We start from the raw sequence: 46122 nt of genomic DNA, 5'->3' as shown, positions 1-46122 counted from the left end.
GTTCCTGGGTGGGCTGTGTCGGCTGCTGCGTAGGAGGCTGGGTCGGCGGCTCCTGCGTGGGCGGAGCCTGGGTCGGCGGCTCCTGGGTCACCGGGGGGACCGTGGTCACCGGCGGCGGCTCCTGCTGAGTCGGCACGGTGGGGTTGGTCCCCGTCGGTGGCTTGGGCGCCGATGTGTCCACCGGCGCCTGCAAGATGGTGTTGTTCGGCGTGGTCTGGCTCGCAGGCTGCTGGCCCGACTGTCCGGGGGTGACCGGCTGACCCGGGGCCGTCGGCGCGGTGCTTCCCGAACCCGCGGTTGGCTTCGGTTCGCTGGGCTTGGTCATCGCCTCGACCTGCGCCGCGACGTCGGGCCATTCCTTGCGCAACGATTCCAGCAGTTGCGCCCACTGTGCTTGCAGCTGAGCGCGTTTCACCGGATCGCTCACCTGGTCGACATTGGCCTGCGCGGCTTCGAGCTGCGCCTTCACCGAGGACGGATTGCGTTGCGAAAGAAGCTCTTCGGCCTGATCCAGCTGACTGTCGGCGCGATTCACCACGGTGGACTGCGCCTGTTCGCTGAACACGACCTCTTTGACCCGCCACAGCGGGTTACCCGGCTCCGCGTTGTACGAGAACGCCGTGAGTCCACCGATGACGAGCGCCAGGGCCGCCGCGGTGGTCAAGAGCGGACGAACCAGCCGCAAACGGCCGTTGGTCTGGGCACCGACCCGCACTTTGCGCGCGCCGATCTCCTGGTTGACCGCCGCTGCGACGGTATCCAGATCCGGGGTGCTCGGTAGCGGAGGCACGACGATCTCCGCTCGCCAATCCGCGAGCAGCGCCGCCAGCTGGAACTCCTCCGTGCTGTCGGTCTGCACCGGCCCGCCGTGGGATAGGGCGTCGATCAGCGCGTCGTCCCGACGGACGGCGACGATATCCACCGGTCCGGACTCTTCGGAAGCCCCGGCGTAGGGACCGCTGTTCCGCGATCCACGTCGCGCCTTCCAGTCGCCCCGACCGCGCTCGCCATCCCTAGCCATACATTTCACCTGCCCTCGCCACTTGTGACTTCAGTTTCGCGAGCGCCCTGTGCTGGGCGACCCGTATAGCACCCGCCGTACTGTCCATGGCGACCGCGGTTTCTTCCGCTGACAAACCCATGACCAAACGCAGGATCAGAATTTCTCGATGCTTCTCGGGAAGCGTCGCGAGCAAGCGGTTCATCTGCCTGCTCGTCTCGGATTCGAGAGCTCGTTGTTCCGGCCCGTGTTCGGTGGATATGACATCTGGTACTTCGGCCATCGCCTCCGCCTTGTTACGTGCGGCGTTTCGATGAGCGTCTGCGACCTTGTGCGAAGCGATTCCGTATACGAAGGCCATGAAGGGCCTGCCCTGATCTTGATATCTGGGCAAGGCTGTCATCACGGCCAGACATACCTCCTGCGCAACGTCGTCGGCGGAGAGCTGCCCGCGCTCCGCTGCGCCGATCCGCGCGCGGCAGTAACGAACTACCAACGGGCGGACCAGCTCTAGTACCTGAGCTAGAGCGGATCTGTCGCCCTGCGCAGCGGCAGTGACGGCGAGGTCCAACTCTTCGCCCGTGTTCGTCATCGTCAGAGAGATTCCTGGCGTTACAAGTGGCACCGGCCCGATGACCTGTGCTTCCGCGGAGTTTGCGGAACGGGACTAACAATAGCGATACATCCCACACCGCTGGGCAACACGGTCCGGTTGTCGCTACAACCCCACCGATGGGTTCAGGCGACGCCGGGAGGCCGAAAGTGACCGCCACGCCTGGCAATCGCCGCGCCGTACAGCGCGGCTTCCTCGGCGGCGGACGCGTCCGACAGGCCGGTGCGCAGCATCGCGCACGCCCAGCCGAGCGGAAGCAACTCGTGTTCGCGGCACCGCGTGGCGACCTCGTCGGCGGCCTCGGCCGCGGCGGCGAGATCGCCCCGCGTCATCGCCGCCGCCGCGACGAGCAGCAGCGACTTGACCCGGTGCCGTATCGAGGGGCACCGCTCGGCCGACGCGAGACCCGCCGCCGCGTGCACGCTCGCCGGTTCGGGTCGCCCCTGGGCCAGCGCGGTCTCGGCACTCACCCAGTGCCAGCGGATCATCGCCCGTGGATGCGCCGCGTCGAGCGAGTTCGCGGCACGGCCGAGCAGGCGGGTGGCCAGATCCGTGCGGCCGGTGCCGAGCGCGTCGGCGGCCAACCCGGTCAGCGCGTCGCACAGTGCGGCCGCTCGATCGGGCACGGCGAAGTCCGCGACGGTCGACGAGGCGGTAGGCCCGAGTACGCCATGCTTCCCACTCGAGACAGCGGGCCGCGCCGTGTCGACCGGATTCGACCCGCCGATCGGCCCTCCCCCGGACAGGTACGCGAGGGCGCGGCCGTCGGCCACCGATGCTCTCGCATGCCAGCCCAGTTGACGCAGCAGCGATCCCTCGGTGCTCGCGACCAACGACAGCACGGTCGGATCGGAGGTCGTGCCGCGTGTGCTCCGAAGTTGCGCGCGAGCCGCGGCGTAGCGGCCCTGACCGCCGAGTACCACCGCCCTGAGCCAGGAGTCGACCGGACCGGAGACCGTCGGCAACTCGGCAGCGGCGAGACCGGGTAGGTCACCGAAAGCCGCCGCAGCGAGGACTTCAGATCGGGTATCCATGAGCGGAGCTGGAGCGAACACGGCCGCACTCTATCCCGTGGCCCGCGCGCGCCGCGGCGGCGCGAAACGGGACCGCGACGACACCGCTCGATGAGCAACCGTTCAGCACTTCCAGCCCGAAGCATGTGTTTCCATCAGGTAAATCTCCTACAGAGATTGCCGGATCACCATCGATGCGAATTCACATGCGTTTCGCGTAATTAACCTGCGCGCCCCGCTTCGGCCATCTCAGGCGCGGCAACCGAAGGGCCGCGAGGTACTGGACACCCCTACCGATACCGCGCCGCTACCGCGTCAGCAACCGGCGAGTTCCACCGATAATCGGCTTCTACCAGGGGAAATGGGGCTCGGTCCAGGCCAGAGCCGGTCCAGCCGCCTACGGGCCAATCGAACAGTATCACCGGAGTCATCGTAAAAAGTAAACAGCGAGTAGGTTAAATCTCGCGGTTGAAGATTTGGGAAACCAGTGCGCCGAACTATTGACGGAATTTCGCAGCTGGACCTAACGTAACTCATCGCCACGGTCGGCGCCGCGCGAAATTGCAGCGACCGAGTAGGGCGAAGTCCTCGGGCCGGACGCCAACCCGGCCAGGGTCCGAGAAATTTTGCAGAACAAACTGCTCGACAACGCTGACGAGCTCGCATCACGAGGAGTTCACCATGCCCATGCCGACCCACCTCCCCGGACCGAACGCAGATGTTTGGGATTGGCAGATGCGAGGCTCATGCCGCGGGCAGGATTCCGCGGTGTTCTTCCACCCCGACGGCGAGCGCGGACGCGCTCGGACCGCGAGAGAGATGCGCGCCAAGGAAATCTGCCGCAGCTGCCCGGTCCTCATGCAGTGCCGTAGTCACGCGCTGAAAGTCAGCGAGCCCTATGGAATCTGGGGCGGCATGTCGGAGACCGAACGCGAGATGCACGCCAGGCGCAATCGTCGCCGCATGGCGGTGTAGCCGACGCTCGCGGGCGGTACGAAACCCTTTCGCCGAATCCGCCCCATCCGAACCGTGCGGTGCGCCGAATGCCTAGCAAACAACCGGCCACTGAACAACACACGCAGGATCACCGGCCGAACCCCTGACGGTCCATTCGCGTCAGGAGTTCGATTCCGGCAGTAGGCGCGCAGGCTCCCACCGGTCACCACCGTCGGCCCGCCGTCGTGTCCACGCCACGGACGGTTTGCGATACCCACCGAAAGGGAGGCGATAGCGGCCCGCTACGGTAGTGACCGATGACACAGAATGGAGCGTTGTGACAACGCGGCAGCCGGCCGCAGAGGGCGACTCGTTCCGAAGAGAAGCCATCCCACCCAGTGTGGATTCTGCGATGTCGGCACGCGCGGCCGAAAGTATCGAGCTCGCCGCCCTTTTGCATCGTTGCGGCCTGTCCGATCAGAAGGCTTTCGCCGAACTGTACGACCGAACGTGCGCGCGCGTCTTCGGTCTGGTGCTCCGGGTGCTACACGATCCGGGGTACGCGGAGGAGACCACCCAGGAGGTCTATCTCCAGATCTGGCGTACCGCATCCAGTTACGACCCCGCTAAGGGCTCCGCGGTGACGTGGCTGATGACTCTCGCCCATCGGCGTGCCGTCGATCGGGTCCGTGCCGAGCAGGCCCACACCCAGCGCGAAGTCGCCTACGGCGTACGGGTTCTCGGCAACGAATTCGACGAGGTCACCGAAGAGGTCGAGCGCAGGCTCGAACAACAGGCCGTCATCGAAGGGCTCGGTTCATTGACCGAGACCCAACGAGAGGCCATCTCGCTCGCTTACTACGGCGGGCGAACCTACGCCGAAGTAGCGACATATTTGGGTGTGGGATTACCGACCGTTAAGTCCCGAATTCGGGATGGACTGACACGACTGAAGAAAAGTTTGGGGGTGACGTGAGATGAACGAAGTCCGGATCGATCTCGCGCACGCCGTCGCGCTCGGATCGATCGACGACGAAGACCATCACGCGGTACGAGAATTGCTCGACAACGAGGACCCCGCTCTACGCGCGGCGTTCCTCGCGGAAGTGCGGCAGACGAAAGACGCGCTGTCCGCACTCGCCGAGATAGCGTCGACCCAGCCACCGGTCGCCCTGCGCGACCGTTTGCTGGCTGCCATCGCCGACGAACAGCCCTAGGCCCGCGTCCCGCGAGCAGACCACCCACCGCGCACCGACCGCCCGTCCCACGGGGAGGTCGCCGTGCCGCCCACAGCAACCGCGCTGCCGCATCGGCATACAGCGACGAAGGCCCCCGGATCACCAGGATCCGGGGGCCTTGTCTGTTATGCGATGCGAGCCGAGCTCAGTGGCTGTGGCCGTGATGACCGTGGTCATCGGCCGAGGGAGCCGGCTTCTCCGCGATGGCGCTCTCGGTGGTGAGCACCATGCGCGCGACCGACGCCGCGTTGACGACGGCCGAGCGGGTCACCTTGACCGGGTCGACGACACCGTCGGTGAGCAGATCGCCGTAGGTGAGGGTGGCGGCGTTGAAACCTTCCTTGCCCTCGGCGACCTTGCTGACCACAACGGCGCCGTCGAGGCCCGCGTTGGTGGCGATCCAGTAGAGCGGGGCGCTCAGCGCGGTCCGCACCACCTCGACGCCGACGGCCTGATCGCCGGACAGCGAATCACGCAGCTCGACGAGCGCGGCGGCGGCGTGCACGAGCGCCGTGCCACCGCCGGGCACGATGCCCTCGTCGACGGCGGCCTTGGCCGCGCTGACCGCGTCCTCGACCCGGTACTTGCGCTCCTTGAGCGCGGTCTCGGTGGCCGCGCCGACCTTGATCACCGCGACGCCGCCCGAAAGCTTGGCGAGCCGCTCCTCGAGCTTCTCCCGATCCCAATCGGATTCGGTCGCCTCGATCTCGCGACGCAGCTGCGTGCTGCGCGCCGCGATGTCCTCGGCGGTGCCCGCACCATCGACGATCGTGGTCTCGTCCTTGGTGACCACGACACGCCGGGCCTGGCCCAGCACGTCGAGACCGGCCTCGCGCAGCGTGATTCCCAGATCCGGGTTGATCACGGTGCCCGCGGTGACGACGGCGAGGTCGTCGAGGAACGCCTTGCGGCGGTCACCGAAGAACGGCGCCTTGACCGCGACTGCCTTGATCGTCTTGCGGATCGAGTTGACGACCAGGGTCGAGAGCGCCTCGCCCTCGACGTCCTCGGCCAGGATCAGCACGGCCTTGCCGGATTCGGCGATCTTCTCCAGCAGCGGCAGCAGGTCGGGCAACGAACTGACCTTCTCGCGGTGCAGCAGGATGTAGGCATCCTCGAGCACGGCCTGCTGGCTGTCACCGTCGGTGACGAAGTACGGCGACAGGTAGCCCTTGTCGAACTGCACGCCCTCGGTGACAACGAGTTCGGTCTGCAACGTCGAGGACTCCTCGACGGTGACGACGCCGTCCTTGCCGACGGTGGTCAGCGCCTTGCCGACCATCGCGCCGATTTCCTCGTCGCGCGAGGAGACGGTGGCGACCTGGGCGATGGCCTCTTCGCCGGAGACCGGCGTGGCCAGCGCGAGCAGCGCCTCGGAGACCGCGTCGGCGGCCTTGGCGATACCGATACCGAGGGTGATCGGATTCGCGCCGGCGGCAACGTTCTTCAGGCCGGCGCGGATCAGCGCCTGGGCCAGCACGGTGGCGGTGGTCGTACCGTCGCCCGCGACATCGTTGGTCTTGGTGGCGACACTCTTGACGAGTTGCGCGCCCATGTTCTCGAACGGATCCTCGAGCTCGATCTCGCGCGCGATGGTGACACCGTCGTTGGTCACGGTCGGGCCACCGAAGGCCTTCGCGAGCACCACGTGCCTACCGCGCGGGCCGAGGGTTACCTTGACGGCGTCGGCGAGTTTGTCGACACCGCGTTCCAGAGCCCGGCGAGCCTTCTCGTCGAACTCGATCTGCTTTGCCATATGTCCTTTTCCTTGGATAGGCCTCGAACAGCACTGCCCCGGCCCCGTTGCGGGGGAACCGGGGCAGTGTCGTTACGACTCGATCCCGGCCGGGTGGCCGGGAACGCGGTCACTTGCTGACGACAGCCAGCACGTCGCGCGCGGAGAGGATCAGGTATTCCTCGCCCTGGTACTTGATCTCGGTGCCGCCGTACTTGCTGTAGATGACGGTGTCGCCCTCTTGGACATCCAGCGGAATACGCTTCTCGCCTTCTTCGGCCCAGCGGCCGGGTCCTACTGCGACGACGGTGCCTTCCTGCGGCTTCTCCTTCGCCGTGTCCGGGATGACCAGGCCGGAGGCCGTCGTCGTCTCGGCCTCGTTGGCTTGGACGAGGATCTTGTCCTCGAGCGGCTTGATGTTCACGCTCGCCACGTTGAGCCCTCCACTTTCGGGGATATACGGTCGTCCGGAACTGTTGTCCCGAACCATCGGTGTCGTGTTGTCTCGACCGGCCCGCGGGTTCTCACCTACGTCCGAACGATCTGACCCTGCGCATAGCCCCGTCGTCGCGGGTGCCGGGACCCCTGCTCAGTGGTCAAAGGCTTGGCACCCATCCATCACGCGGTGCCGACTAGCACTCTATACATGAGAGTGCCAGCGCTCAAGGGTGGGCTGTGCCAATGCCCGTTCTACCCGTCCTCGGCGCGCCGCGGCGGCATCGAAACAGCGCTGAGGAAACGTGTCGACAAACACTGAACAGGGCAGGTTGCCCTTCGGCCTGTGGGCTTCCCATTACTTCGCCGAATCTGTAACGTTCGGATAACAGATTGTGACAGTATTGACGACGGTCGTCGTACGCCCGTCCGATTCGTCACGAACCGACGTCGCAGGGGACGCGGCCAGCGTGACGCAACACAGTTGGACATCACATCTGTCACAGCAGCACCACCGGCTTCACCAGAGAGCAACTCCACACGTGATCACAGGCCGTTCCCAGCGACCCCACCGGACAACGGGTCGGCCGATTCGTGCGCCCGGACCGTTCGTCACCCGCGTAGCGGCCCGGCAGGTTATTCGCGAGCGTCGCCAGGACCGTGACCATTCGCCCCGCGACCATCCGTCCGGAGGGAGGTGAAACATATGCGAACGTCGCTCGGCATCTCCGCCGGGAACGAGGTCGTCTGCTCGGCGCTCGTAGCCACCGCCCCGAACGGGGCACAGAGTTTCGACTACCGCGTCGTCTCCGCCGACGCGGCCCACTCCGATCTCGGAGATCTCGTAGCCTCCTCGATCGAGCTGATGACCACCCAGCTGCCCGCCAGCCAGCAGATGGGTTACGACGTCGCCTTTCCCGTCGGCGCGCGATTCACCGGAACGCATCCCACCGGCCTCGACGCCGTGCCGACCAGTGTCGCCGTCGCCTACCGCAGCAAGGAGCAGGCCCAGCTCATCCGGGCCGCCACCGGCAAACAGCGTGATCTGCGGCTGATCCCCGAATGCGATGCGGCACTGACCTATCTGCGACACACCGGACTGCTCGACCGCTACGGGACCGTCGCCATCGTCGACCTCGGCGCCTCCGGTCTCACCATCACCGTCGCCGAACAGGCCGACGGTACGGTCCTCCGTTCCGAGCGCACCTCGGCGATCTGCGGCAACGCCATCGATGACCTGATCTACCACCACCTGGTCGATCTGCACTACGCCCGGCGCGGCACCAGGCCCAATCGCGGCATGCTGACCAACCGCGGCCGCGCGGCCAAGGAACACCTGTCGATCGCGGCCGCGGTCACCATCGATCATGTCGCCGGACGCCCGCTCAAACTGACGAGAGCCGATTTCGAGGAACTGATCGCCGACCTGCTGCGCGACACAGCGGCTTTCGCCGCCGGGGTCTTCGCGCGCACGCCCACCGCCCCCGAGGCCGTCGTGGTGATCGGCGGCGGCGCCAACATCCCCTCGGTCGTGTCCACCCTCGCCGACGAACTCGACCTGCCGGTGCACACGGTGAACGACCCGGAATCCGTCATCGCCAAAGGCGCGGCACTGGTGGCCGATTCGGCTCAGCCGTCGTCCTTCCCGGTCGCCGCGCTCGGCACCGACGCACCGGCTGGCACCTTCACCAAGGTCGTCGGGATCCTCGCGGGCGCGATCGTCGTCGTCGGACTCGTGATCGGCTACGGCATCAAGACTTTCGCGCCGACCGCCGACGACGAGGTGTCCCCCGCGGGCACCACGAGCAGCGCCCAGCAGATCCCACCGCCGCCGCTCACCCTGTCTCCGTCGACCGGAGCGGGCACCGTCACCGGCCGGGACAGCACGACGCGGCCGAGCGGCCCCTCCGGCACGCAGGAGCCGACGCAGTCGCCGACCGGGGTCTACCCGACCTCGCCCCCGTCGACCCAGCCGACGCTGCGACCCGATCCGAACCTGCCGTCGATACCGTTCCCCGAACTGCTCGGTCCCGGTCTCGAGGAGGGTGCCGCGGACCCGGTGCTGCCGCAGCACAGCACTTCCGAGACCCACACCGAACCGCCCGCGACCGGTACCGCGCCGTCACCGACGCAGACCCCGGCCCAGTCGCATATTCCGTTGCCGCCGCCGCTGCTCTCGGATTCGGGTTCGTCCGCGCTCGGCACGGACGGCCCGTAACCCTTCCGCGAGAGCCGAATACGCGGATCCCACCGGCACACGCTCGCGTTACCGCCGAACCGGGGTCTCGCACGAATCGAGCGGCGACGCCGCCATTTTTGGGGGCACGCCGATCCGTAACGGCCGATCGCCGCATCGCGATTCGACCGACAACGGCCAGGCAAGGGGGAACACGTGGCTGCCGTACCTCGCTCGGCACGACGCCGTCGCGCGCACTTCTGGTGGTTCTGCGTGCGCACCGCCCTCGCCTCGGCGGCGGCGCTGTCGCTGGCGCTGTTCGGACTGTCGCTCGAGCCGGTGGAAGAGCCGATGCGCCCGCTGTCGCCTATATCGACACCGATGACCTCGTCCGGCCCGACACCGCAGTCCTCGACACCGGGACGGTAGCGATCCTGGTCAGACCTGGCTGGTCGACACCGGAAGGCCGGGATCGGTGGCGACGGTCAGTTCCGACGGTGTCGCGCCGCCCGCGATGACGTGCGCGCCCAGCGCGGCGATCATCACACCGTTGTCGGTACACAGTCGCGGTTTCGGCACGCGCAAGGTGATTCCGGCCGCGGCGCAGCGTTCTTCGGCCAGCGAACGGATACGCGAATTGGCCGTGGCGCCGCCGCCGAGCACGAGGGTATCGACGCCGACGTCGGCGGCGGCCCTGATCGCCTTCATGGTGAGCACGTCGGCGACCGATTCCTGGAACGACGCCGCGATATCGGGAATCGGCAGTTGGTCGGGGGTGATTCCCTGACGCTGCGCCGCCTCGACATGTCTGGCGACCGCGGTCTTGAGACCGGAGAAGGAGAAGTCGTAGCGCGGATCGCGCGGTCCGGTCATCCCGCGCGGAAACGCGATCGCCGCCGGATTGCCTTCCTGGGCCGCCGCGTCGAGCGCGGGTCCGCCCGGATAGCCGAGGCCGAGCAGTCTCGCCACCTTGTCGAAGGCCTCCCCCGCGGCATCATCGACGGTGCTGCCGAGTTCGACGATCGGTTCGCCCAGATCCGCCACCTGCAACAGGTGGGTGTGACCACCGGAGACCAGCAGCGCGACGCAGGGCGGCATCGGTCCGTGTTCGAGCGTGTCCACCGCGACATGCCCGCCGAGATGGTTCAGCGCGTAGAACGGCACATCCCAGGCCGCCGCATAGGCTTTCGCGGCGGCGACGCCGACCAGCAGCGCGCCCGCGAGCCCGGGGCCGATGGTGACCGCGAGCGCGTCCGGCTTGACCACACCCGCCGCCGAGAGCGCCCGCCGCATGGCGGGGACGATGGCTTCCAGATGCGCGCGCGAGGCGATCTCGGGCACGACACCGCCGAATCGGGCGTGCTGGTCGACGCTGGAGGCGACCTCGTCGGCCAGCAGTTCACAGGTGCCGTCACCGTTCCAGCGGACGATCCCGACTCCGGTTTCGTCGCAGGAACTCTCGATACCCATGACGATCACGACAGCACCTCGTCCGCCTGTGCGCCGCGCCAGGCCTGTCCCTGCGCGCTCAGCTCCGGCCTGCGCATGGTGTAGGCGTCGGCGCCGCTGGGGTGGTAGTAGTTCTTGCGCAATCCGATGATGTGGAAACCGTGTTTGGCGTACATCGCGATCGCGGGCTGATTGTCGGTGCGCACCTCGAGGAAAACGGGTCCGCCGCGTTTGCCCGCCTCCGCCAGCAGTGCCTCCAGCAGCAGTGTGCCGACACCGCCGCGATGGCAGATCGGGTCGACACCGATGGTGTGCACTTCGGCCTCGGGGTGTTCCGCGTCACCCAGCAGAGCGATTCCCGCGTAACCCACCATGCGCCCCCGCTCGTCGCGGGCCGCGATATAGCGATTGTGTCCAGCCGCGAGTTCGGAACGGAAGGCCACCGCCTGCCAGGGATCGTCCTCGGGGAAGAGCAACTGCTCCAATGCGACGCATCGATCGATATCGGCGATGGTCATCGGCTCGATCCGAACGGTGCTCTCGCTGACCTGCTCCGCCTCGGACGCCCGCTCGGGTGTCTGCCGTTCCGGTTCCACCGGCCTCACGCTCCCGTCCGGTCGAGGGTGCGGAAACTGTTCTCGACAGCGTCGGGCCTGCGCAGATACAGCGGCGTCAGTGTTTGCGGCACCGCGCGGGCGAGTACCTCGGGCGCGGCGACGCGTACCAGTCCGGCGGGCGACGGCGTCTCGACCGGCAGTACCGGGAGATCGAAGAAATCCACGTGCGAGGCGGATCCGGCGATGACCTCCGCCTGCGCCGAATCCAGGTCACCGGGTTTGATCACCTCGGGTCCCGCCACCCGGACGCCGTCGCGGTAGCGGGCCCAGTACACCTCACGTCTGCGCGCGTCGGTCACGACGAGCAGTTCGCGGTCCGGCGTCAGATCCGGCGCGGCGTCGGCGGCGATGGCGTCGAGGCTGCACACCCCGTATACCGGGATGCCGAGCGCGTCCCCGAAGGCCGCCGCGGTCGCCATACCGACCCGGAGTCCGGTGAACGGACCGGGGCCGACTCCGACCACAACCGCGGCGATATCGGTTCTGGAACGGTCTGCCTCGGTGAGGCATTCGAGGATCTGCGGGGTCAGCACTTCCGCGTGCGCCCTGGGATCGACTCGGACACGGGAGGCGAGGGTCCGCAGGTCCATCGTGGTCGTCGCACCCGGCGTGCCCTGCTCCAGTTCCACCAATCCCGCTGTAACGGCGGGTGTCGCGGTGTCGACAGCTAGTACAAGCATGATTGGCCCAACGATACCGGGTGGTACCCCGGCGCGGTACGGAGCTACCCGACAGCAACGAACGGCTGGTCATCGCACGTTTCGCACGCCCAGGCGACTGTGATCGACGCTACTGGACCCATTCCCAGTCGGCTGTGCGCACATCGGAATCCGGTTCCCGCGACAGCCGGACCCGCAGATGCCGGTCGGCCAGATGCTCGACCACCCCGAGTCCCCACTCGACGACGACCACCGCGTGCTGTAGATCGGTGTCGAGATCAAGTGCGTCCAACTCGTCCAGATCCCCGCCGAGCCGATACGCGTCGACGTGCACCAACGGCAGCGACCCCGTACCCGCGCCCGCCCGATGCTGTCTGGCGATGATGAACGTGGGCGAACTCACTCGCCCCTGCACGCCGAGCCCGGCCGCGATACCCCGGGTCAGCGCCGTCTTACCCGCGCCGAGCGGTCCGTCGAGTACCACCAGATCACCCGCCGCCAATTCGGCCGACAGTTCCCGGCCGAGCGCCTCGGTATCCTCCACCGTCGGCAGCACCCGCCGTCGTCGTGCCACCGCCGTCCTCCGATCCATCCGCCGACCCCGCACGAGCGTACCGGCCCGGACTTCACCGCTTTCGCGCACCGGCGGCGGTTGTTCCGGCGCGCCGCGCGTTCAGCCCCCGGCCGCCTCCGGCGCCGATTCCGACCGCGCGATGGCGTGCGTCAGGGCGCGGCGCAGCAGCTGATCGAGCCCGTCGTTGACGCTGTCCGGGAATTGCAGATGCGGCATATGAGCCGCGCCCTCGATACGGATCAGGACGCTGCCGGGAAGTTCGCGGTGCAGGGCACGGGAGTTACGGAACGGGATGACCAGATCACGCCCACCGCCGATGACCAGCACCGGCAGCTCGGACAGCACCGGGAGCGCGCTCGATTCGTCGTGCAATTCGATCGCTTTCAGGAATTTCACGATCGTCTCGACGGGCGTTCTGTCGATCATGGCCGTCGCGAAACGCGACAGTGTCGGACTCACCGGGCCGTGGAAGGAACTCACGTGCAGGATCGGCGCGATGACGTGCCGGACCGTGCTGCGTCCGGCCTGGACCAGGGCGGGCGCGGTGTGCACGGCCAGCCGGAAGCCATCGATCGCCGGATTGCGCAACAGTTGGGTGACACCGGCCGCGGTGACCTCGGCCGCCGTGGTCGATACGAGCCCCACCCCGATCACCCTGTCGGAGAACAATGTCGGGCACTGCGCCGCGGCGGCGAGTACCGCCATCCCGCCGAGCGAATGTCCGACGACCACCACGGGCCCGGTGGGTGCGGCGTGTTCGAGCACACACGCCACATCCCGTCCGAGCTGATCGACGGTGCACCGATCGGTGGCGGGCGTACCCGAACGCCCGTGACCGCGCAGATCGAAGAAGACCATGCGAACCCCGGCGCCCCAACGCTTTTCCAGATCGCGGCGCTGGAAATGGAACGACTCCATGCTGTTGCAGAATCCGTGCACGAAGAGCACGGTGACCGGCGCGTCCTGCGGACCGCATTCGCGCGTGGCCAGCCGGACACCGTCCTCGGTGACCACCGCGCCCGCGCGGTCACGTTCCAACAGCGTGAAATCCTCGCCGCGATACTCGTCACTTCCGGTCGGCGCCAGCACCCGAGCCCCGACCCTGCGCAACGCGTGCGCGCCCGCCAGCGCCCCGACCACACCCGCGGTCGCCATTCCCCCGCGCAATATGCGATTCGAACGTCGCGATCCCATCGCAAACCCTCTCAGCTGACGGCGTACCCACGAGTCGGCCGCACGCGGCGAACACGCACGGTAACGGCCACCATAACCGCCCTCCGACCGTGGCGTCGCTCGAGTTCAGCCGCCCACATGACGACGAATAACCCGTCCCTTCGGCGCGCAAACGACTTCGTAGTGAATGGTGTCGAGCAGATCGGCCCAATCCTGCGCGGCGGGCTCGCCCGGCCCGCCGCCGAAAAGCACCGCCGTATCACCCTCGACGACGTCGGCCGGATTGTCACCGAGGTCGACCACGAACTGGTCCATGCAGACCCGGCCGACGCCGCGATGCCGCGCACCGCCGAGGAAAACCTCGAAACGCCCGCTCAACGGTCGGAACACGCCGTCGGCGTAGCCTGCTGGGACAAGTGCGACGGTGGTGTCGCGCGGCGCGATCCACTGGTGTCCGTAGGACACGCCCTCCCCCGCCGCGACCCGCTTCACCAGCGCGACCCGCGCCTGGAAGGTCATCGCGGGCCGCAACCCGAAATCGGGCAGGCCGGGAACCGGAGACAGCCCGTACACCGCGATGCCGGGGCGCACCATGTCGAAGGCCAGGTCGGGGCGGGTGAGCGTCGCCGCCGAATTCGCCAGATGCGTCGATTCCGGGGGCAGGCCGAGTGCCGTCGCGGCGGCGATCGCCTCGAGGAAACGTTCCCGCTGGATATCGAGGAAGGGATGTTCCGGCTCGTCGGCGTGGGCGAGATGGGAGAAGATCGCCCGGAACCGCACCACACCCTCGTCGACGAGTACGCGCAGCGCCGCGAGGACCGCCGGGTACTCGTCCGGCGCGATTCCGTTGCGGTTCAGCCCGGTATCGACTTTGAGGGTGACGGTGGCCGTGCGCCGCAGCCCGCGCGCGGTCGCCGCGACGGCACGCAGATGCGCCAGCGACGACACCCCTATCTCGATATCGGCGGTGACGGCGGCGCCGTAGTCGGCGTCGGCGTTGTTGAGCCAGCACAGAATCGGCGCGGTGATGCCCGCGGCGCGCAATCGCACCGCCTCGGCCACCGTCGTCACACCGAGTTCGGCCGCCCCCGCCGCCAGCGCCGTGCGCGCCACCTCGATCGCGCCGTGGTTGTATCCGTCGCCCTTCACCACGACCATCACCGCGGCGTCACCGGCGTACTCGCGCAGGATCCGCACGTTGTGGGCAATGGCATCCAGGTCGATGACGGTTTCCACTTGGGCGTTCACGGATAACGATCCTGCCACTCCTTCGGAACCGACCCGGGACCGCCGCACAAGATCTCGTTCAGTACTGCCCCGGGGGCGCGGCGCGCAACGTGCCGATCGCGCGACGCAGGTGGTCGAGCAGCGGGCCTGCCGAGATCGGGGCGGCGGCATCGCCCGCGTTGGCGGCCAGGTTTGCGGCGAGGCTGTGCGCGCGGGCGCCCGCGGCCGCGCACCAGAGCGGGTCGCGGCCCGCGGCGAGCAGCGCGCCGATGATGCCGGACAGCACGTCGCCCGCACCGGCGGTGGCGGCCCAGGAACCGCCCGCCTCGTTCACGAGAACCGGGCGGCCGGGAGCGGCGACGACGGTCGCGCGGCCTTTCAGCAGCACTGTCAGTTCCCAGGATTCGGCGAGTTCGCGTACCGCGGCCACCCGATCCGAGCCGACATCGTGGCCGGTCAGACGTGCGTATTCCCCGGCGTGCGGAGTGAGGACGGTCGGCGCGGTACGGCCGCGGACCAGCGCGGGGTCCGCCGCGAGCAGAGTGAGTCCGTCGGCGTCGACGACGACCGGCAGTTCGGTCGCGAGAATTTCCGCGAGACGATCGCGCGCGTCGGAATCCGTGCCGGATCCCGGACCGAAGATCCAGGACTGCACCCGCCCGGTCGCCGAAATCGATTCGGCGGCCACCACTTCCGGGAAACGCGCCAACACCGCGCCCGCACCGGTCCCCGCGTAGCGGACCATGCCCGAGGTGGCCGCCACCGCCGCGCCCGTGCACAACACGGCCGCGCCGGGATAGGTCGCACTGCCCGCGCAGACACCGGTGACACCCTGCGAATACTTGTCGTCGGTCGGTCCGGGCACCGGCCATTCGGCACCGACGGTGCCGGGGTCGAGCGCCGCGATCCCGGGCTCGGGCAACCGTAAACCGATGGGCACCAATTCGATTCGTCCGCAATACGGCGCGGCGAGCGCGTGCACCGGCTTGAGCGCACCGAAGGCGACGGTGACATCGGCGCGCACAGCGGGACCGCTCACCACACCGGTATCCGGGTCGACACCGCTGGGCAGATCCACCGCGACGATCGGGGCGGCGCTGCCCGCGACGAGTTCCGCCGCACGCGGGCGCAGCGGACCACGCCCGGAGATGCCGACGATCCCGTCGACCAGCAGATCGGGCGTGCCGATCTCGTCACCGATCCGCCCACCCGTCGCACGCAACGCGGCGAGCCCTTCCGCGTGCGCGCGTTCGGGATTCAGCAGCACCGCGGTCACCGCGACGCCGCGCCGCCGCAACATCGACCCCGCCCACAGCGCGTCGCCGCCGTTGTCCCCCGATCCGACGAGCAGCGTCACCGAACGTCCAGCCACACCTGCGGTGCGCGCGCGCAGTTCCGCCGCGATCACACGCGCCAACCCGTAAGCCGCCCGTCGCATCGGCACGCCGTCGGGCACCCGGGTGAACAGTTCCGCTTCCGCCGCCCGCACCTCGTCGACGGTGAAATATCCCCGCTGCGTGGACATACCCGTATCGCCTCCACTGCGTCGATCCGGCACGACTCCCTGGCCGCCCCGACCCTACCCGCCATCGGACGCGCCACCGGGCACCGCGCGACCGGCGACTACGCTTGGCCGTCATGTCGATCGGTAGCCACGCGAAATCCGCCCGGGTCGTGACCGGGTTCGTCCTGGCCGCCGCGGTCCTGCTGTCGAGTTGCGGCTCCGGCGACTCCGATTCGGCCGCCACATCCACCGCGAAAACACCCGCGGCGACCACGACACCCGCGAACACCGGGTCGCCGGAACGCGCGGCGGTCACGGTGACCGTGGACGATATGAAATTCGCCCCGGAGAACGTCACCGTCAAGCTGGGCGAGACCGTGACCTGGAAATTCTCCGACCGCGTCCCGCATTCGGTGCAGGGCATCGGCGACAAGGCGATGGGAATCAACAGTCCCATCTACACCACCGGCCAGTGGAGCTACACCTTCACCGCCGTCGGCACCTACCGTTATCTCTGCTCGCTGCATCCACAGATGCGCGGCACGGTGACCGTCGAGTAGGTTCCCGCCTACTCGACCGTGACGGATTTCGCCAGATTCCTCGGCTTGTCCACGTCGTATCCGCGGGCCTGCGCCACCTCGGCGGCGAAGATCTGCAAGGGGACCGTCGACAGCAACGGCTGGAAAAGTGTGGGCGCCGAAGGAATTTCGATGAGGTCGTCGGCGAACGGACGCACCGTGTCGTCGCCCTCCTCGGCGATCACGATGGTGCGAGCGCCGCGCGCCTGGATCTCACGGATATTGCTCAGCAGTTTCGAATGCAGCACGGCGCGCCCCTTCGGGGACGGCATCACCACGATGACCGGGAGACCGTCCTCGATCAGCGCGATCGGACCGTGCTTGAGCTCGCCCGCGGCGAAGCCTTCCGCGTGCATGTAGGCGAGTTCCTTGAGTTTGAGCGCGCCCTCCAACGCCACGGGGTAGCCGACGTGGCGACCGAGGAACAGCACGGTCGGCACGTGCGCCAGCTGCCGTGCCAGCGCCCGCACCTGCGGACCGGTCTCCAGCACCCGCTCCACCAGCTTCGGCATGGCCTCGAGTTCGGCGAACTCCCTGGCCACCTCGTCCGGGTACTTCGTGCCCCTCGCCTGCGCCAGCGCGAGGCCGACCAGGTAGTTCGCCGTCACCTGGGCCAGGAACGCCTTGGTCGACGCGACGCCGATCTCGGGGCCGGTCCTGGTGTAGAGCACCGCGTCGGATTCGCGGGGAATCTGCGCGCCGTTGGTGTTGCAGATCGCGAGGACGCGCGCCTTCTGCTCCTTGGCGTGGCGCACCGCCTCCAGCGTGTCGGCGGTCTCGCCCGACTGGGAGATCGCCACCACCAGCGTCGACCGGTCGAGCACCGGGTCGCGGTAGCGGAACTCACTGGCCAGCTCGACCTCGACCGGAAGCCGGGTCCAGTGCTCGATCGCGTACTTGGCGAGCAGACCCGCGTGATAGGAGCTGCCACAGGCCACGACGAAGACCTTGTCGAATTCGCGCAACTCCTGGTCGGCGAGGCGCTGTTCGTCCAGCACGATCCGGCCACCGGCCTCGTCCTGGGTGAAATGCCCGATCAAGGTGTCCGCGACACCCGCGGGCTGCTCCTCGATCTCCTTGAGCATGAAGTAGTCGTGACCGCCCTTCTCGGCGGCGGCCAGATCCCAGTCGATGGTGAACGGACGCGTCTTACCGCCGACCTCGTTCCCGTCGAAGTCGGTGACCGAATACGAATTCGCGGTGATCACGACGGCCTGGTCCTGGCCCAGCTCGACGGCCTCGCGGGTGTGTTCGATGAACGCGGTCACATCCGAGGCGACGAACATCTCGCCTTCGCCGACACCGACCACCAGCGGGGTGGACCGGCGGGCGGCGATGATCAGGTCCGGGTGGTCGGCATGGGTGAACACCAGCGTGAAGGCCCCTTCGAGCCGCCGCAGGACCGCCAGCGCGCTCGCGACGAAATCGCCCGCCGTTGGGCCGGCGGCATAGGCGAGACCCACCAGGTGCACGGCGACCTCGGTATCGGTGTCGCTGAGCAACTCGACCCCGGCCGCTTCCAGTTCCTTACGCAGCGGCACGAAATTCTCGATGATGCCGTTGTGCACCACGGCCACCTTCTCGGTGATGTCGCGGTGCGGGTGCGCGTTGCGATCGGTCGGCGCGCCGTGTGTCGCCCACCGGGTGTGTCCCATTCCCGTGGTGCCGACGAAGCGGTCCGTGCCCGATTCGGCGAGTTCGGCCTCCAGGTTCGCCAGGCGTCCCGCCTTGCGTTCCACGGCCAGAACGCCCGACTCGCCGAGGATCGCGACCCCCGCGGAGTCGTATCCGCGATATTCCATGCGGCGCAACGCGTCAACGACAACGACGAGCGCGTCCCGGTACCCGACGTAGCCAACGATTCCGCACATGGCTCCCCAGAGTACTTATCGGATAACGTTCACGTCGTGTCGGCGTCTGTGAAATCCCTTTTGAGCACCCTGACCAGCCGTGGCCCGCACCGCGTGTTGCGCGGCAACCTAGCGATCGCGGGGCAGCCCGGTGTCGTCTACACCCCCGAGTCGGGGCTGAGCCTGCCCGCTGTCGCCTTCGGCCACGGGTGGCTGACCGGCGCGTCCAAGTATCGGCAGCTGATGGAACACCTCGCGTCGTGGGGTTTCGTCGTCGCCGCTCCCGACACCGAACGCGGGCCGATTCCGTCACATCTTGACCTCGCCACCGATCTGCTCACCACCCTCGACATCTGCACCGGTGTCCGCCTCGGTGACGGCGACATCAGCGTGCACCCCGACCGCCTCGCCCTCGCCGGACACGCCATGGGCGCGGGCGCGGCCGTACTGGCCGCGAGTCGCCGCCGAGTCGCCGCCGTCGCCGCCCTCTTCCCCGCCCCCACGGCACCGTCCGCCGAGAGCGCCGCCCGCGATATCGACAGCCCCGCCCTGATCCTCGCCTCGGCCTCCGGCATCGAGTCACTCAACTCCAACGCCATCCCCCTCGCCTCCGCCTGGGGCGGGACGAGCATCCTGCGCACCGTCGACGGCGCGTCCGGCAACGGCCTCGTCGAGGGCAGGCGAACGTTCGGAGCACTCGGTGTGGGCAAACACGAGAAGAAGACCACCCGCGCCACCCAGGCCCTGCTCACCGGCTACCTGCTCCACACCCTCGTCGGCGACAAGACCTACGAAGCGTTCGCCGACCCCGAGGCCCACATTCCGCACTCCACCGTGGTCGATCCCGACGCGCCCCGCGAAGAGGAGGACAAGCCCAAGATCTCCCTCGGCACCGTCGCCTCTCTGCTGCGCAAGTAGGGGCGGGGTCAGCCGCAGAGCGGCGCTCCGGTTGTCGATGAGCTGGTCGGGGTCGAACATCGCCGGTTCAGGGCCTGCGGGCCCGCCCCTCGATCAATTGCGTGGCGTCCGAACCAGCCGACGACGCTCGCCTGCTCGAGTCGACCACCCGCGCATGATCCGGTCAGATCAGCCAACTCTCACGTCGGTAGTACTCGCCCTCCGGGTCGTCGTCATCGGTCGGGGTAACGACATCCTTCGATCTGCGGAGAGCCAGCGCTCGGGCGATCACTTCTCGCTGTTCGCGCGCTTCGGCCGCTGCACGCTCCCGTTCCTCCGCTTCGAGTCGAGCGTGCTCTTCGCGCTCAGTCTCGACGCGTTCGATGGCTTCGAGCAAAGCGGCACCGTTGTCCGCGCTCGACTGTCTCTTCATCTCGTCGTATTCGTCTTGGAGCCGCACCATGCCGCGCCGATACTCCTCGACGGTGCACTCGATTCGAGACCCGTGATCCACGGCGTTCACCTCCCACTCGTGCGGCTTACAGCGGGCCCGCCTCTGCCAACAGCGCGCCGCTGTCGGGCTGCTGAGTTGTCGGATTCTCCGGTGTTCCCGGAAGCGGCACGATCGTCGGTGTGTGCTCGCCGTCCTCGTGACGACGGGCCCGGGACGGTAGCCCAGGACTCGCACTCGGTTGTCCGGTGGACCCCTCGTCGGGTTTGTGTGCGGGAGGCTCGGACTTGTCTTCGCTCCGGGGCTCCTGCTTCTTGCCTTCTTCCGCGTCGGCCTCCTTCACCCCGTTCGTATCGTCGTCCTTCGCCGATTCGTCGGAAATGATCGTCGGGTCGCCGTTCTCGTCCAATGTCACGCTGTACTCGCGGGATGTGCCATCGGCATCGGTCTCGACCAACTTCGGCCGGCCGTCCGCGCCGACCTCCAGGGTGAAATGCCTTCCGGCAAGATCGAACTCGCCGACTTCGGCATCCTTCTTCCCGTCTGTGTCGCCGTCTTCCGATTCGGAATCGTCGGGGTCCTCGGCCTTCCGACCTTCGATGACCTCCTGATCTTCGATCGCCGCTTCTGCCTTCGTCAGCGCATCGTCGATGCCCTCGGTGATCAGTTCGCCGAGGGAGGTCAACCCGGGCTCGAGCCCGTCAGCGAGTGCGCTTGCCGCCGATGCGAGCGTCTGACCGAGCGACTCGAATCCGCTCAGCGATGTGTTCTTGTCGCTGTCCTCGGAGGTGTTCTTATTGTCGCAATCGTTCGACGTGTTTTCACTTCCGTCATCCGATGCGTTCTTGCTACCGCCGTTGTTCACAGTGTTCTTGCCGCTGCCATTATTCGAGGTGTTCGTATTACTACTACCGCCGGGTATGCACCGACTACTATCCTCCGAGTTGTTCATTCTCGGGTCGCCACCATTTACCGTCGACATTTCTGCCGGCACCGGATACGGGGCTGTATCAATTCCGTTCAGAGCAATGATCAGATCATCGTAGAGCTGCCGCACCGCAGCCTCGGCACTCGAACACACCTGCTCGAAACTGGCCACCGTCGCTTCGACATGAGCGGCGAAGGTCTCCCGCAACCACCGCTCGGCCTCCCTCCCCTCCTCCGATTCGCGGTCATTCCGGGCGGTGTCGAAGAATTTGTCGATCTCCTCACGGCTTCGCCCGTTCCGATCGGGGATATCGGGCAGGGTCGGGTGCCAATAGCTCTCGACGATTCGCGCCTTTACTTCGATGATCTCGCGTAGTCCGGCAGCCGCCTTCGTCAACACCGAGGACAGGGCCGAGACTTCGGCGTGGTCTACTTCCGCCCTCTTCGCCTGGGAGTCGAGCATCAGCCATGCGGCATCGCCGGCTTGCCCCTGCCAGACGGATGGCAATGCCGCCCGCTGTGCGGTCTGACTGTCCAGTTCCACCTTCGTGGCGGTAACAAGCCGTCCCATCGTCACGGCCATCCGCTCCAACGCCGCGATATCCATTCCACGCTCGACGTCGTACCTGGTATACAGCGAATTCATCTGCAAGAGAGCGATTTCCCCGCAGCCGATGCCGAGCGACGCGAAGCATTTATTGTAGCGCGGAAGATATTCTTCGAAATACAACAGCCCGGAAGCGCCGTTGTTCAGCAATATGTCGGCAGTAGCGTCGGCGGCCGACGACAATGGGATCGTGCGATACTCGACCATTCAGCTCATCCCCCCGATAGGCGGCACTCGATGTGCCTTCGGCTAGAAATACGCGAAACTCATCCGAGATCGACGGTCGCTGTCGCGATCCGTTTCACGTTGCTGTCGTCGATCGACGTATGACTACTCGCGCTCGCACTCATCTGCGCGCCGGTTCTGTCGACCGCTGTCTGCCAGTTCTTCAACCACGTCGCGACGCGGTCGATACCCGCGGCGATCCCGGCGCCTTCGGTGGCATACCCCCGACCCGCCTGTGCCGGTCCGAATTCCGATCCATCGACATCGGCGACCTTGCCCCCGACGATCGCGGCCGAGGTCCGGAGATTGCCACCGATTCTGCCGAGTGTGCTGGGATCAACGATTACCTGTCCACCGGTCGACACCAGAATCCTCCATCCATCGCACAGGTCGTCAGATATCAGACAGATCCGACGGCCAGGAGCCGTCGGCACAGTTGAACGCGCGAGATCGGTTCGGTTCCATCGAATCCCGGACGGAAAGTCATGCGGCGCCACCGATTTCGATGGCGGCCCGCATGGCCTACCGCGACCTGCTACTTCCCGATCTCACCCTGGTCCGTGCGGACCCACCCCGATGTTCCGTCGGGGTGGTGGTGGAATTCCCAGGCGGCGTAGTCGCCGTCCTTCTCGACGATGGTGACGTGGTCGGCGATACCGTCGTGGTCGTAATCGCTCCACACGTGCATGGCGTCGTCACCGGTGGTCGTCTCGGTGTCGAGGATGCCGTCGCCGTTGATGTCCTGGGTGGGGTGGTTCAACTCGACGGGGCCGAGTCCCTCCAGTGACGACGAGGTATCGATGTCGGGTAGATCCAGACCGGGGAATTCGCCCGAAGTGATCATGACTCCTCCTCGACAGACTCGGATGACAGTTCTGCGGGCTTCCCCTGCCGACGACTTCCCCCGAACATGGGCCTCCCCCTATGCGATGGAACCACACCATCCTGTCATCCACGACTCCCGGGCGCAGCCCCTTACCTGTCCGGTGGGGTCACTTCTTCGGAATGATCAGCCACAGCACCAGGTAGAGAATGAACTGCGGGCCGGGGAGCAGGCAGGACAGGACGAACAGCAGACGCACGACATTGGCGTTCCAGCCGAAGTATTCGGCCAGGCCACCGCAGACCCCTGCGATCCAGTTGTCGCCGGTGGAACGGGTGAGGCGGCGGACGGGTGCGGTCATCGGATTTCCCTCTCGAAGTCGGTCGGTACGACCTCAACTCTGCGCCGAGCGACCGTGCCGGGGCATCGGGCCACCGACCGATCTCGACCCTGATTTCCACGGCATCCGTCTCAGGGAGAAACCCCGAACGCGGGGGTGCGCGCAGTCCGGTGGCGACCGGGTGCGAATGCCCGCGACGGAGCACGGCAGACTTCTCGAGGTGAGCACCACTCTGCATGCGCGCGGATTGTCCGCGGGACACGGCGAACGCACCCTGTTCGACGATCTCGACATGACCCTCGCGCCCGGTGACGTGATCGGCCTGGTGGGGGTGAACGGGGCGGGGAAATCGACGCTGATGCGGATGCTCGCCGACCGTGACGCTCCCGCGGGCACCATCGCGTTGAGCCCGCCCGACGCCACGGTGGGTTACCTGGCGCAGGAGCCGGAGCGTGTCGCCGGGGAAACGGTGCTCGAATTCCTCGGTCGACGTACCGGAGTGACCGAGGCACAGCACGCCATGGACACGGCCGCGCTGCGATTGGCCGAGGGCGGCGACGACGATTACACCCCCGCCCTGGAGCGTTGGCTGGCACTCGGCGGCGCCGACCTGGAGCAGCGGGCGGAGGAGGTCGCGGCGGATCTCGGGCTCACCGAATCGCTCATCGGTGGCCTCGACACCCCGATGACCGGCCTGTCCGGTGGACAGGCCGCGCGCGCGGGACTGGCGTCGGTCCTGCTGTCGCGCTTCGACATCCTGCTGTTGGACGAGCCGACCAACGATCTGGACCTGGACGGCCTGGCGAAACTCGAGCAGTTCGTCACGGCCGTGCGGGTGCCGCTGATGGTTATCAGTCACGACCGGGAATTCCTGGCACGCACGGTGAACGGGATCGTCGAACTCGATCTGGCGCAGCAGCAGGTCGGCCTCTACGACGGCAGTTACGACTCGTACCTGGCCGAACGCGCGATCGCTCGGCAGCATGCCCGCGAAGCGTACGACGATTACTCCGACACCAGATCCGGCCTCGAGGCGCGCGCCCAGATGCAGCGCAACTGGCTCGAGCACGGCGTGCGCAACGCCCGTCGCAAAGGTAAGACCGACTCGGACAAAGCCGGTCGCAAGATGCGTGCCGAATCCACCGAGAAACAGGCCGCCAAGGCCCGCCAGACCCAGCGCAGGATCGAACGGCTCGACGTCGTCGAGGAACCGCGCAAGGAGTGGGAACTGCGCATGTCGATCGCCGCGGCCCCGCGCAGCGGTTCGGTCGTCGCCACCTTGACCGATGCCACGGTCACGCGCGGAGATTTCACATTGGGGCCGGTCACCACCCAGGTCGACTGGGCCGACAGAATCGTTCTGACCGGCGCGAACGGATCCGGCAAGTCCACCCTGCTCGCGATGCTGCTCGGCAAGCTGAAACCCGACACCGGGACGAGTTCGCTCGGCTCGGGTGTCGAAATCGGCGAGGTCGATCAGGCGCGCGAACTGTTCCGCGGCGATATCCCCCTGGCCGAGACCTTCGGCACCGAGATGCCCGACTGGCCCGATGCCGAGGTCAGGACGCTGCTCGCGAAATTCGGGTTGCGCGGCCAGCACGTCGGACGCTCCTGCGAAACACTGTCCCCCGGCGAGCGCACCCGTGCCGCGCTCGCACTGTTGCAGGCGCGGGGAGTGAATCTGCTGGTGTTGGACGAGCCGACGAACCATCTCGACCTGGCCGCCATCGAGCAGTTGGAACAGGCCGTCGAATCCTTCACCGGCACCATGCTGCTCGTCACCCACGATCGCCGCATGCTCGACGCGGTCACCTCCACCCGCCGGTGGCGTATGGCGGACGGGCGACTCGTCGAAGAGGGATAGGGGCGCGGAGTCGGTTCGCCCGCCGGGTGAACCGACTTTCTCCCGACTCGGTGCGGTGGGCGAACCGACCTTCCTCCGACTCGATACCGCGACCACCATGGCCAGTTCACCGGTTGCCACGGTCACCGCCGATCCGCGAAACCGCTGGCGGCGTAGCACAGCACACAAGTTGCGGAACCACGCGAGCCTCGTCACAGAACAGCCGCGCGGCCGGGATCGGTTCCGCAGATCGCGGATCGAGGTCGGTTGTCGGACTTGCACCCGACTTCGCATGCCCCCTCTCGGTGGCCGGGAGTTCGCCGTGGCATGCCACTACCGGTCCGGCATCGAGCCGTCCGATCAATTCCACGGCTTGCCGATATCCACGCCGACCACGGTGCCGCGACACCTCACGCACCAACCTGACCGGCGAAATACCCTGTTCGACAACCACTTCCAGTGTCGCTGCGGCAACATCCCGGCTCGCCGTCCTGGCGACATCGACCGCGGTACGTGCCGCGGTGGTGGTCAGCGTTCCCCTGATCAGTTCGAGTTCGGCGGCTTCGGCGTGATCACGGTGCACGAACAACTGCGCCGACCGGGCCGGGCGGGCGCCGAGCACATGGGTCGTTCGGGTATCGGCGACCGCGAATCCGTGTAGTTGCGCGGCGGTGTCGTAGGCGGCGATGACGGAGGTGAGGCCGGTGGTGAGCCGCGCGGCCTCTACCCGTAATTCCGGGACCGGCGGTGTATCCGCCTCGCGGTAGACGCCACGGAAGACCCGCACCCACTCCCCGCGGTCCACCAGGACGCGCATCTCACCCCTGGTGTATTCACAGAGCACCTGCCACACGGCGAATGCACCGAATTGCTTGTCTCGTGCCTGTTCCAGTCCTGGTCGCATGGACCGAGTCTCGTCCACGACCGCGCCACCGAACTTCGACCGACCTGGGAAAACAACAGGCCTGTGGATAACTCTCGGCCTGTGGATTTCACGAAACCCCGCCCCGGGTCCACAGCCGCGCTACATACCGACGAAGTCGATCATCGGCCCGGGATAGCCTGCGACACCGCCGTTCTCGCGCCACGGGCGATGCGCCGCCGCACCCGCCAACTCGGCGACCTCCGGCACCCACCGTCGCACGTACACGCCGTCCGGATCGAAGCGTTCGGCTTGCCGCAGCGGATTCAGCACCCGGTTCGGCCTGGTGTCGGTCCCGGTTCCGGCGACCCACTGCCAATTGAGCTGATTGTTCGCCAGATCCGCGTCGACCAGCCATCGCAGGAAATGGTCGGCGCCGATCCGCCAGTCCACGCGCAGGGATTTCGTCAGGAAGCTGGCCGCGATCAGTCGCGCGCGACCGGGCATCCAGCCCTCGGCCCGCAATTGGCGCATTCCGGCATCGACGATCGGATATCCGGTACGCCCTTCCGACCACGCTTCCACGGCCCGCGGATCCTCTCGCCATTGGATCGACCGGTCGTGATAGTCCTTCCACGCGACGGCGGGACGGGCGGCGAGCAATTGGTGGTGGAAGTCCCGCCACGCCAACTGGCGGGCGAAGGCCGATCCGCCTTCGCCGGTGACATCGGTCCGGTGCAGCACTTCCGACGCCGAGAGACAGCCGAAATGCAGATACGGCGAGAGCCTGGAGGTGGCATCCGCCACGAGGTCGTCGCTGCGTGCCGCGTAATCCTCGACGGGGCCGGCCAGCCACTCGGTCAGCAGTTTTCGGCCGGTCGTCTCGCCCCCGACGGCCAGTTCGGGCGACGTCTCTCCCCGACAGATCGAATCGACGGTGGGCAGATCGCCCGCCGCGATTCTCGGCAGGGTCATCGCGTGCGGGCGCGGGAGCGGTGCTCGCCGATGGACGTCCATCCACTTGCGGAAATACGGCGTGAACACCGCGAAATGATCGCGGCCGGTCGAAGGAACGACGGCTTCGGGCGCCACCGTCGTGACGGAGGCCTCGTGCACCCGCAATTCACATCCGCGCCGCCCCAGCCGTTCGCGCAGCGCGTTCTCCCTGCGTCTGCTGTAGCCGCTGACATCGGCCGCGATATGCACGACATCGGCGCCTACCTGGTCGACGATCGTGTCGACCTCGTCGACCACCGTGCCGCGCCGGACGACCAGCCGACCACCCATCCCCTTCAGTTCACCGTCGAGTTCGGCGAGGGCGGCGGCCAGGAACGCGGCGCGATTGGGGGTCGATGCGCGGCCCGCCAGAATCGTGTCGTCGAGGACGAACAGCGGCACCACCTTCTCGGCGCGACATCCCGCCGCCAAGGCCGGATTATCTCGCACCCGCAGATCCCGGGTGAACAGCACAATTCCGACACCGACCACGCTGTCGCACCTCTTTCGCTGGAAAGTGTTACCACAGAACGTCTTCCGCGCGACAACCACGAGGGTCGCGCCGCGACGGCAGTGGGCGGCTCAGCCCCTACCGGCGCGGCGCGCCCTCGCGGACGTCGCGTAGCCGATCCCGCCAACTCTTCGGCGTAACCCATGGTAGCCGATAAACGATGCGATTTCGATGCATTCTTCGGAAACTGACAGATAGCGGACATCGATGCCGTCATCGAAACACAGTCCGGGTACAGGATTCCCGACGATTCACCATCTCGAACCGTAATTATACGAGGCGTAAACGATGCATTCAGAGGTTGAGGGCGCGGCTGCCACATGCACACCCGCCGACCTCGTGCTACCTCGAGTTCGGTCGCAGCCCGGCGAGCGGCGCATCGTCACACTGCTTGACGGGCACGCCGTGCCGACGTAGGGACGTCGCACCCACACCGGCGAACCCGATCCGCAGGCGCGCTCATCCCGCAACAAACCCGGTCGGCCGTAGCCGACGATCCGGCTTTCGGTTTACACCGAGGCGACACGCTTGGCGAGATCATCGGCCAACTGCCGCGCCTGCACCGGATCGGTCGCCTCGACCATGACCCGAACCAACTGCTCGGTACCACTGGGCCGCAACAGGACTCGGCCGGAATCACCGAGAATCCGCTCGGCTTCGCGTACCGCGTCCAGCACCTCGGGCGCGCGAGCCACCAGCGACTTGTCGGTGACGGGCACATTCACCAGCACCTGCGGCACCGTCGTCAGCACCGCTGCCAGGTCGGACAGCTCGCGCCTCGTCTGGGCCATGCGCGCCATCAGTTTGAGACCGGTGAGAATGCCGTCGCCGGTAGTGCCGAAACGCGGCAGGACGGTGTGACCGGACTGTTCACCACCGAGGGTGTACTTGCCGCGGCGCAGTTCTTCCAGCACGTAGCGATCGCCGACCGCGGTGGTGCGCAACGTGATTCCAGCCTCTCGCATAGCGATATGCAGGCCGAGATTACTCATGACGGTGGCGACCAGGGTGTCTTCGAGCAGTTCGCCCGCTTCCCGCATGGCGATGGCGATGATCGCCATGATGGCGTCACCGTCGACGATCGTTCCTCGCGCGTCGACCGCGAGACAGCGGTCGGCGTCACCGTCGAGGGCCAGGCCCAGGTCGGCGCCGTGTTCGACCACGGCGGCCTGCACCTGCTCGAGGTGCGTGGAACCGCAGCCGTCGTTGATGTTGAGGCCGTCGGGTTCGGCGTTGATGGCGATCACGGTCGCGCCCGCCTCGCGGAAGGCGGCGGGGCCGACCTCCGAGGCCGCGCCGTGCGCGCAGTCCAGGACCACGGTCAGACCGGTCAGATCCTGCCCGGTCGCCTCGACCAGATGCTCCACATACCGTTCGTGCGTGCCCTCGAGGCTGTACCGATCGGGGATGTTCGCGCCGTGGTCGCGCGCGCCCGCGGCGTTGAGCACGCGTCCGATCCCCGCGCCGGTGGGGCGGTGCGGCGTGCGCTCGTCGATCAGCGCTTCGATCCTGTCCTCGACGGCATCGTCGAGTTTGTGCCCGCCCGCGGCGAAGATCTTGATGCCGTTGTCCGGCATGGGATTGTGCGAGGCGGAGATCATCACGCCGAGGCACGCGTCGTAGAGCCCGGTGAGATAGGCGACAGCCGGTGTCGGCAGCACACCCACCGAGAGCACGTTCACCCCGGCGGCCGTGAGCCCGGCGGTGACCGCCGCTTCGAGCATCTCGCCCGAGGCGCGCGGATCGCGGCCGACGACGGCCAGCGCCCGCTTCTTGCCCCTGCTCAGGATTTGTGCCGCCGCTCCCGAAACCGCGAGCGCCAGTTCCGGACTCAGCGAATCGTTGGCCAGTCCACGGACTCCGTCGGTGCCGAACAAACGTCCCATAGTCGTCCCTCGTTGCCCTTCACGAGAAATACAGCAATACAGCACGAGAGCAGGCAACCAGCGGTTGCTGGAAACCTGCTCTCATACAGCTGCCGCGCCGACCATACCGCTCCCGGCACCGCGTGGGTGCCGGAAAGCGGGGGCCGACGATGCCAAAATCAGCGCTTCGAGTACTGGGGCGCCTTACGCGCCTTCTTCAGACCGTACTTCTTACGCTCGGTGGCACGCGGGTCACGTGTCAGGAAGCCTGCCCGCTTGAGGGCGGGACGATCGTCCGGGGTGACCTCGATCAGCGCGCGGGCGATGGCCAGACGCAGGGCGCCCGCCTGTCCCGACGGGCCGCCACCGTGCAGGCGAGCGTGGATGTCGAAGGACTCGACGCGCTCGACGGTGACCAGCGGGGACTTGACCAGCTGCTGGTGCACCTTGTTCGGGAAGTAGTCCTCGATGGTGCGACCGTTGAGCACGAAGTTGCCCGAGCCCGGGGTCAGCCGCACGCGAACGACGGCTTCCTTACGACGGCCGACGGTCTGCACCGGGCGATCGATCAGGACCGGGGCGTAGGTGGCGGGTTCGGCCTCGTAGCCGTACTCCTCCTCGACGACCTCGACGGTGCCGTCGGCGTCGAAGGTCTCCTCGACGGCCTCTTCGGTGTATTCCTCGGGCGCGGTCACTGGGCCACCTGCTTGATCTCGAACGGAATGGGCTGCTGAGCGGTGTGCGGATGCGTCGGGCCCGCGTAGACCTTCAGCTTGCCCGCGATCGCGTTGCCGAGCTTGTTCTTCGGGATCATGCCCTTGACGGCCTTCTCCACCAGCCGGTCGGGGCGGCTCTCCAACACCTGACCGACAGTGCGCGACTTGAGGCCGCCCGGGTGGCCGGAGTGGTGGTGGATCAGCTTGTCCGCCTTCTTGTTGCCGGAGATGGCAACCTTGTCGGCGTTGATGATGATGACGAAATCGCCACCGTCGAAGTTCGGGGCGTAGGTCGGCTTCGTCTTGCCACGCAGCAGATTCGCTGCCTGGACGGCGAGACGGCCGAGCACTACGTCAGTGGCGTCGATGACGTACCACTTGCGGGTCACGTCACCCGCCTTGGGGCTGTACGTAGGCACAGTGCTTCCCTGTCTGTAGTCGGTGTTGCCGGCCAAGCGTGCGATCGAGGCTGTTCCCGGCGGCCGGTGGAGACCCGGGCCTCGAAGATGCCGCACGCCGACGAGCCACGATACCAGGAGGGTATGGCTCGGGAAGAATCGCCTCAGATCACGACCGGCGGACCCGGATCGCCCACACCGGGCGCCCCGGGAACCACGAACCGCAGGTTGTCGGTGTTCGGCTCGGCGCATCCGGGGTCCTCGCCGCGCGCGTGCGCGATTCCGGGGCCGCGTTCGACACCCACACGCGGGGTGAACGCGCATGCCGCCGGGTCGAGCGAACCCGCCAGTTCGACGCGGTCCGAGTCGGGCGAGAAGGCCACCGCCAGCAGCGCGACCACGCCGACCACGGCGTGCGCGCCGAAGAAGTTGTCCTTGATCTTGTTCCAGCGGGTGCCCTTGCGGGAACCGGACTCGTCGTCCTCTTCCTCGCCGGGCGGGTTCTGCCACCGGTCCGGGCGTGCCTGATCCTGCGGCGGATAGGGCGAGCCGGGTGCGGACGCCTGCTGTCCCGGCGCCGGGAACTCTTCCCTCGTCTCCGGCGGTCGGGTGAATCGGCTGCCGAATTCGGCCAGATGCGGCGGCAGTCCGCGTGACATCTCCTCGCGGGTGACCCGCGTCGTGGGTTCCTCACTCGGCGCGGGCTCGGGCGGCGACGTCGGATATCCCGGACCATAGGTGACGGCGGGCGGCGTGCGCGGTTCGACCGGCGGCGGAGGTGCGGCCGACGGCGGCACCGGGTCGGCCGGGCGACGGACCATCTCGGGAGGCGGCGAGTCGTGGCGCGGGGCGGCGGGTTCCGGTTCCGCCGATTCGCTGTCGGTCACCAGCAGATGGGTGGCGCCCAACACGAGGGCGTGCATGGGATGGTCGGCAACCCGCAGCCGGTGGCCGAGGTGATTCTGGAACGCGTACCGCAGCGCCTCGTTGAAGCAGACATTGCCGCAGAGCAGCACGGTCGAGGTGTCGGCGCCGATCGCGCGGGCGGCCGCCATCACCTCGATCACCACGTTGTCCGCCGAACGGGCGTCGCGCATGGCTTCCGCGGTGACCGCGACGTCCACCGATTCGGTCGGCTGGTCGTCGTCCCCGTGCACCGCGACCACCAGCATGGTCCGGCCGTCGGAGTACACACCCGTCGCGCCGTTACCCCTCGGGGCACGCTCGTCGGGCGCGCGGACCAGCCCCAGCGCCCGCACGTAACCGGACAGCGCCACGCTTTCCGGCAGCGGCTCGACGACGACATCGAGCTGTTCGACCATCTCCACGTAGATGTCGATCTTCTCGTCGGGCCAGCCGTCCGGATACGGCAGCGCCACCACATCGGGCCTGCCTCGCAGGTACTCGCCGACAGCGGCCAACGGGTTGTACATCCTGGCCCGGAACACGAGTTCCGCGGGCCACGTCGCCCCCGCGATCACGATCTGCGGATGCCCGAGAATGTCGCGCACATCGGCGATTGCCATGCCCAGATCCGGCCGTTGCCGCTCGACCCCCGCGGTATGCAATCGGCCCGACGAATCGGCCAGAAGATAGGCGGGCGGTGTATACGTCCCCTCCACCTGAACCGGGCGGATCGGTGTGTCCACACCGCCCGCAGCCACCGACACCACATCCCATCCGAGATGCACTGCCCCTACTCGCACCGTCACAGGCATAAGTGTGCCTGGTACGTGGACGTCGTGCTCGCGATCCCCGTCATCGAGACGGCGCCGAACGGATCGGTGCCACTCACGCGGCGGACTTCTTCAGCCGCAGCCTGCTCCAGGTGAAAACGGCCAGGATCGCGGTAATCACCAGCAACAGCACGATATCGAGAATCCAGGTGCCGGATGTGTGATCCCACAGTCCGTCTGGTTGGGAGTTGAGGAAGATTTCCCTGATGTTCACCGTCGATGCACCCGCCGCGTAACCCCATCGGGAGGGGAACAGCCACGACACCTGTTCCAGGCCCGGCCTGCCGGTCACCGGGATCAGGCCGCCCGCCATGACCAACTGGACCATGATCATCACCACGAGCATCGGCATGACCTGCTCGTTCGATTTCGCCAGACTCGACAGCAACAGACCGAACACCACGCAGCAGACCGCGGTCAGCGCGATATCGACGTACAACTCGACACTGCCCGAGGGGATCAGTGAGCCCGCGCCCGGCGGCTTCTTGCCGATGAAGGTGATCACGATGAGCACCGCCGCCTGGAGGAATGCCGTGATGCTGAAGACGGCGATCTTGGCAAGCAGATACGCCGACGGCAACAGTCCGACCGCACGCTCACGGTAGAAGATCGTCCGCTCGCCGACCAGGTCGCGCACCGTGAGGGTGGCTCCCATGAAACAGGCGCCCAGAATCAGCACGACGAGCAACTGCTGGGCTTCCGCGCCGCCGGACGGGGTGATGGCGCCCGACACCGGGTCCTGGACGAGTCCGCCCGCGGTGAAACCGTTCTTACCCGGCACCACCAGCGACAACGCGCCGAGAATGAAGGGCAGCACGAGCAGGAAGGCCAGATATCCACGGTCGGCGAATATCAGGCGGATCTGTCTGCGCATCAGTGTGGAGAACTGTTTGATGCCACTGGCGCGTGGTGGGCGGCCCGCCGATCCCGGTTTGACGGGCGCGGGAGCGGGAGCCGGGGGGATGAAGGCCTGACGGGACCGGTAGGCGGCGAAGGCCTGGTCCGGGTTGGACGCCACATTCGCGAAGATCTCGGCCCAGTCGCTGGTGCCCATCGCGCCGCCGACGCCCGCCGGATGTCCGCAGAACGCGGTCTTACCGCCCGGAGCGAGCAGCAGTACCTGATCGCACATATCGAGACAGGCGACCGAGTGGGTCACCACGATGACGACGCGGCCCGCGTCCGCCAGTTCGCGCAACATGACCATGACCTGGCGATCCAGCGCCGGATCGAGGCCCGAGGTCGGTTCGTCCAGGATCAGCAGCGAGGGGCCGGTGAGCAGTTCCAGCGCCACCGACGCGCGTTTGCGCTGACCGCCCGACAGCCGATCCACCCTGGTGTCGGCATGTTCGGTGAGCGAGAGTTCCTTCAGGACACCGTCGATCACCTTCTGACGATCCGCTTTGCTGTTGTCGGGCGGCAGCCGCAATTCCGCGGCGTAACCGAGCGCCTGGCGGACCGTGAGCTGGCGGTGCAGCACGTCGTCCTGCGGGACCATGCCGATCCTGGAGCGCAACGCCTCGTATTCGGCGTGCAGGTTGCGGCCCTCGAAGGCCACCACACCGCCCGAGGGCTGTGTACTGCCCGCGATGAGTTTGGACAGCGTCGACTTACCGGCGCCGGACGGCCCGATCAGCGCGGTCAGGGTGCCACGACCGGCCTGCATGTTGACGTCGACGAGCAGCTGTTTGTTGCCCTCGACGGTGAATCCGACGCCGTGCACGCTCAACCCCTGCTCGGCGACCGGCTTCTGCCGATGCACCAGCGTGCCCTGCTGGACGACGAAGTCGATATTGCCGATCGTGACGATGTCGCGTTCGCGCAGCACCGTGCGCTGCTGCCGGGTGCCGTTGACGAAAGTGCCGTTGGCGGATCCGAGATCCTCGATGGTCAGCCCCTCCGAGGCGGCGACCAGCCTGGCATGTTTGCGCGAGGCGAGCGGATCGTTGACGACGATCTGGTTGTCGGTGGTGCGGCCGATCGCCAGCCCGCCGGGCGGGAGACGATCGGCGCGGGCGATCGGCGAGGTCGACGGCCGCGCGCGCAACGGGGGCAGCGCCGAGGTGTCCGCCCTGGTCGTCATATTGAAATTCGGCTGCTGCGGTCCCGACTGCTGCGGCAGCGGAAGTTGCGGCGAGGACTGCGACGCCACCGGCTGCTGCGGTGTCGGCGGCTTCGGCAAAGCCTGCGACGACGACTGCGGCGGCGCGGGCGACTGCGCCATCGGCTGCGCCCCCGACTGTGACGGCACCGGCTGCTGCGGGCGTTGTTGCTGGCCGGGACCGGGACGATTCGGGTGCTGATAGCTCGGCCGCTGTCCCTGCTGCGGCTGTGCGACCGGAGGCGTCATCGGCCGCTGCTGACGCGGCTGCGGCGCGGACGGAAGCAGATGCAGCAGCGGCCCACTGATCGCGTCACCGAGACGGACCTGCGTCGGGCGATCGATCGCCACCGGCTGACTCAACCGTCTGGCGTCGACGAAAACACCGTTGGTACTGCCATTATCGGACAGAACCCAGCCGCTCCCCTGCCAGGCGAGTGTCGCGTGTACCCGTGAAACCAGCGGGCTGTCCACGAACAAGGTGACCTCTGGTGCGCGGCCCATGGTGATCTTCTGATTCGAATCGAAGACCCGATCGGTTCCATCATGGCGCACGGTGATGGTCTGCGCCCCCGGTGAAGACATGCAGCGGATACTATGCCATCACCCGGACATCGGCGGTGCCCCCGACGCGCCTTTTGTCCCGATCCGGTGCCCAACGCGAACATCATTCCGGCCGACTTAGGGGGAGCCTTGCCGAAACTCCGAGCGACAGCGGTCATATCGGCGCTGTTGTGCGCGGTAGTGCTGCTGGCGGGCTGCACACGTCTGGTGGACGGGCGCGCGGTCTCGGTATACGACGACCCCTTCAAGGTGGCGGGACTGCCGACGACCAGCGGCCCCAGCGGCCCGAAGGCGAACGTTCCCGACTCCGACCTCACCGCCGTCAACGGCGACGGAGGTGCCGCGGACACCCTGGCGCTCAACGCCGTCGACGATATCCAGGCCTACTGGCGGACCGAGTTCCCCAAGAACTTCGACGGCGAATTCGTCCCGGTGAACCGGCTGCTGTCCTGGAACGCGAAGGCGCCGCGCAACCAGGCGCTCGAATTCTGCAAGGAGACCACCTACCACCTGGTCAACGCCGCGTACTGCCGACTCGACAACTCCATCGGCTGGGACCGCGAAGTGCTGCTGCCGACCATGGAGGAAACCTTCGGCAAGATGGCCGTGGTCATGGTGCTCGCCCACGAATACGGTCACGCGATCCAGAACATGGCCAAGATCGTCGATTCCAAGGATCCGGTGATCGTCAAGGAGCAGCAGGCCGACTGCTTCGCGGGGGCGTTCATGCGTCACACCGCCGAGGGCAAGTCCAAGCATTTCACCATCAACACCTCCGACGGCCTGAACTCGGTACTCGCGGCGACCGTCGCCATTCGCGACTCCGACCCCGACGATCCCGAGAGCGTGCACGGTTCGGCCTTCGAACGCGTCACCGCGGTTCAGATCGGTTTCACCGACGGTCCCGAAGCCTGCAAAGGTATCGACATCGACGAGATCAATTCGCGGCGCGGCAATCTCCCCCAGTCCTTCGACGGCGACGACAACCGCGGCGAGTATCCGATCGACAAGAGCACGCTGATCGAACTGAGCAAGGCGCTCGCCGCGATCCTGCCGGTCCAGAACGCCCCGACCTACGACTACAACGGCGCGAAGATCGACTGCCGCGACGGTGTCACCACCGAACCGGTGTCCTACTGCCCGACGAAGAACACCATCGCCACCGATGTTCCCGCCCTGGCCGAACGCGGGACCGCCGACAGCGAGGAAGCCGACAATCCGTTACCGCTGAAGGTGACCGGCGATTACAACGGCTACGTGGTGTTCATCGCGCGCTACACGCTGGCCGTACAACTCGGTCACGGCCAGCCGCTCATCGGCGCGAAAGCCGGACTGCGCGCCGCGTGCCTGGCCGGAGTCGTCACCGGCAAACTGGCCGACCCCGAGCGCACACGCAACGAGGGTGACATCACCCTGGCCGCAGGCGACCTCGACGAGGCGGTATCGGGCCTGCTCACCGATGGTCTCGCCGCCAGCGACATCCAGGGCAAGACCGTGCCGAGCGGATTCGCCCGGGTCGACGCGTTCCGTGCCGGCGTGCTCAACGGCGAGAACACCTGCATTTCCCGATACTCGTAACGCGCGTCAGCCGCCGAAGGGCGGCGGCGCCGCGGGCTCGTAGCGCAGCACGCGGTTGCCGATCATCACCTCGGTGCCCTGCACCAGGATCATCGGCTGGTTCGGGGTGAGCCGGACCCAGTCCCGGTAGCCGGGCAGGCGGGTGCGGGTGCCGTTGGTCGACCCCCGGTCCACCACGGTCACATCCCAATTCACGAGGTGGACCTCGGCGTGCGCACGCGACATCCCGCCCGACGAATCGTCCACCTTCAACGGGATCAGCCCACGTTGGACGGCATCGGAATTCTCCGGATCGCGTCCGATGACCGCGTCGGCGGCCAGCATGTAGGTCATGCCGTCGTCGAGGACGAGCATGCCGAGCGGCGGACGCACCACCTCGATCAACTGCTGCGTCTGATCGACCGGCATCCCGCACACCGTGCAGAACGCCGATCGTGGATCACTGGGATGGGCTCGCGCGCATTTGAATCCCAGCACCTTGACGGTGAGCGCGGTCGCCTTCGCCGTCGCCTCCAGCCTGCGCTGTAGATCCGGGTCGGGGCGGGGCGCCGGGTTGGTGCCGCCGAGCTGAGTCAGGGCGTGATGCGGATCGGGTTGTTCCGCCACCGAATCCAGCATCGAAGTCGCCGCCTGCGTGGCCGTGATGTGCGGTGCGGGCTCGGACGGTTCCCGGCGCTGCTGCGCACGAGGCTCGGGATCGATACGCGCGGTGGGCAACGGCGCCTGTTCACGCGCCACCGACGCCCCCGCTCGACCGGGATCGCTCGACCGCGCGCCATCCGACCACACGATCGCGCCCGCCGCCTGCGCGATGCCCTCGACCAGCCAGCCGATCCCCCTGCCCGCGGGCAACTCCGGGATACGGCCGTCGCCGCTGTCGATGAACAGCGCGACAGCGCGGGACGGAATCGACGCGACCCGGTCCACCGTGAACGCCGCGTCACCGCCTCGGAAGAACTCGGTCCGACCGGCGTCCTCCAGCACCACCGTCACCGCGCCGTGCAGGAAGATCGCCATCCCCCCGTGTTCGGCCGAGGACATAATGCCGAAATCGATCGGCACCCCCGGACTGATCTGCTCCGCGTGCTTCATCAACCAGCGCGTCGCCTGGCGCGCGATGAACGCACCGGGACCTTCGGGTTGCCGCTCGACGGCGTCACGCACCAGTTCGGCCAGCGACTCCACGGCGACGGCCGAGGGCGAATCCGGGGTCGGCTCCCCGCCGCCCCGATGCGCGACCAGCACCACCGCGCCCGCGACCCTGGCGACAACGTGGTTTCCCGCGACGACTTCGACCTGCCGCTCCTTCAACGGAATCCGCCTACTACGCGGGCCGGGATCGTCGCCATACCCACCAGGGTAGTGCGCGGCCGCTCACGAAGTACGGGTTGGTCACGATCGGCCGCCACATGCCCGGGGGCAGCGCGATCCCGAAATCAGCGGTCGCTCTGTCCCCACTCCATCCGGTAACTTCGGAGGGCACATTCGGGAGGAACGAGGGGCCTGTCATGGTTCGGACTTCGCGCGTCGCATCGGTTGCGGCATGCGTACTGTTGGCGGGGTTGCTGAGCGCCTGCGGCGGGGTATCGGGAACGGCCGTTCCCGGGGAGATCGACGTACGGAAGCTGGAGGTCGGCACCTATCCCGTCGACGCCCATGAATACGATCAGAACTCCTCCGGAAAAGGCTCGCTGCTGGAAGGTATGCGCATGGCCGACGCGGTCGTGCCCAGCGTGCAGATCGACTCGTCGCTGAAATACGGTCGCGGCAGCACCGTACTCACCGACGCCACCGAAGCACTCGACTTCCTCGCCAAGACCTCGAAACCGGTACTCGACAACCGCAAGTACATCACCGGCTTCGCCGCGAGCGGCGCGGACAAACCCGACCCCGCGGGCCAGACCCACCCACCGACGGACGCCACCGCCGTCACCAACGTCGTGCTGCGCTTCCCCGACGAGGCCTCGGCCAAACTCGCCGCGCGCGAACTCGAGGACGCCGACCTGAGCGTCTCCCCCGACAACCGCAAGATCCCCTCGACCAAATACCCCGACGCGTACGTGCATTGGCGACCCGGCGTACCGAACGTCGGCGCGTTCCACGCGCACAAAGAGTTCGTGATCTCGCTGTTCATCCAACGTCCCCGCGCCGACAGCACCGACCTGCTGAACTGGGTCGACCGCACCCTCGCCGCGCAGGTCCCCGCCATCGACAACTTCCGCGCGACCCCCGTCAACCAATTCGACTCACTGAAGATCGATCCCGACGGCCTCCTCGCCCGCGTCGCCGTCGCCGACCGCAAGGGCCACACCCCCGACGACGACTCCTTCGCCATCTACGGCCCCAACCACGGCATCCACTCCGCGGACGACGAATCGGTCACCCAGAAACTCCTCCAGGACACCGGCGCCGACAAAGTCGCGATCGTCGACGCGAGTTCGGTCACCCGGGTCCGCGATTTCGACGCGGCCCGCAAACTCGTCGACGGCCTCATCGACACCGCGGGCGACAAGTTCGACCCCATCACCGCACCCACCGACGTCCCCGGTGCCAAATGCCTGCAACTCAACAGCCAGGGCGACCTGGAAAAGGATTACAAATACCGCTGCTACGTCCCGTACAAACGCTATGTCGGCGTGGTCACCAGTGACAAGGAACCCGATGTGCGGCAGAAGGTCGCGGCGCAGTACGCCCTGCTGGCCAATAGTTTGTGAGGGCGGGAAGCACCGTCGTGTGTTCCCGGCTCCGAACACTCAGCAGCGTCACCGGGGTTCTGATCGGCCTCGGCACAGCCGAGTCCTGATATCGCGTTGACGTAGGATCTGCCGGTAAGCACAGATAGCGGGGGAGGGTGAAGTTTGCTATGCGATGAACCGGGTGACAACGCCCGGCTCCGACGCTGGCGCGCGGGTGAGTCGGCAATGGGGGAACCGATGAGATTTCGACGCGGACTGGTCACGCTGCTCGCCATGGTGACCGTCGCCGGGGTCGGCTGTTCGGCATCGACCATCACCGGGGAGCCCCGCCCCGGTATGGCCTCGGTCGACGTGGCTTCGCTGAAGACCGGCGCTTACAAGCCCGAACCCAGCGCATACGACCCCATGATCGACACTCCGGGCGAGCTTCGGGCGGTCGAGGCCCGACGCATGCTCAATTACCTCGTTGTCCCCTCCGACATCGACAGCGATATCACCGAACTCAGTGGCACCGAACTGTTCACCACCCCCGAAATGCCATTCATCTTGGAGACTCTTCCGGAGAAATATCGGCCCGTCACCGTGGACAACAACCTGCTGATAGGTGTGTACGTCGTTCGGATCAACAAAGATCTGCGAAGCCGCAAGAAACTGATCATCTCGGTGCTGCGCTTCCCGACCGAGGCTGCCAGCAGAAAGGCCGTCGAACAGTTCGACCAGATCACCAATGCCGACCCCGGACGCCACACGATTCTCGTCGACGGTCATGCGGATGCCAGAACATCCTCGGCAGACGACATCACAGCCGTCTCGTTCATGCCCCATGGTTCATTCGTCATCCTGGTGAATGCCGGTGTCCCCCAGCCGAACCAGACCGCCCTGGCCGGCGTCATCGGAACGACCATCGATCAGCAGGTCGCCCGGTTGGCGCAGTTCCAGCCCACACCACTCGATGACATCCTCGATCTACCGATGGATCAGGACGGCATCATGCGACGCGCGCTTCCCAAAGCTCCCGGTGGTGGCGATCCGTTCTACAACGACGATGACTTCGGCCCTGTGCAGCCGGCAGGCCAACTGCACTTCGAGCGAAATCCCGTCGAGATGAAGCGAGCACTCGAGGAAAGCGGCGTCGATCTCATCGGACGCCGCGGCGGCATCGTCTATCGCACACGCGATCTGTCCGCCGCATTTCATCTGCAATCCGTTCTCGTCAAAGCTGGGAGGAACGACGAGGAACTGGAGCCGCCGCCGGGGCTCCCGGATGCCCGCTGTGTACGAATCGAATTCGTAGACCAGGTGAGACATTTCGATGAACTGTGCGCGGTGGTACGCGGAAGATACGTGGGCGTGGTCGTGGCGAAATCGAGATTCAATGGACGCTCCGACCCTGCGCTGTACAACCGAGCAGCAGCTCAATATGCGATTCTGGCCAGGAGCGAGTAGGCCGTGGTGCGATTCCGAAACGCCCTCACCGTCATCGCGGTTGCCGTGACTCTTGCGACGGGATGCGGCACCGATCCCGCTCCCGAAACCACCCTGAATGTCGCCGAACTCGATTCCGGAAATTATCCATCCGTCCCGCGAGACCTCGCGGAGTTGCGCGCATCGCAGTACGGGCCGCTCCGAGAAGCCGCTCGGATCGGTGCCGTCACATCGCTCATCATCGAATCGGACGACCGGTTTCCCTTCCAGCGACTGAGCAACCCCGAGCGCAGGTCCGTCCCGGGTGGAGACGCGATACGCGGCCAATACTCGTTGAGCGACGAGGAATTCGCCGAGTTGGCGCAGGGGTTTTCCACCGGTTGGCAGACCAGTGCCGAGCGTCGCAGCCCTGTGTGGCTCGGACGCCAGGTAAGTCTGCAGATCCTTCGATACTCGGATGCTTCCGCAGCCTCTGCCGCTGGGGACAGACTCGCCGAGCGTCAAGCCCGGAATCTGCCCGGTGAATCCCTTCGACTCGCCGACTTCGCACAGGCTCACGTCAAATGGTCACCTAGTCAGAAATATCTCGACGTGTGGTTGGCGCACGATTCTCTGCTGCTGGCTCTACATATCGATGATCCGGTGAGCGAGCCCGCCGAAGCGGCACCACTGCTGGAAATTTCCCACAGAATTCTCGTCGACGAGATCGAAGCACTGAAGTCGTACGCACCGACTCCGATCGCTGAATTCGACTCGATCCCTGTCGACGTCGATGGCCTGCTCAGCCGCACGCTTCCGTTGGAAGACTCCCAGAAACGCATGACGTACGACCAATCGGTGTTGTTGTCGGCCCGAGCAGCGCTGCACTACGAAATCCATCCGGCGTCATCGAAGGCCGCGTTCGAGAACTCCGGTGTCGACCTCGTCTCGTTCTCGGGGGGTCGAGTCTATCGAGCGCGAGATGCCGCAGGTGCCGCACGCTTGATGGCGGCGCTCATCGCTCAGAATTCGGTCGGATGGAAACCGATGGACCGCCCGCCGAACATGCCCATGGTCGAATGCTTCGGGACCGAGGACAAGACGATGAATGTCAGCTGGTATCCGCCGGTGTGCTTCGTCCCGATCGGCAGATTCGTTGCCAGAGTGACCGGAAAGAATCCCCAGGAGCTGTATCAGAAAGCGGCGGCACAGTACAAACTTCTGGTCTCGGAGTGATGTGGCGGACTGTATGAAACCCTTTCCAGCACGAACGCTGTGGGTCCTGCTCACCTCCGCCGCACTGGCGCTCGGCACTGCGGCTTGCGGTACCGAGATACCCGGCCACGCGGTTCGAGTCCAGCCCGACACCTCCGGTCTCGACGTCGGCAACTACGAGGTGAAGCCCCGCACGGTCGGCAATGCCAAGAACCAGCGGCAGGCCAGAGCGCGTGAAGCGCAAAGACTGGCCGACTTCGTAGCACTCCCCTACGAGGCCGATCCCGCGTATGTGGAGGACGCGTGGTTCGTCCGCACTCACATCGTCCTGAACCGAAAGACGTTGGGCAATCTGGTCATCAACGATACTTTCGATGATGTCGCGAAAGACCTGGTAGCCGGATGGGTCAATGCGTGGTCGACAGGTGGTGCGGAGGACGCCCCACGGCGCACGATGAATATCGCCGTCCTGATGTTCCCGGATGCGAATACCGCGAATTCCGTCAGCCCGATGCTGGAGAACGACGACTTCACCTACAACCGGGACAACGAACCTGTCTCGATCACCAAGCATCCGAACACGAAGGCACACTGGCGGCCCGGAGTGTCGTCCATCGGCTCATGGACCGTCGTCGACAGGTACGTCATCTTCATCAAGGTCGTCGACGACACCTCCGCACCCGATCTACCCGCGCTGATCACACACGTCGAGCGGATGCTCGACGTCCAGATTCCACTGCTCGGCGAATTCCGGCCCACTCCCGGCGCTGACCTCGCCCGGATTCCGCTCGACCCACCGGGCATGGTGGGACGCACCCTTCCCAGCAGCCTGGAATCACCCGTTCGTCCGGAGCCCGACGGCTACTACACCGGCCGCGGCGCCGTCTCGCTGTTCTTGACCGGTGGCGCGGATACATTGTCTTTGCTGAAGAAGAACGAGGTCGATCTCGTCTCGTTCGGCGACGCGGTCGTGTTCCGAAGCAGGACCGTGCGGGGAGCCGAAGCTCTCTGGCAGGAGTGGCGGTCATCGACGAGACGGGAACCGGATCAGACGATCGTCGCATCGCCCGCCGGACTCACGGACCGAGTGGACTGCTTTGCCCAACACACGGGCTCCGATCCCAACAAGTACCTCATCGACAATCTGTGCATGATGCATATCGACCGCTACGTCGTCCAAGCCCGTGGGAAGCAACTACCCGACCTGCATCAGAAGATCTCTGCCCAGTACACACTCTTGACCAGCAGGTGAGATCGCATCGGGCGGCGGTTCCATCCAAGCGACCGAGACATCGATTGCGGCAGCATCCGACGGAGGAACCTCGCGGTCTGCCGAATTCGCGCCGCCGCGAAGTCGAAGACCGAATGATCGCTTGCTAGATTGCACCCGAAGGCCCGCTCGCCGGGCATTCGACATCGTTGAGGAGGTCCCGAATGGCGTTGCGACCCGGCGCAATCGTAGGCGGCTACCGGGTGCTCCACGTACTGGGCAGCGGCGGTATGGGAACCGTCTACTTGGCGCAGAATCCCATCCTTCCCCGCCGTGACGCGCTGAAGGTCCTCAGCGCGGACCTGTCCACCGATCACGAATTCCGCGCGCGATTCGAACGCGAAGCCAACCTTGCGGCCGGTCTGGATCATCCGAATATCGTCGCGGTCTACAACCGCGGCGAAGAGGAGGGCCAACTGTGGATCGCCATGCAATACGTCGACGGGACCGACGCGGCCGAAGAGGCCAAGGCGAGACCGTCGACGATGACACCACAGCGCGCATTGCGGATCATTTCCGAAGTCGGCAAGGGGCTCGACTACGCACACAGGCGCGGGTTGCTGCACCGCGATGTCAAACCCGCCAATTTTCTGTTGTCCGCACCCGAACACGGGGACGACGAGCGTGTACTCCTCACCGACTTCGGCGTCGCGAAATCCTCGGAGGACGGCCAAGACCTCACCGCGACCGGTAATTTCATGGCGACGGTCGCCTACGCGCCGCCGGAGCAACTGATCGGAACGAGCCTCGATCCGCGTGCGGACATATACAGCCTCGGATGTTCGTTCTTCAGGCTGCTGACAGGCCAGAACCCCTATCCTTCGACCCTGCCCGCCGTCGTCATGATGGGCCATATCCACGAGCCGCCGCCGAAACTCAGCGCGGTGCGCCCCGGCCTACCCGCGGCTCTCGATGATGTGATCGCCAAGGTGCTGGCCAAGGATCCCGCACAGCGGTACGCGACGTGCCGCGAGTTCGTCGCGGCAGCCGAGGCCGCGATGCACGGGCCACAGCATTTTCGGGCGCCCGACGGGGGTAGCACCACAGATCCGCGCGCGACATACCGGCCGTACCCCACCCAGCCGCAAAGCGAGAGGGACGCGTCGTACGTGGCTTCGGGAAGCGTCGCCTCCGCTACCACCGATCAGCAGCTGGTGACGACGCTGAGGTCGGCCTCCAGCGCGCGGGCTCGGGCCCGTCGATGGCTCGTCGCCGCCGTCGTGGCAATCGTTGCCGCGGCCGCTGTCACGACTGGCGCACTACTTCTCACCAATGGGGATTCATCGTCGAACACCGGCGGTGGCGCCGATTTGGCGCAGGTCCGTAAGTCACACCCGGAATTCGACGGGAAGACGGTGACGGCAATGAATTTCGGAACCGCGACTCTGTCCGTCGCGCTGAATCCAAGTCCACAGGCAAAATTCTTGCAGGACCTCGGGTTTCGATACAGCACCAAGTACAAAGCGGTAGGTGATGAGAACTCACCACGGCAACTGCCGATCGGAACGTCTTCCTCCGAAATCGACTCCGAAGTACTCATCGTGTTTCGTACCGATAAAGAAGCAGGCAATGGCGGGTTCCGCGGATTGCCCACCGGAATATCGTACAGCTCAGCGAAGATCGTGATCATCGACGATCTCGCGACCGTACAGGCATTCCAGGTGTGGACTGATCAATCCGCCGGAACATTGATCGACAGTTTGGTTTCCGCGATCGCGAAGGTTGTCGCGAAGTAGCGGACTTCGCTCGGCACCTTGACAACTCGTGGCGCACAGTGAATTGCACACGAAACGCAGGTAGCGCTGCCACACACCGTTCGGTAGTGTGATGTCCAGCCAGCCCACTCGCCGTTCAGGTGGAGCAAGCAGGGGGAAGGAGGGGAGCGATCGCGCTGGCGGCGACCGACGCGATGACACCGCGGTCGAGATATTCGGGGGAAGTCAGCTAGACCCTCCACCTCGGTGCAGTCCGGTCGACCATGCGCAAGCTTCGGGCCACGACGGAATCCAGAAGATTTCCACGAAATGGATGGAACCGATCGGGCGAGGGGTGCGTCCAACCATATGAACAGTGTCAGCTCAGATTTCGGGCGACGACCACGAGCAGCAGGAGGAAGCCAGCATGGCGGAACAGTTGAAGGCAGACAGTACGGTCATCGCGCAGAAGGCCAAGGAGTTCCAGGCCCAGCACGATAGCTTGATGATCGCCATCAGGACCCTGAAGGCCGACGAGGACAACGTCACGAACGGCGCAAACTGGCAGGGTCAAGCCCGCGACGCGTTCAACTCGTTCATGGAGCGCTACTACTACCAGGCCGACAAGATGAACGACAAGCTCATGGAGACCTCCGAGAAGCTGGTCAAGATGAGCGGCAACTTCCAGGATCAAGACGACACGTTCTCGTCGAAGGTCCAGGCTCAGATCTCCAGCCTCGATCTTCCTCCGGTCTAATTCCTCTCTCTCGAACGATTCGTAAGGAGTCTGAACTATGAGCAAGCCGATCTCAGCCAACTTCTCGGGTGTCGAATCGGGTGCGCAGCAGATCATCAAGCGCGCCGAAGGCATCAGCCAGGATCTCGAAGCCTTCCACAAGAAGGTCGAAGAGTACGTCGCCGTGTACGGCGCCGGTGCCGCCAACGATGCGTTCAGCGAAATGCAGCGGAACTGGGCCAAGCAGGCCGAATCGCTGCAGACGACGCTGAACGGCGCCGCCCAGCTGGTCAGCACCGGCAACTCGGAGCTGCAGAGCACCGACTCCGCTCTGGCCAACCTGTTCTGACGGCTGTCTGTCCTGCGGTATGTGCCCCCGGCGTTATGCCGGGGGCACACGGCTTTTCATGAACGTTTCACCGGTGCGCTGGGTAGCCGTCGGCGAACCGACGAGCTGCGCGTCTACGGCATCACATCGACCGAGGCCGCGAACTTGTCGCAGGTCGTAACCAGCGCGTCCCACCCGTTCCCGGCGTACTGGCAACCGATGCTCACCTGGATGCCGTGTTCCACCAGTATGTGCCAGCGCACGGTCGAACCACCCTCCGGCCGTTCGGTATAGGCCAGCATCGAACGGCCGCCGAAGACGACGTCGCGGCGCAGGTCGCTGATCGTCGGCTTCTGTTTCATCTGGTCCGCTAGATCGGCGGCGATCTGTTCGTATCCGGCGTTCGGGGCGACGGAGCCCTGGATGACGGTGATTCGCAGTTTGGTGCCGTCGATCGGTGCGAGATCGACGCGGGAACCGCCCGTGGCCGGGGTCGCCTTCCAGCCGTCGGGGGTCTGGAAACGGATGCGGCCGAACACTTCCGGTGCGGGGCCGGGTGGGG

At 66.5% G+C, this 46122-nt stretch carries 43 protein-coding genes; 16 read left to right on the top strand and 27 right to left on the bottom strand.

Features of this window, described 5'->3' with window-relative positions:
- The 3 genes from JZ792_RS26725 to JZ792_RS26715 all read right to left on the bottom strand — a co-directional run.
- Positions 1–1021: anti-sigma-D factor RsdA (locus tag JZ792_RS26725; RefSeq protein WP_216914582.1), on the bottom strand; the 1021-nt coding region annotated here is incomplete at its 3' end.
- Positions 1014–1592 (bottom strand): sigma-70 family RNA polymerase sigma factor, encoded by a 579-nt coding sequence (locus tag JZ792_RS26720; RefSeq protein WP_216914580.1) that lies wholly within the window; start codon positions 1590–1592, stop codon positions 1014–1016. The genes JZ792_RS26725 and JZ792_RS26720, both read right to left, overlap by 8 nt.
- 146 nt (positions 1593–1738) lie before the next feature.
- Positions 1739–2647, bottom strand: coding sequence for a hypothetical protein (locus JZ792_RS26715; RefSeq protein WP_254190395.1), 909 nt, complete (start codon positions 2645–2647; stop codon positions 1739–1741).
- Positions 2648–3307: 660 nt separating this feature from the next.
- Here JZ792_RS26715 and JZ792_RS26710 point away from each other — a divergent pair.
- From JZ792_RS26710 to JZ792_RS26700, 3 genes are all read left to right on the top strand, one after another.
- Positions 3308–3601 carry a WhiB family transcriptional regulator gene (locus JZ792_RS26710; RefSeq protein WP_040704593.1) on the top strand — a complete coding sequence of 98 codons (294 nt, stop codon included), beginning with the start codon at positions 3308–3310 and terminating at the stop codon, positions 3599–3601.
- A 373-nt stretch (positions 3602–3974) separates the two neighbouring features.
- Positions 3975–4538: a sigma-70 family RNA polymerase sigma factor gene (locus JZ792_RS26705; protein ID WP_198654279.1), complete on the top strand. Its 564-nt coding sequence runs from the start codon at positions 3975–3977 to the stop codon at positions 4536–4538.
- A gap of 1 nt (position 4539) precedes the next feature.
- Entirely contained in the window at positions 4540–4779 is a 240-nt protein-coding gene (locus JZ792_RS26700; RefSeq protein ID WP_216914576.1) for an RskA family anti-sigma factor, read from the top strand.
- Positions 4780–4945: 166 nt separating this feature from the next.
- On the opposite strand, the gene groL is transcribed toward JZ792_RS26700, so the two are convergent.
- Both groL and groES read right to left on the bottom strand, forming a co-directional pair.
- Positions 4946–6556, bottom strand: coding sequence for a chaperonin GroEL (gene groL / locus JZ792_RS26695; protein ID WP_216914574.1), 1611 nt, complete (start codon positions 6554–6556; stop codon positions 4946–4948).
- 109 nt (positions 6557–6665) lie between these two features.
- On the bottom strand, positions 6666–6968 hold the full coding sequence (gene groES, locus JZ792_RS26690) for a co-chaperone GroES (RefSeq protein ID WP_109525498.1): 303 nt from the start codon (positions 6966–6968) through the stop codon (positions 6666–6668).
- A gap of 708 nt (positions 6969–7676) precedes the next feature.
- On the opposite strand from groES, the gene JZ792_RS26685 reads away from it, so the two are divergent.
- Both JZ792_RS26685 and JZ792_RS26680 read left to right on the top strand, forming a co-directional pair.
- Positions 7677–9188 (top strand): DUF7159 family protein, encoded by a 1512-nt coding sequence (locus JZ792_RS26685; protein WP_216914572.1) that lies wholly within the window; start codon positions 7677–7679, stop codon positions 9186–9188.
- A 174-nt stretch (positions 9189–9362) separates the two neighbouring features.
- Positions 9363–9575: a hypothetical protein gene (locus tag JZ792_RS26680; RefSeq protein WP_216914570.1), complete on the top strand. Its 213-nt coding sequence runs from the start codon at positions 9363–9365 to the stop codon at positions 9573–9575.
- 9 nt (positions 9576–9584) lie between these two features.
- Here JZ792_RS26680 and tsaD read toward each other — a convergent pair whose 3' ends face one another.
- The 7 genes from tsaD to JZ792_RS26645 form a co-directional block, all read right to left on the bottom strand.
- Complete coding sequence (gene tsaD / locus JZ792_RS26675; protein WP_109525495.1) at positions 9585–10625, bottom strand: tRNA (adenosine(37)-N6)-threonylcarbamoyltransferase complex transferase subunit TsaD; 1041 nt, start codon at positions 10623–10625, stop codon at positions 9585–9587.
- Complete coding sequence (gene rimI / locus JZ792_RS26670) at positions 10622–11113, bottom strand: ribosomal protein S18-alanine N-acetyltransferase (RefSeq protein WP_109525676.1); 492 nt, start codon at positions 11111–11113, stop codon at positions 10622–10624. Before rimI ends, tsaD begins: the two co-directional genes overlap by 4 nt.
- A gap of 83 nt (positions 11114–11196) precedes the next feature.
- The gene (tsaB, locus tag JZ792_RS26665) at positions 11197–11892 is read right to left on the bottom strand and encodes a tRNA (adenosine(37)-N6)-threonylcarbamoyltransferase complex dimerization subunit type 1 TsaB (protein ID WP_216914568.1); all 696 of its coding nucleotides are present in this window, start codon (positions 11890–11892) and stop codon (positions 11197–11199) included.
- Positions 11893–12001: 109 nt separating this feature from the next.
- Positions 12002–12463, bottom strand: coding sequence for a tRNA (adenosine(37)-N6)-threonylcarbamoyltransferase complex ATPase subunit type 1 TsaE (tsaE, locus tag JZ792_RS26660; protein ID WP_216914566.1), 462 nt, complete (start codon positions 12461–12463; stop codon positions 12002–12004).
- A gap of 81 nt (positions 12464–12544) precedes the next feature.
- Positions 12545–13600 carry an alpha/beta fold hydrolase gene (locus tag JZ792_RS26655; protein ID WP_438804387.1) on the bottom strand — a complete coding sequence of 352 codons (1056 nt, stop codon included), beginning with the start codon at positions 13598–13600 and terminating at the stop codon, positions 12545–12547.
- Between the two features lie 144 nt (positions 13601–13744).
- Positions 13745–14866, bottom strand: a complete 1122-nt coding sequence (alr, locus tag JZ792_RS26650; protein WP_308165473.1) for an alanine racemase — start codon at positions 14864–14866, stop codon at positions 13745–13747.
- Positions 14867–14924: 58 nt separating this feature from the next.
- Complete coding sequence (locus JZ792_RS26645; protein WP_216914562.1) at positions 14925–16370, bottom strand: NAD(P)H-hydrate dehydratase; 1446 nt, start codon at positions 16368–16370, stop codon at positions 14925–14927.
- A 113-nt stretch (positions 16371–16483) separates the two neighbouring features.
- Between JZ792_RS26645 and JZ792_RS26640 the strand changes: the two genes are divergently transcribed.
- Complete coding sequence (locus JZ792_RS26640; protein WP_216914560.1) at positions 16484–16909, top strand: cupredoxin domain-containing protein; 426 nt, start codon at positions 16484–16486, stop codon at positions 16907–16909.
- An 8-nt stretch (positions 16910–16917) separates the two neighbouring features.
- Here JZ792_RS26640 and glmS read toward each other — a convergent pair whose 3' ends face one another.
- The gene (gene glmS, locus JZ792_RS26635) at positions 16918–18798 is read right to left on the bottom strand and encodes a glutamine--fructose-6-phosphate transaminase (isomerizing) (RefSeq protein WP_109525488.1); all 1881 of its coding nucleotides are present in this window, start codon (positions 18796–18798) and stop codon (positions 16918–16920) included.
- 36 nt (positions 18799–18834) lie between these two features.
- On the opposite strand from glmS, the gene JZ792_RS26630 reads away from it, so the two are divergent.
- On the top strand, positions 18835–19695 hold the full coding sequence (locus tag JZ792_RS26630) for a dienelactone hydrolase family protein (RefSeq protein ID WP_216914558.1): 861 nt from the start codon (positions 18835–18837) through the stop codon (positions 19693–19695).
- A gap of 163 nt (positions 19696–19858) precedes the next feature.
- Here JZ792_RS26630 and JZ792_RS26625 read toward each other — a convergent pair whose 3' ends face one another.
- From JZ792_RS26625 to JZ792_RS26605, 5 genes are all read right to left on the bottom strand, one after another.
- The gene (locus JZ792_RS26625; RefSeq protein WP_216914556.1) at positions 19859–20188 is read right to left on the bottom strand and encodes a hypothetical protein; all 330 of its coding nucleotides are present in this window, start codon (positions 20186–20188) and stop codon (positions 19859–19861) included.
- Between the two features lie 25 nt (positions 20189–20213).
- Positions 20214–21866 carry a hypothetical protein gene (locus JZ792_RS26620; protein ID WP_216914554.1) on the bottom strand — a complete coding sequence of 551 codons (1653 nt, stop codon included), beginning with the start codon at positions 21864–21866 and terminating at the stop codon, positions 20214–20216.
- A 59-nt stretch (positions 21867–21925) separates the two neighbouring features.
- On the bottom strand, positions 21926–22249 hold the full coding sequence (locus tag JZ792_RS26615; RefSeq protein ID WP_216914552.1) for a hypothetical protein: 324 nt from the start codon (positions 22247–22249) through the stop codon (positions 21926–21928).
- A gap of 170 nt (positions 22250–22419) precedes the next feature.
- Positions 22420–22728 carry a DUF6802 family protein gene (locus JZ792_RS26610; protein WP_109525484.1) on the bottom strand — a complete coding sequence of 103 codons (309 nt, stop codon included), beginning with the start codon at positions 22726–22728 and terminating at the stop codon, positions 22420–22422.
- A gap of 148 nt (positions 22729–22876) precedes the next feature.
- Positions 22877–23068 (bottom strand): PspC domain-containing protein, encoded by a 192-nt coding sequence (locus tag JZ792_RS26605; RefSeq protein WP_216914550.1) that lies wholly within the window; start codon positions 23066–23068, stop codon positions 22877–22879.
- A 166-nt stretch (positions 23069–23234) separates the two neighbouring features.
- On the opposite strand from JZ792_RS26605, the gene JZ792_RS26600 reads away from it, so the two are divergent.
- Positions 23235–24911 (top strand): ABC-F family ATP-binding cassette domain-containing protein, encoded by a 1677-nt coding sequence (locus JZ792_RS26600; RefSeq protein ID WP_254190393.1) that lies wholly within the window; start codon positions 23235–23237, stop codon positions 24909–24911.
- A gap of 106 nt (positions 24912–25017) precedes the next feature.
- On the opposite strand, the gene JZ792_RS26595 is transcribed toward JZ792_RS26600, so the two are convergent.
- The 7 genes from JZ792_RS26595 to JZ792_RS26565 all read right to left on the bottom strand — a co-directional run bounded on the left by JZ792_RS26595 (position 25018) and on the right by JZ792_RS26565 (position 34660).
- Positions 25018–25794, bottom strand: a complete 777-nt coding sequence (locus JZ792_RS26595; RefSeq protein ID WP_216914546.1) for a type IV toxin-antitoxin system AbiEi family antitoxin — start codon at positions 25792–25794, stop codon at positions 25018–25020.
- 120 nt (positions 25795–25914) lie between these two features.
- Entirely contained in the window at positions 25915–27240 is a 1326-nt protein-coding gene (locus JZ792_RS26590) for a cryptochrome/photolyase family protein (RefSeq protein WP_216914544.1), read from the bottom strand.
- A gap of 528 nt (positions 27241–27768) precedes the next feature.
- Positions 27769–29145, bottom strand: coding sequence for a phosphoglucosamine mutase (glmM, locus tag JZ792_RS26585; RefSeq protein ID WP_216914542.1), 1377 nt, complete (start codon positions 29143–29145; stop codon positions 27769–27771).
- Positions 29146–29303: 158 nt separating this feature from the next.
- A complete protein-coding gene (rpsI, locus tag JZ792_RS26580; protein ID WP_109525479.1) occupies positions 29304–29819 on the bottom strand; it encodes a 30S ribosomal protein S9 in 516 nt (171 codons plus the stop codon).
- Positions 29816–30259, bottom strand: coding sequence for a 50S ribosomal protein L13 (gene rplM / locus JZ792_RS26575; protein ID WP_109525673.1), 444 nt, complete (start codon positions 30257–30259; stop codon positions 29816–29818). Before rplM ends, rpsI begins: the two co-directional genes overlap by 4 nt.
- A 143-nt stretch (positions 30260–30402) precedes the next feature.
- Entirely contained in the window at positions 30403–31956 is a 1554-nt protein-coding gene (locus JZ792_RS26570) for a hypothetical protein (RefSeq protein WP_254190391.1), read from the bottom strand.
- Between the two features lie 73 nt (positions 31957–32029).
- Entirely contained in the window at positions 32030–34660 is a 2631-nt protein-coding gene (locus JZ792_RS26565; protein ID WP_216914540.1) for an FHA domain-containing protein, read from the bottom strand.
- Between the two features lie 108 nt (positions 34661–34768).
- On the opposite strand from JZ792_RS26565, the gene JZ792_RS26560 reads away from it, so the two are divergent.
- A complete protein-coding gene (locus tag JZ792_RS26560) occupies positions 34769–36217 on the top strand; it encodes a neutral zinc metallopeptidase (protein ID WP_216914538.1) in 1449 nt (482 codons plus the stop codon).
- Positions 36218–36223: 6 nt separating this feature from the next.
- Here JZ792_RS26560 and JZ792_RS26555 read toward each other — a convergent pair whose 3' ends face one another.
- On the bottom strand, positions 36224–37528 hold the full coding sequence (locus tag JZ792_RS26555) for an FHA domain-containing protein (protein WP_216914536.1): 1305 nt from the start codon (positions 37526–37528) through the stop codon (positions 36224–36226).
- Between the two features lie 197 nt (positions 37529–37725).
- Here JZ792_RS26555 and JZ792_RS26550 point away from each other — a divergent pair, with 197 nt between their 5' ends.
- The 7 genes from JZ792_RS26550 (at position 37726) to JZ792_RS26520 (ending at position 45581) form a co-directional block, all read left to right on the top strand.
- The gene (locus tag JZ792_RS26550; RefSeq protein WP_216914534.1) at positions 37726–38931 is read left to right on the top strand and encodes a DUF7373 family lipoprotein; all 1206 of its coding nucleotides are present in this window, start codon (positions 37726–37728) and stop codon (positions 38929–38931) included.
- 255 nt (positions 38932–39186) lie between these two features.
- Complete coding sequence (locus tag JZ792_RS26545) at positions 39187–40359, top strand: DUF7373 family lipoprotein (RefSeq protein ID WP_254190390.1); 1173 nt, start codon at positions 39187–39189, stop codon at positions 40357–40359.
- Positions 40360–40362: 3 nt separating this feature from the next.
- The gene (locus JZ792_RS26540) at positions 40363–41553 is read left to right on the top strand and encodes a DUF7373 family lipoprotein (RefSeq protein WP_438804386.1); all 1191 of its coding nucleotides are present in this window, start codon (positions 40363–40365) and stop codon (positions 41551–41553) included.
- A 13-nt stretch (positions 41554–41566) separates the two neighbouring features.
- Entirely contained in the window at positions 41567–42784 is a 1218-nt protein-coding gene (locus tag JZ792_RS26535) for a DUF7373 family lipoprotein (protein WP_254190389.1), read from the top strand.
- A gap of 182 nt (positions 42785–42966) precedes the next feature.
- Positions 42967–44538: a serine/threonine-protein kinase gene (locus tag JZ792_RS26530; protein WP_216914528.1), complete on the top strand. Its 1572-nt coding sequence runs from the start codon at positions 42967–42969 to the stop codon at positions 44536–44538.
- 334 nt (positions 44539–44872) lie between these two features.
- A complete protein-coding gene (locus tag JZ792_RS26525) occupies positions 44873–45253 on the top strand; it encodes a WXG100 family type VII secretion target (protein WP_216914526.1) in 381 nt (126 codons plus the stop codon).
- A gap of 37 nt (positions 45254–45290) precedes the next feature.
- Positions 45291–45581, top strand: a complete 291-nt coding sequence (locus tag JZ792_RS26520; protein WP_216914524.1) for a WXG100 family type VII secretion target — start codon at positions 45291–45293, stop codon at positions 45579–45581.
- Between the two features lie 113 nt (positions 45582–45694).
- Here the strand turns inward: JZ792_RS26520 and JZ792_RS26515 are convergent.
- Positions 45695–46122 (bottom strand): type VII secretion-associated protein (locus tag JZ792_RS26515; protein ID WP_216914522.1); only part of this gene is annotated, 428 nt, incomplete at its 5' end.

This window comes from Nocardia noduli, assembly GCF_019038455.1.
Classification (GTDB): domain Bacteria; phylum Actinomycetota; class Actinomycetes; order Mycobacteriales; family Mycobacteriaceae; genus Nocardia; species Nocardia noduli.
Note: the sequence above shows the minus strand (reverse complement) of the source record. Positions and strands in the feature narration are given on the sequence as shown.

What these genes read in the sequence shown, in the direction of transcription:
- JZ792_RS26720 (WP_216914580.1), bottom strand. Translation starts at nt 1,592, where the DNA reads ATGACGAACACGGGCGAAGAGTTGGACCTCGCCGTCACTGCCGCTGCG.
- JZ792_RS26715 (WP_254190395.1), bottom strand. Translation starts at nt 2,647, where the DNA reads ATGGATACCCGATCTGAAGTCCTCGCTGCGGCGGCTTTCGGTGACCTA.
- JZ792_RS26710 (WP_040704593.1), top strand. Translation starts at nt 3,308, where the DNA reads ATGCCCATGCCGACCCACCTCCCCGGACCGAACGCAGATGTTTGGGAT.
- JZ792_RS26705 (WP_198654279.1), top strand. Translation starts at nt 3,975, where the DNA reads ATGTCGGCACGCGCGGCCGAAAGTATCGAGCTCGCCGCCCTTTTGCAT.
- JZ792_RS26700 (WP_216914576.1), top strand. Translation starts at nt 4,540, where the DNA reads ATGAACGAAGTCCGGATCGATCTCGCGCACGCCGTCGCGCTCGGATCG.
- groL (WP_216914574.1), bottom strand. Translation starts at nt 6,556, where the DNA reads ATGGCAAAGCAGATCGAGTTCGACGAGAAGGCTCGCCGGGCTCTGGAA.
- JZ792_RS26685 (WP_216914572.1), top strand. Translation starts at nt 7,677, where the DNA reads ATGCGAACGTCGCTCGGCATCTCCGCCGGGAACGAGGTCGTCTGCTCG.
- rimI (WP_109525676.1), bottom strand. Translation starts at nt 11,113, where the DNA reads ATGACCATCGCCGATATCGATCGATGCGTCGCATTGGAGCAGTTGCTC.
- tsaB (WP_216914568.1), bottom strand. Translation starts at nt 11,892, where the DNA reads ATGCTTGTACTAGCTGTCGACACCGCGACACCCGCCGTTACAGCGGGA.
- tsaE (WP_216914566.1), bottom strand. Translation starts at nt 12,463, where the DNA reads ATGGATCGGAGGACGGCGGTGGCACGACGACGGCGGGTGCTGCCGACG.
- JZ792_RS26655 (WP_438804387.1), bottom strand. Translation starts at nt 13,600, where the DNA reads ATGGCGACCGCGGGTGTGGTCGGGGCGCTGGCGGGCGCGCACGCGTTG.
- JZ792_RS26645 (WP_216914562.1), bottom strand. Translation starts at nt 16,370, where the DNA reads ATGTCCACGCAGCGGGGATATTTCACCGTCGACGAGGTGCGGGCGGCG.
- JZ792_RS26640 (WP_216914560.1), top strand. Translation starts at nt 16,484, where the DNA reads ATGTCGATCGGTAGCCACGCGAAATCCGCCCGGGTCGTGACCGGGTTC.
- glmS (WP_109525488.1), bottom strand. Translation starts at nt 18,798, where the DNA reads ATGTGCGGAATCGTTGGCTACGTCGGGTACCGGGACGCGCTCGTCGTT.
- JZ792_RS26620 (WP_216914554.1), bottom strand. Translation starts at nt 21,866, where the DNA reads ATGGTCGAGTATCGCACGATCCCATTGTCGTCGGCCGCCGACGCTACT.
- JZ792_RS26610 (WP_109525484.1), bottom strand. Translation starts at nt 22,728, where the DNA reads ATGATCACTTCGGGCGAATTCCCCGGTCTGGATCTACCCGACATCGAT.
- JZ792_RS26605 (WP_216914550.1), bottom strand. Translation starts at nt 23,068, where the DNA reads ATGACCGCACCCGTCCGCCGCCTCACCCGTTCCACCGGCGACAACTGG.
- JZ792_RS26600 (WP_254190393.1), top strand. Translation starts at nt 23,235, where the DNA reads ATGCCCGCGACGGAGCACGGCAGACTTCTCGAGGTGAGCACCACTCTG.
- JZ792_RS26595 (WP_216914546.1), bottom strand. Translation starts at nt 25,794, where the DNA reads ATGCGACCAGGACTGGAACAGGCACGAGACAAGCAATTCGGTGCATTC.
- glmM (WP_216914542.1), bottom strand. Translation starts at nt 29,145, where the DNA reads ATGGGACGTTTGTTCGGCACCGACGGAGTCCGTGGACTGGCCAACGAT.
- JZ792_RS26570 (WP_254190391.1), bottom strand. Translation starts at nt 31,956, where the DNA reads ATGCCTGTGACGGTGCGAGTAGGGGCAGTGCATCTCGGATGGGATGTG.
- JZ792_RS26565 (WP_216914540.1), bottom strand. Translation starts at nt 34,660, where the DNA reads ATGTCTTCACCGGGGGCGCAGACCATCACCGTGCGCCATGATGGAACC.
- JZ792_RS26550 (WP_216914534.1), top strand. Translation starts at nt 37,726, where the DNA reads ATGGTTCGGACTTCGCGCGTCGCATCGGTTGCGGCATGCGTACTGTTG.
- JZ792_RS26545 (WP_254190390.1), top strand. Translation starts at nt 39,187, where the DNA reads ATGGTGACCGTCGCCGGGGTCGGCTGTTCGGCATCGACCATCACCGGG.
- JZ792_RS26535 (WP_254190389.1), top strand. Translation starts at nt 41,567, where the DNA reads ATGAAACCCTTTCCAGCACGAACGCTGTGGGTCCTGCTCACCTCCGCC.
- JZ792_RS26530 (WP_216914528.1), top strand. Translation starts at nt 42,967, where the DNA reads ATGGCGTTGCGACCCGGCGCAATCGTAGGCGGCTACCGGGTGCTCCAC.
- JZ792_RS26520 (WP_216914524.1), top strand. Translation starts at nt 45,291, where the DNA reads ATGAGCAAGCCGATCTCAGCCAACTTCTCGGGTGTCGAATCGGGTGCG.